Raw genomic sequence first — 57,671 nt, forward strand, 5'->3', positions numbered from 1 at the left:
CCCGCACGATGGGAGTGACATGGCACAGGCTCGTCCTGGCGACGCCCCGTTGATCCACGACCTCATTGGCATCGGCTTCGGGCCGTCCAACGTGGCCATGGCGATCGCGGTCAGCGAGCACAACGCGCACGTCGGCAGAGGAGAGGTGATGACCACTCACTTCTTCGAGCAGCAGCCGCGCTTCGGCTGGCACCGGGGCATGCTCATCGACGACGCGACCATGCAGGTGTCCTTCCTCAAGGACCTGGTGACGCTCCGGAACCCGGCCAGCGAGTTCAGCTTCCTGTGCTACCTGAAGAGCAAGGGGCGGCTGGTCGACTTCATCAACCACAAGAACCTCTTCCCGCTGCGGGTCGAGTTCCACGACTACTTCGAGTGGGCCGCGGACCAGGTCGACGACATGGTCTCCTACGGCCACGAGGTCGTAGGGGTCACGCCCGTGGTCCGCGACGGAGTCGTGGAGCACCTGGACGTGACGGTCAGGTCGGGGGAGGGGCTCGCGCTCCACCGGGCCCGCAACCTCGTCATCGGCACCGGACTGCGCCCGCTCATGCCGGACGGCGTGGAGCGCACCGACCGCGTCTGGCACAACTCCGACCTGCTGACGAAGGTCGACGCTTTGGAGGGTGCCGCCCCTTCCCGGTTCATCGTCGTGGGCGCCGGGCAGAGCGCCGCCGAGAACGTCGCCTATCTGCACCGCCGCTTCCCCGAGGCCGAAGTCTGCGCCGTCTTCTCGCGCTACGGCTACAGCCCCGCCGACGACAGCAGCTTCGCCAACCGGATCTTCGACCCGGAGGCGGTGGGCGACTTCTTCACCGCGCCCGAGAACGTCAAGCGCAGGCTGATGGACTACCACGGCAACACCAACTACTCCGTGGTGGACATCGACCTGATCGACGACCTGTACCGGCAGATGTACCAGGAGAAGGTCCTCGGCACCGAGCGCCTGCGCTTCCTCAACGTCTCCCGGCTGACCGATGTCAGGGAGACGCAGGCCCGGGTCCGCGCCACCGTCCGGTCCCTCGTCACCGGGGAGGAGACCCCGCTGGACGCGGACGTGGTGGTCTTCGCCACCGGCTACCGCCCCGCCGACCCGCTCGGCCTCCTCGGCGAGGTCGCCGACCGCTGCCTGCGCGACGACGAGGACCGCGTCCGCGTCGAGCGCGACTACCGCATCGTGACCGACCCCGAACTGCGCTGCGGCATCTACGTGCAGGGCGGCACGGAGCACACGCACGGCATCACGTCGTCCCTGCTGTCCAACACCGCCATCAGGGTGGGCGAGATCCTCGACTCGCTCCTCGACCGGGGCCTCAAGTCCGGTCCCGACGAGGTCCGTTCGGTCGCCGACGGGACGGGCAGCGCGGCCCGCTGACCGGCCCGACCACCCGTTCGGGCCTCACGCCGCCGCTCGGCGGCCGGTGCCACCGGCGATGTTTCGCCGGCGGAGCGAAGGGACAACGTACAGCGACATGGGCACGATTGCAGTCGAGCGCCCCGTGCCCAAAGGCACAACAGGGCTCCGTCGGCGACGAGTTGTTGGGTCGGCCGCGCTCGTGCTGACCCTCCTGACCGCAGCGGTGGTGTCGTTGGCCGTCGGTGCACGCGCACTGAGTCCCGCCGAGGTGTGGCACGGGTTGCTCGCCGCGCCGGACGCCGACCGGCGGCTCACCGAGATCAGGCTCATCGTGCAGACCGTACGGGTGCCCCGGACGGTGCTCGCGGTCGTGGCAGGCGTGGCCCTGGGGGTCGGCGGGGCGCTGATCCAGGGGTACACGCGCAATCCGATCGCCGATACGGGCCTGCTCGGGGTGAACTCCGGGGCCTCGTTCGCCGTCGTCACGGTGATCGCCCTGTTCGGGTTCGCCAACCCGTTCCAGTACGTCTGGTTCGCCTTCCTGGGCGCGGCGGTCGCCGGCGTCGTCGTGTTCGGGCTGGCGAGCATCGGCCGGGGGGCCGGCAATCCGCTGACGCTCGCGCTGGCCGGGCAGGGGGTCACGGTGTTCCTCGCGGCGATGACCACGGCGGTCGCGCTGTCGGACCAGGCGTCGCTGAACGCGCTGCGCTTCTGGAACGCGGGCTCCGTGGCCGGCGTCGGGTTCGAGGTCATCTGGCCCGTGACCGCGTTCATCGCCGTCGGGCTGGTCCTGGCGCTGACCACGCTGCCGGCCGTCAACCTGCTCAACCTGGGCGACGACGTGGCGCGGGGCCTGGGAGTGAACATCGCGCTGAGCCGGACCGTCGGCATCATCGCCATCACCCTGCTGGCGGGAGCGGCGACGGCGGCGTGCGGCCCCATCGCGTTCCTCGGCCTCATGGTGGCCCACGTGGCCCGCTACCTGACCGGGCCGGACTACCGCTGGCTGGTGCCGTACGCGGGTCTGCTCGGCGCCATCGTCCTCCTGGTCTGCGACATCGCGGGCCGCTTGCTGGTGCGGCCGGGAGAGCTGGACGCGGGTGTCGTCGTGGCGCTCCTCGGTGCGCCGTTCTTCGCGGTCCTGGTGTGGCGCGGAAAGTTCAAGGGCGCATGACCGGGACCGAGGTGAAGACGGCGGTGGTGGCTCCGGGCGTGCGGCTCGGCCGGGTGTCGTTCGTGTGGCGGCCATGGCTCGTGTGCGTCACCGCGCTGCTGGCGGCGGGGACCTTCCTCGTGTTCTGCCTGTCCATCGGCGTAGGGGACTTCCCCATCGGCCTGCCCCAGGTGGTCAACACGATCCTGGGCCGGGGCGAACAGGTGGACCAGTTCGTGATCATGGATTTGCGGATGCCGCGGGCCCTGGCCGGGTGTGTCGTGGGCGTCGCGCTGGGGGTGTCCGGGGCGATCACCCAGTCCGTTGCGCGCAATCCGCTGGCCAGTCCGGACATTCTGGGGATCACCGGGGGCGCCGGGGCGGTCGCGGTGTTCCTGGTGACGGTGTCGGGCGGGACGGCGACGGCGGTCGTCAACTCCGTGGGCCTGTCCGGGGCGGCGCTCGCGGGCGGCCTCGGCACGGGGCTCCTCGTGTACTTCCTGGCGTGGCGGCGCGGGATCGACGGTTTCCGGCTCATCCTCATCGGCATCTCGGTGAGCGCCGTGATGGAGGCCGTCACGACCTGGCTGCTGGTGCGGGCCGACATCAGGGACGTGGCCCGGGCCCAGGCCTGGCTGATCGGGTCGCTGGACAACAGGTCCTGGGACGAGGTCCGGGTGGCGCTCTGGTGCACGCTCGCCCTGATGGTCGTCGTGGCAGGTGCCGCGTTCCAGTTCAAGCCGCTGCACCTCGGCGACGAGGTGGCCGCGGGGCTGGGCGTCCGGTACTCGGCCGTTCGGGCGGTTCTGCTGCTGTGCGCGGTCCTGTTGGCCGGCGTGGCGGTGAGCGCGGCGGGCCCGGTCCCGTTCGTCGCGCTCGTGGCACCGCAGGTGGCGATGCGTCTGGCGAGGTGCCCGACACCGCCGATGGTGGCCTCCGGCATGGTGGGAGCCCTGCTGCTGATCGGCGCGGACCTGGTCGCGCGTACGGCACTGCCGATCACCCTCCCGGTCGGAGTGGTCACCGCCGCGATCGGCGGCCCCTTCCTCGTCCATCTCCTGGTGCGGGCGAACCTCCGCTGAGTGACTCATGTTCAGAAATGCCTACATCAGGGGGAGTTGTGGCCGCATCGAACATCGCCGGGACCGGGTCCGGGGGTGCCGGCTCCGCACGGCTGGCCGCCAGGGGCGTCACGGTCGGGTACGGCGGCCGGAGCGTCATCGAGGACCTCGACGTGGCGATCCCGCCGGGGGTGATCACCACGATCATCGGCTCCAACGGCTGCGGGAAGTCGACCCTGCTGCGGACCCTCTCGCGGCTGCTCAAGCCGACCAAGGGGGCGGTCGTACTGGACGGCGCGGACATCGCCACGCTCAGGACGAGGGACGTGGCGAAGAAGCTCGGGCTGCTCCCGCAGGCACCGGTCGCGCCGGACGGGCTCACGGTGGCCGACCTGGTCGCCAGGGGCCGCCATCCGCACCAGAGCTGGCTGCGGCAGTGGTCGTCGGACGACGCCGACGTCGTGGAGCGGGCGCTGGCCATGACCGGGGTGGCCGACCTGGCCGAACGTCCGGTCGACGCGCTCTCCGGCGGGCAGCGCCAGCGCGTCTGGATCTCGATGACGCTGGCCCAGGGCACCGACCTGCTGCTGCTGGACGAGCCGACCACCTACCTGGACCTGGCGCACGCGATCGACGTGCTCGACCTGGTGGACGACCTGCACGAGTCGGGATGCACCGTGGTCATGGTGCTGCACGACCTCAATCTGGCCACGCGCTACAGCGACAACCTCGTCGTGATGAGGGCGGGGTCGATCCTGGCGCAGGGGCACCCGCGTGACGTGATCACCGCCGAGTTGCTGCACGAGGCCTTCGGCCTGCGGGCCAAGGTGATCGAGGATCCGGTGGGGGACCGGCCGCTCATCGTGCCGATAGGCCGTACCCACGTCCAACTCGGCCGGCTCGGCTAGTTGGACAAAGATACGGTTCAAGTAAGGCTAGGCTAGCCTCACTTGGGCGCGGTAGGGTTTGCCTGCCCTCGGGCTGGGCTGCAATGGATGGCACGAAAGCAAGGGATTGCGGATGCTTCTCCATCGAACGACTCGTACGAATTCCCGGCGGCGGCGGCAGCGGCGGTCGGCGGCGGTACTGTCCGCCGCGGCCCTCGGGGTCGGCCTCCTCGCCGGATGCGGTTCCGGCTCGGAGGACCGGGCCGACAAGAAGAGCGACACCGACCCGGCAGCCGCGGCCGGCACCTTCCCGGTCACCGTGGAGCACGCGTTCGGATCCACGAAGATCACCAAGGCTCCCCGGCGGGTCGTCTCCGTCGGCTACACCGACGACCAGGCCATCCTGGCGCTCGGCATCAAGCCGGTCGGCATGGTCGACCAGTACCCGAACCCGCCGGGCACGAGCCCCGACATCAACACCCAGTGGCCCTGGGTCAAGGAGAAGTGGGGCGAGGCCCGCCCCGAGGTCGTCATGAACAACGGCGACTCCGGGCCGAACTACGAGAAGATCGCCGCCCTGCGACCGGACCTGATCATCGCGGTCTACTCCGAGATCGACCAGGCCGGCTACGAGAAGCTCTCCAAGATCGCCCCGACGGTGGGCCGCACCAAGGCCGAGAAGGAGCCGTTCAGCGCCCCGTGGCAGGACAACGCGGTCCACATCGCCAAGGCCCTGGGGCAGGAGGCCAAGGGTGCCGAGCTGGTCAAGGGCATCCAGGACAAGCTCGACACGGCCAAGAAGGCACACCCCGAGTTCGCGAACCAGACCGCCGTCGCACTGTCCTGGTACAAGGACTCGGTGGCGCCGTTCACCACCACCGACGTACGCGGACGGCTGGTGACGGGCATCGGTTTCAAGGGCCAGACCGAGATCGACAAGATCGCCGACGGGAAGTTCTACACCACGCTCTCCCCCGAACGCATGGACCTGGTCGACGTCGACCGCATCTTCGTCATCGCCGACAAGGCGGACCAGGAAGCGCTGAAGAAGTTCGAGCTGTTCACCAACCTGTCCGCAGTCAAGAACGGGAAGGTGTCGTACCTCCTGGACGGCGAAGGCCCGGCGGTCGGCGCCGCCATGTCCCAGGGCACCCTGCTCTCCCTGCCCTACGCGATCGACGAACTCGTCAAGTCGGCCGGCCAGGTGTGAGCACCACGCAGCCGCGCGTCGCCCCGTCGACCCTGCGCACGACGACCGGCCGCGAGGCCACCCGCTGGGTGGCGGCGCACTGCCGCGAAGTGCCGTGGCTGACCTCGGCCACCGTGCTCACGACGGTCGCCGGGGCGGCGCTGCAGGTACTCCCGCTGCTCCTGCTCGGCAGGGTCGTGGACGGGGTGGTCGCGGGCGCGTCGCGCTCCATCCTGGTCACGACGGGGGTGCTGATGGTGGCCGCCGCCCTGCTCGGCGCGGCGGCCACCGCCCTGTCGGCCTACCTGGTGGGGCGGCTGGGCGCGGACCTGCTCGCGCGGCTGCGGGAAGACGCGGTACGGGCGGTGCTGGCGATGCCCAGCGCACGGGTCGAGCAGGTCGGGCGGGGAGACGTGCTGTCCCGGGTCGGTGACGACGTCGCCGTGCTGTCCAGGGGAATCCGCACGGCCGTCCCCACCGTGTTCTCGGCGGGCGTGCTGGTCGTCATCGCCACGATCGGCATGTTCGGCCTGGACTGGCGGCTCGGGCTGGCGGGCGCCGGCGCGCTGCCCGCGTACGCGCTGGCCCTGCGCTGGTACCTCCCCCGGTCCGCCCCCCTCTACCGGCAGCAGCGGGCGGTCCAGGCCGACCGTGCGCAGGCGCTGATCAGCGGACTGAACGGGATCGACACGGTCCGGGCGTACCGCCTGGAAGGAGCCGTCCGCGAGAAGGTCACCGACGAGTCGTGGCGGGTGCGCAACCTCGGCATCGAGGTGTTCCGGCTCTTCGGCCGGTTCGTCGGCAGGGAGAACCGCGCCGAGTTCATCGGACTGGTGCTCATCATCGTGGTGGGGTACGCCCTGCTGGAGGCCGATGCCGCCAGCCTGGGCGAGGTCTCGGCGGCCCCGCTGCTCTTCCACCGGCTGTTCACCCCGCTGGGCTCCATCATGTTCACCTTCGACGAGGCGCAGAAGTCGGGCGCGAGCCTGACGCGGCTGGTCGGCGTGCTCGGGGAGGACGCGGAGGACCGGCTGGTGGGAACCCCGGGCGTCGCGCCGGCGCTCGACCTGCCGACGGTCGGCATCCCCTGCGCGGTGACGGTGAAGGGCCTGACGTTCAGCTATCCCGACACCGAGGACCCGGTCCTCCGGGACGTCGACCTGGCGATCCCGGCGGGCGGTTCGCTCGCACTGGTGGGGGCGACCGGCGCGGGCAAGTCGACGCTGGCCGCGCTGATCGCGGGCATCGGGAGCCCGCAGGCCGGGTCGGTGCGCATCGGAACGACCGATCTCGCCGGTCTGGACGAGGCCGGGGCGCGGGCCCTGGTGAGCATCCTGACGCAGGAGACGCACGTGTTCTCCGGTCCGCTCGCCGACGACCTGCGGCTGGCCGCGCCGGAGGCGACCGACGCCGAGCTGATGGACGCCCTGCGCACGGTCGGCGCCGACCGGTGGGTCGAGGCCCTGCCCGACGGGCTCGACACCCTGGTCGGGGAGGGCGGCGAGCGCCTGGACGTCACCAAGGTCGCCCAGATCGCCCTGGCCCGGCTGGTGCTGGGCCGGTCGCCGGTGGTGGTGCTCGACGAGTCGACGGCGGAGGCGGGCAGCGAGGGTGCGGCGGAGCTGGAGCGGGCCGTGCTCGCCGCGTGCGCGGGGCGGACCACGCTGTTCGTCGCGCACCGGCTGACGCAGGCGATGGCGGCGGACCGGATCGCCGTGCTGGACGCGGGACGCGTCGTGGAGCACGGCACGCACGAGGAGTTGGTGGCTCTGGGCGGCCGCTACGCACGACTGTGGCGGGCCTGGCGCGAGGGTAGCTAGCCCACCCCGATGCGGTGAGTCAACTTGCTGATCCAGAAGGGGCGTTGAGTCTTCGATGACGGAATCGACCGCTCGTCTCGTGCGGCTTTCCCGCACGCGCCTGGCCGGCGTGCGCCGGCGAACCGGCGACTACTCCGACAGGACCATCGCCGAAGCCTGCTCGATCGGACTGTCGTACTGGGCGACGGGCCGCGATCCCGACGGCATGGAGCTCACCTCCGGGACGTTGTTCGCCGATGTCCTCGGGTGGGTCGACAACGGCGGTGCGGGTGCGGCCGGTTGGGAGGTAGGCGCGGACGGCCGGAGCATCGCCGTCCCGGACGGCGTCTTACCGGCCGACGCGCAGCTCGCGCTGGACGACCTGGCCGACTTCCCGGACCGGCCCCTCGGCACCATCGGCCCGTCCAGCGTGGCGGCGAGGATCGAGACCCTGGCCGAGTGGAACGACACGCGGGCGGACCGGGTCCGCCCGACCCTCGTCGAGATGTTCCGCGAGCAGGCACGGACCAGGCCGGACGCCGTCGCCATCGTCGACGAGCACAGAGCACTGACGTACGGTCAGGCGGCCGAACTGTCGAGCCAGTTGGCGCACCACCTGATCGAACGCGGGATCACCGCCGAACAGGTCGTCGGCATTTCCCTGGGCCGCTCCGCCGACATGGTGATCGGACTGCTCGCCGTGCTCCAGGCGGGGGCCGCGTTCGTACCGCTCGACCCGCAGTGGCCGGCCGCGCGCCGAGCCGTCGTCATCGACGACGCGCGCGTCGTGCTCCAGCTGGGCGGCTCGGGCGAACACGCCCCGGGCGAACCGGAAGCCGTGGCCGTCGACCTGGGCGACTGGCGGTTCGGCTCCTACCCCGCCGAGGGGACCGGTATCACCGTCCCCGGCGGCGCCCTGGCCTACGTGATCTTCACGTCCGGCTCGACCGGCCGGCCCAAGGGCGCGATGATCCGCCACGAGGCGATCGCCGAACGCCTGCTCTGGCAGGCCGGCGAGATCCTGGGCTTCGGCCACGACGACGCCTCGGTGTTCAAGGCACCGCTGTCCTTCGACATCTCCATCAACGAGATCTTCCTGCCCCTGGTGTCCGGCGGCAGGCTGGTGGTCCTGCGGCCCGGCGGCGAACGCGACCCGCACCACCTGCTGAGCGTGATCGCCGAGCAGCGCGTCACCTTCACGTACCTGGTGTCGTCCATGCTGGACGTGCTCCTGGAGATCGCCGGCGACTCCGGGCGGCTGGACAGCCTGCGGCACGTGTGGTGCGGCGGCGAGGTGCTGACCCCGGAGCTGTACGAGCGGTTCCGCACCCGGCTCGGCATACCCATGTACCACGGCTACGGCCCGGCCGAGACGACGATCGGCGTCTCGCACGTCATCTACCGGGGCGCGGCGCAACGCCTGTCCACCTCGATCGGCAAGGCCAACCCCAACACCCAGCTGTACGTGCTGGACGACGAGTTGCGCCCCGTCCCGGTCGGCGTGGGCGGCGAGCTGTACGTGGGCGGCTTCCTCCTGGGGCGCGGATACGCGGGCGCGCCGGGCCTGACGGCCTCCCGGTTCGTCGCCAACCCCTTCGCAGGGGACGGGTCCCGGCTCTACCGGACCGGTGACCTCGCACGGTTCGCCCCTGACGGGTCACTGGACTTCCTGGGCCGGGCCGACAACCAGATCAAGATCCGCGGCATGCGGCTGGAGATCGAGGACGTCGAGGTGGGCCTCGCGGAGCATCCCGGGGTACGGCACACCTGCGTCGTCGCGCGGAAGAACACGGCGGGCGGCACCTACCTGGTGGGGTACGTGATCCCGGCCGCCGGGAGCGAGGACCTGCGGGCCGACGAGGTCAAGGCCTGGGCCGCCGGGCACATGGTGGAGTACATGGTGCCCGCCCACATCGTCGTGATGAAGGAGTTCCCGCTCACCGCGAACGGCAAGCTCGACCGCGGCGCGCTGCCCGAGCCCGAGCTCGGAACGGGCCCGCTCATCGCGCCCACCACCGAGAACGAGCGCCTGGTCGGCGCGGCGGTCGCGGCGCTGCTGCGGCTGGACGAGGTCGGTGTCGAGCAGGACTTCTTCCAGCTCGGCGGCGACAGCATCCTGGCCATCTCCCTGCTGAGCGCGTTGCGCGAGGCGGGTCTGCACGTCACGGCACGGCAGGTCTTCACCCACGGCACCGTCGGGGCACTGGCGGCGGTGGCGAGCCGGGAAGGCGCCGCCACCGTGGACCACGGCGATGTCGCCACCGGTTCCGTCGTGGGGTCGCCCATCGTGCAGTGGCTCGGCGAGACCACCGACGCCATCGACGGCTTCGTGCAGTCGGTGGTGCTCAACACCCCGGCGGACCTGACCGCCGACGCCCTCGACGAGATCCTCGCCGCCCTGGTCGGACGGCACGACATGCTCCGCGCCAGGCTGGTGCGCGGCGACCGCTGGAGCTTCGACATCCCGGAGGCAGGCCCGGCCGCCGCCGGATGGCAGGAGAGCGACCGGCCGCTCGACGAGGTGGTCGCGCTCGCCACCGCGGGGCTCGACCCGGACCACGGCGTCATGCTGCGGGCCGTGTGGCGCCGCGCGGCACGGCAGCTGGTCGTGGTCGTCCACCACGTGGTGGTCGACGGAGTGTCCTGGCGGATCCTGCGGGAGGACCTCGCCACGGCGTGGCGGCAGTTCTCCTCGGGCACGCCGATCGAGCTGCCCCCCGTAGGCACGTCGTTCCGGCGCTGGACGCAGCTGCTGGAGCGCGCGGAGTTCGACGCGGACCGCGCCTCCTTCCTGCGCCCCCTGCCCGGGCCGGACGTACCGGTGGGCAGGCGCGCGCTGTCCGAGGCCGACACCGTTGCGCGGGAGCGGACGACGACCGTCTCCGTCGGCCCCGAGGTCACGGCCGCGCTGCTGGGCGAGATCCCCGCCAAGTTCCACGCGGGCGTCAACGACGTGCTGCTGACCGCGCTCGCCGTCACGCTCGCCCGGTGGCGCCGCGACCTCGGGCAGGACCAGACCTTCGCGCACATCGAGCTGGAGGGCCACGGCCGCGAAGGACACCTCGTGGCGGGAGCAGCCGGCTTCGAGCCGGAGCTCTCGCGGACCGTGGGCTGGTTCACCACCCTCTTCCCGGTGACCGTGGACCCCGGCGCCGCCGCCGACTTCAGCGCGCCCGAGTACCTGGCCGGCGCCCTGAAGGCGGTCAAGGAGGACCTCGCCCGGGTGCCGGGCAACGGCCTGCCCTACGGCGCCCTGCGCTACCTCACCGGCACCGGGTTCGACCCGCCCGCACCCCAGGTGCTGTTCAACTACCTGGGCCGCTTCGATGCGGGGGCATCCGGCGACTGGGAACTCTCCGGCACCACAGGTCAGTTGGGGGAGAGGCGCGATCCGAGGATGCGGCTGCCGCGGGCCCTGGAGTTCAACGCCATCGCCGAACCCGCCCGGGCCGGCGCGTACGAGCTGGTCACCACCCTCTCCTGGCCCGACGGGATGTTCACCGACGAGGACATCGCGACCATCGGCGCGTACTTCCGGGAGGCCTTGGCCGGGCTGGCCGTACTGGACCGGGGCGGCCACTCTCCCAGTGACTTCGGTCTGGTGGCGCTCACCCAGGCCGATGTCGACGACCTTGACGGCCCGGCGCTGCGGGACGTCCTGCCGCTCACCCCGCTGCAGGAGGGCCTGTACTTCCACTCGGTCTTCGACGACGACTCCGCGGGCAGTTACGTCGAGCAGCAACTGCTGACGCTGGAAGGGGAGGTGGACGCCGACCGGCTCGCGGCGGCGGCCAGCCGGTTGCTCGCGCTGTTCCCCAACCTGGCCGCGCGGTTCACCGCCCTCGCCGATGGCCGTGTCGTCTGCGTACTGGACAAGGGTGTGCAGGCTCCGTTCACCACGCTGGACCGCCCCGGCATCACCGGCGAGGAGATCCGCGAGCACGCCGAGCGGGACCGTCGCACGGGGTTCGACCTGGCCTCCGGCCCGCTGATGCGCTTCACCCTCATCCGCGCGGGCTCCGGCCGCAGCGTCCTGGTGCAGACCGTGCACCACATCATCGCCGACGGCTGGTCGGTGCCGCCGATGCTCCGAGCGCTGCTGGCCGAGTACCACGCGCCGGGGACCGTGTACCCGCTCGGCGGTTTCACCGACTACGTGCGCTGGCTGGCCGAACGCGACGAGGACGAGAGCGACCGGGTGTGGCGCGAACAGCTCGCCGAGCTGCCCGGCCCTTCGCTGGTCGCCGAGGGGCACACGCCGTCCGACCGCTTCGCCGATACCGCCGTGGAGCCGGACGGGGACATCGACGAAGCCGCCCGGTCGGCCGGTGTGCCGCTGAGCGCCGCCGTGCACAGCGCCTGGGCGCTGACCCTCGGCGGGGTGCTGCACGGCAGGGACGTCGTGTTCGGCTCCACGGTGTCCGGGCGCGACGCGGACGTGCCCGGCATCGAGGACATGGTGGGCCTGTTCATCAACACGGTCCCCGTGCGCGCCCGGTGGACCCCGGCCACCACGGCGCGCGACCTGCTCGCCTCGGTACGGGAACACCAGAGCGCGGTACTGGCGCACCAGCACGTCTCGCTGGCGCGCATCAGCCGCCAGGCCGGCGCCGGCCCGCTGTTCGACACCCTGGTGGTCTTCGACGTCGCGACGGATGTGGCAGGCCTGCAGGGATCCGACGACACCCTGGTCATCACCGGCATCGTGAACGAGGGCGCCCCGCACTACCCGTTGACCCTCGTGGTGGAGCGGGCACCCGGCGGCCGTCCGCGCTTCAACCTGATCCACGACGGCGCGCTGCTGCGGGAGGCGGGCGCCCGGGCGATCCTGCACACCTTCACCCGCACCCTCACCGGCCTGCTCACCCAGCCGGAGGCCCTGGTCGACGACCTGGCGTCCGAGGGCCCCGGGCGTGCCGCGCCGATCGCCCCGACGACCTTGGGCGCACTGTTCGACGCCGCCGCGCACCGCGCCCCGGCCGCCACCGCCGTCACCCAGTGCGCGCTCGACGGCGGAACCCGGTCACTGACCTACGGCGAACTGGCGGACGCGAAGAACGAGTTGGCAGGAGCCCTGCGCGCGGCCGGCGTCGGGCCGGGGAAACGCGTCGCCGTCGCCGTTCCCCGTTCCGCCGAACAGGTCGTCGCCCTGGTCGCGATCGTCACAGCGGGCGGTGCGTACGTACCGCTGGACCTCGCCTACCCGGACGAGCGGCTGGAGTACATCCTCGCCGACGCCGCTCCGCAGGCCGTGCTCGTGGACCCTGAGCAACGGGACCGCTTCACACGGCTGCTGGCCCGGGCGGGGGTGCCGGCCCGCGTGCTCGTACAGGGGGACGAGCCGCCGCAGGACGCCCAGGACGACTCCGTGCCCGTGCCCGAGGCGAACTGGCACGATCCCGCATACGTCATCTACACCTCAGGATCGACCGGCAGCCCCAAGGGCGTCGTCGTCCCGCACTCCAGCGTGGTGACCCTGCTCGCGAACACCCGGCCCGCCATGGACTTCGGCCCGCACGACGTGTGGGTCCAGTTCCACTCGTACTCCTTCGACTTCGCGGTCTGGGAGCTGTGGGGCGCGCTGGCGCACGGCGGTGAACTGCTGGTGCCGGAGTACGGGCTGACCCGCTCCCCGGCCGACTTCCACCGGCTGGTGCGCGAGCGCGGAGTGACCGTGCTCAACCACACCCCCTCGGCGTTCCACCAGTTCATCGAAGCCGACCGGCAGGCCGGCGAGCCGCTCCCCGCACTGCGCCGGGTCGTCCTCGGCGGCGAGGCGCTGGACCTGGGGCGGCTGCGCGGCTGGGTCGAGCGGCACGGCGCCGCCTCGCCCGAGCTGGTCAACATGTACGGCATCACCGAGACCACCGTGCACGTCACCCACCGGGTCCTGACCGACGAGGACTTCGACCGCGGCGACGCCGTCAGCCCGATCGGCGGTCCCCTTCCCGGCCTGACGACCTATCTGCTCGACGACCGGCTGCGACCGGTGCCGCCGGGCCGGGTGGGTGCCATCTACGTCGCCGGCGACCAGGTGTCGCTCGGCTACCTCGGCCGGCCGGCGCTCACCGCGGGCCGTTTCGTGGCGGACCCGTTCGCGGGCGGCGGCTCCCGCATGTACCACACGGGCGACCTCGCCCGCCGTACGCTCGACGGCGGGCTGGAGTTCACCGGCCGCGCCGACGAGCAGGTGCAGCTCAAGGGATTCCGCATCGAGCCCGGCGAGGTCGAGTCCGCGATCAGGGAGCTCGACGGCGTGGTCGACGTGGCCGTCACCGTGGCGGACAGCGGCGACCACCTGATCGCGCACGTCGTGGGCCGGGTGCCCGGCGACCTCACGGACCTCACCGGTCCGCTGTCCGCCAAGCTGCCCGCGCACATGGTGCCCGGCCGGGTGCTGCCGGTCGATGCCCTGCCGCTGACGGTCAACGGCAAACTGGACCGCCAGGCCCTGACCGAGCGGGCCGCACGCCACGACACACCGGTGGCCGCGACGGGCTCCGCGCTCACCGCACTGGTCGACATCTTCACCCGGACGCTCCCCGGCACCGCCGTGGACGGCGACTGCGACTTCTTCCGGGCCGGCGGCGACAGCATCCTCGCCATCACCGTGGTCAACCGCGCCAGGGCGCTCGGCCTCGCGATCGCCCCGCGGGACGTGTTCCTGCACAGGACACCGCGCGCGCTCGCCGAGCACCTGGCGACGAGCACACCGCAGGCGCCCGCCCCCGCCCCCGCCGCCGCCCGCGAGGACGGCCCGCTCACGCCGACACCGATCATCCTGCGCCGGCGCGAACTGGGCGGATCCCTCGCCCGGTTCGCGCAGGCCAGGGCGCTGGTGGCGGCCGAGGGAACCGGCTTCGCCGACGTCGAGCGCGCCGCCGGCGCCGTCGTGGCCGCGCACCCGGCCCTCCGGCTGCGGCTGCGCGTCGAGCACGGGGTGTGGGCCCTGCGCACCGACCCCTCCCGCGAGGTCACCGTCGTACGGACCGACGCCGCCGACGCGACGACCGCGGCGAACGAAGCCGCCGGACGGCTCGACCCCGAGGCCGGACACGTCATCGCGTTCACCTGGCTGGAGGACCGCCGGACCCTGGTCGTCACCGTGCACCACCTCGCCGTCGACGCGGTGTCCTGGCTGATCCTGCTGGACGACCTGGCCGCCGCCCTGCGCGGCATCCCCCTGGCGCCGCCGACCACGTCCTACGCCGAGTACGCGCAAGCACTCGCCTACGGGTCCGGCCACCCGGCCGACGGCCTCGGGCACTGGATCTCCACCCTCCAGGCGCCCCCGCTGCTGCCCGCCGTCGAGGTGCTGCGCGAGACCACGGTGGTGCTCCCGCCCGACGTGAGCGACCTCGTGACGCGCACCGCGCCCGCCGCACTCGGTACCGGCCTCACCGAGCTGCTGTGCGGTGCGCTGCGCACCGCGCTGACGCGCATCCAGCCCGCGCCCACCGATCTGGCGTTCGACCTGGAGCGGCACGGCCGGGAGCCGGTGCTGCCGCACCACGACTACACCCGTACGGTCGGCTGGTTCACCTCCATCGCGCCCGTGCGGCTCACGGCGCACACCGACCCCGTCGCGGCGGCGCGCGAGGTCGCCGAACGCCGGCCGGACGAGCGCGCGCACCTCGCGTACGGCCGGCTCAGGTACCTCGACCCGCAGACCGCCCCGCTGCTGGACGACCGGCCGCAGGTGCTCTTCAACTACCTCGGCAGGGGCGACGAGTCACAGGCGCTGCACATCACCGGCGGCGAGGAGAGCGGCCCGTACGCCGTCGAGGTCAACGCCTGGACCGACGCGGCGACCGGCAGCCTGCACGCGGCCTTCACCCTCGCCGAGGGCATCCCCGACGAGATCACCGGGCACTGGCTCGGCGCGCTGGAACGCATCGCGGACGCCGCCGCGACGGCCGAGCGCACGGCGCCGGTCACCCCGCTCCAGCGGGGCCTGTTCTTTCAGGCCCAGCTGGCCGGCCCGGCCGGACACTACGTCGCACAGAGCTGGTTCACCTTCGACCGCCGCCTGGACACCGAGGCGCTGGCCGAGGCGATGGCCTGGGTGATCGCACGGCACCCGGTCGTGGGCGCCGGCTTCACCACCGACGACGACGGAAACGCGGTGCAGGTCCTGGCAGCCGGCGGGCGGGTCGGCGTCCGCACGCTCGCCCTCTCGACGGACGCGGAGGTCGACGCCCTGCTCGCCCGGGACCGCGACACGGGATTCGACCCGGGCGAGCCTCCGCTGATCCGGCTGACCGTGGTGCGCCGGCCCGACGGCCGCGACGGCCTGCTGCTGAGCTACCACCTCCTGCTGTGGGACGGCTGGTCCCGCGAAATCGTGCTGCGGGACCTCTTCGACGCCTACGAGGCCGCCGTCTCCGGCGAGTTGACGGCCGCGGCCCCGGCCACGCCGGGCTTCGAGGAGTACGCCCGGGAACTCGCCGCCAGGGATCAGGCCGGAGCGGAACGCTTCTGGTCCGAGTACCTGACCGGCCTCCCGGGCCCCACACTGCTCGCCGGACCGGCGCCGGCCCTCACCGACGACCTGCCGGGCACGCTCGTGCACACGCTCTCCGACCGACAGTCGGAACTGCTCAGGGAAGCGGCCAAGGAGCACGGCGTCACCCTGAACTCGGTGCTGACCGGCGCGTTCGGCCTCCTGCTGGGCGCGCGTACGGGCCGCGGCGACGCCGTGTTCGGCGTGACCGTCTCCGGCCGGGAGGGTGAGGGCCTGGCCGGCATCGTCGGCGTCCTGCTCAACACCGTGCCCATGTGGACCAGGGCCCGGCCCGGTGACACGGTCCGGGAGTACCTGTCGGCCGTACAGGCGGCGCGGGTCGCGGCGATGGAGCACGAGCACCTCGGGCTCGGCGAGATCCAGCGGGCCGGCGGCCACGACACCCTGTTCGACAACCTGTTCGTACTCCAGAACTTCCTGGACATGGACGCGTTCGCCGAGATGAACGCCCGGCACGGGATCACCGCGGTGCGCGCCGACGACTCCACGCACTACCCGTTCACCTGGGTCGTCACCCCCGGCGACCGGCTGACGGTCAAGCTGGAGTACCGCGATCACGACACGGCGGCCGCCCGGCGGCTCCTCGACGACTACCTGCGCGTACTCGAAGACCTGGCCCGGTCCACCGGCCCGGTGGGCGCGCTCCCCGGCCTGGCGCCGCATCCCGGGTCCGCCGACCGCACGGACATCGGCACGGACACGGTGGTGGACCGCTTCGACCGGGCGGCGGACCGGGACCCGCAGCGGGTCGCGCTCGTCGCCCACGGCCGGACCATGACCTTCGGCGGCCTCCGGGACCGCAGCCGCGCGCTGGCCGGCGTCCTCGCCCGGCGCGGGATCGGCCCCGAGAAGACCGTGGGCCTGGCGATCCCGCGCTCCCTCGACTCGATCGTGGCGCTGTTCGCCGTACTGCGCACGGGCGCCGCGTACGTTCCGCTGGAACTGGACCATCCGGACGAGCGGATCGCCGCGATCGTCGAGGACGCCCGCCCGGACGTGATCCTCACCGTGAGTGCCGTGTCGCCCCGCCTGACCGGCGACCTGATCGAGCTGGACCGGCCCCTCCCCGGGGCCGAGCCGTTCGTGACGTTCGCCCCGGACGACCCCGACCGCCTGCGGCACCCCGCGTACACGATCTACACTTCCGGCTCCACCGGGCGGCCGAAGGGCGTGGTGACCGAGTACGCCGGGCTCACCAACATGCTGATCAACCATCAGCGCCGGATCTTCGAGCCGGTGCTGGCCGACCACGGCCACCGGGTCTTCCGCATCGCGCACACCGTGTCGTTCGCCTTCGACATGTCGTGGGAGGAGCTGCTGTGGCTCGCCGACGGCCACGAGGTGCACATCTGCGACGAGGAACTGCGCCGCGACGCCCCCCGGCTCGTCGAGTACTGCCTGGAGCACGGGATCGACGTCATCAACGTGACGCCGACCTACGCGCAGCAGCTGGTGGCCGAGGGCCTGCTCGACGACCCGGCCCGCCGGCCGCCCCTGGTGATCCTGGGCGGGGAGGCCGTCACCCCGGCGCTGTGGCAGCGGCTCGCCGAGACCCGGGGGACGGCCGGCTACAACCTGTACGGGCCCACCGAATACACCATCAACACCCTCGGCGTCGGCACCTTCGAATGCGCGGACCCGGTGGTGGGCGTGGCCATCGACAACACCGACGTGTACGTACTGGACCCGTGGCTGCGCCCGCTGCCGGACGGGGTTCCGGGCGAGCTGTACGTGTCGGGCGTCGGCATCGCCCGCGGCTACCTCGGCCAGTCCGCCCAGACCGCGCACCGCTTCGTCGCGTGCCCGTTCGGCGCACCCGGCGAGCGGATGTACCGCACCGGGGACCTGGTGCTCCGACGGCCCGACGGGAACCTGATGTACCTGGGCCGCACCGACCAGCAGATCAAGATCCGGGGGCACCGCGTCGAACCGGGCGAGGTCGAGGCGGCGTTCGCCGCGCACCCGGCGGTGCGGTTCGTCGCCGCGGTCGCCCAGCCCGACCCTCAGGTCGACGGCGCGTACCGGCTGGCCGCCTACCTCGTACTGCACGGCGGTGAGTTGGCGGCGGTGGCCGCCGAAGTGGGCGCCGCGCTGCCGGACTTCCTGCGCCCGACGCACTACGCACAGGTCGACGCCATCCCGCTGACGGTGAACGGGAAGGCCGACACCAAGGCCTTGCCGGAGGCCAAGCCGCTCGGCGCGCTGACGACGGCGGGGGAGCGCGGCCCGGAGACCGATACCGAGACCGCGGTCTGCGCGTTCTTCGCCGAGGCACTGGACCTGGACGACGACGAGGTGAGCGCGGTGAGCGACTTCGTGTCCCTCGGAGGGCACTCCATGCTGGCGGTGCGGCTGATCGGGCTGCTCCGCCGGGAGTACGGTCCTGTGGTCACGATCCGTGATCTGTTCACCCTGCGAACCCCCGAAGCGATGGCCCGCCACCTCGATGACAACTCCTGACGCGCAGCGGCCCCGCGCGGGGTCCGACATCCTCCGTACCGCACTGCGCCGCAACGTCGGCGCCATGACCTGGGGCACCGTCCTCATGGGCCTCTACCAGGCCGGTGAGACGGCCTTCCCCATCGCGCTCGGCCTGATCGTCGAGCACACGATGCGGGGGGAGCGCAGCTTTGGCGCGCTCGCCGTGTCGATCGGCGCGCTCGCCGTGATCATCACGACCGTGTCGCTGTCGTGGCGGTTCGGCATGCGCATCCTGCAGAAGGCCAACACGACCGAGGCGCACCGATGGCGGGTGCGGGTCGCGGACTGCGGACTCCAGCCCGTGGCCAGGGACGTCGACCTCAAGTCCGGCGAGGTGCTGACCATCGCCACCGAGGACGCCGACCAGACGGCCGACATCATCGAGGTGGTGCCGCTGCTGATCAGTTCGCTGGTCGCGGTGCTGGTCGCGGCGGTCGCGCTCGGCCTCGCCGACGTCCGGCTCGGCCTGCTGGTGATCGCGGGAACCGTCGCGATCCTGTCGATCCTGAGCGTGATGTCCCGGCGGATCGGCTCCAGCACCCGCGAGCAGCAGGCGCGGGTGGCGCGGGCGGGTGCCAAGGTCGCCGACCTGATCACCGGCCTGCGCCCGCTGCACGGCTTCGGTGGCAACCACGCCGCCTTCGGGTCCTACCGGAGGGTCAGCACGGAGGCGAAGCACCAGGCGATCACCGTGGCCGTGGTGAACGGCGCGTACGCGGGCACCGCGTCGGCCCTCAACGCGGTCCTCGCCGTCGCCGTGACCCTGACGGCCGGCCGGCTGGCCTTCGACGGCCGGATCACCATCGGGGAACTCGTCATGGCCGTGGGACTGGCCCAGTTCATCATGGAACCCCTCAAGATGTTCTCGGACATGCCCAAGTACGTGATGATGGCGCGTGCGTCGGCCGAGCGGATGGCGCTGGTGCTCGTCGCGCCACCGGTCACGACCCCGGGGCCGCAGCGCCCGGCCGCCGGCGGGGACCTGGAGATCGACTGCGTCCGGTACGGGGCCCTGCGCGCGCTGAAGTTCCAGGTGCCCGCCGGTGAGTTCGTGGCGATCGCCGTGTACCAGCCGCGCGCGGCCGCCGACCTCGCCGCGCTCCTGGCCGTGAAGGTGCCGCCCGGCGCGTACGAGGGAGCGGTGCGGGTCAGCGGGCAGGAGATCGCCGACCTCTCGATCGAGGCGGTCCGCGAGCACATGCTGGTGAACCCGTACGAAGGGGAGATCTTCGCGGGCACCCTCCGCACCAACATCGACCCGTCGGGCACCAGCCGGACGGTCCCCGAGGCCGTGGAGGCCTCCATGCTGACCGACGTGGTCGCCCTCCACCGGGAAGGACTCGACCACGGGGTCCGCGACCGCGGTGCGAACCTCTCCGGCGGCCAGCGCCAACGGCTGTCGCTGGCCCGCGCCCTCGCCGCCGACAGCGAGATCCTCGTCCTGCACGACCCCACGACGGCCGTCGACGCGGTCACCGAACAGCTCATCGCGCGCAACATCGCGGAGCTGCGCCGGGGCCGCACCACCGTCGTGATCACCAGCAGCCCGGCCCTCCTGGACGCCGCCGACCGCGTCCTCGTCCTGGACGACGGGGTCATCACCGCGGAGGACACCCACCGCAACCTCCTCGCCACCGACGAGGGCTACTGTCTGGCGGTGGCCCGGTGATCCGCTAGCCGAGCGCCCAGGCGACGTCCCTGAGCAGGGCGTGCCGCCAGCCCGCCCGGTCGTGGCCGGACGCCGAGCGGGACACCCGTACGGTCGCGCCGGCGCGTTCCGCCAGGGCCTCGACCCGCTCGCAGTGGGGCAGCATCCGCGTTTCGTGCTCGCCCACGTCGAAGGCGACCCGCAGACCGGACAGGTCGGGGCGCTCCCGCAGGCGGGCGGCGACGGCGCCGCCGACCGGGCCGCCCAAGGGGTCCGCCGACTCCGTTGCGCCGGACGTCCACCAGAACGCCCCCGACTGGCAGGCGACTCGGGACACCAGGTCCGGGAACTCCAGGGCCGCGTACATCGCGCTGAGCCCGCCGAGGCTCTGCCCGGCGACCACCAGGCGGTCCCGGTCGGCGGGCAGGCCGGTTTGCGCCACCAGCGGCAGCAGTTCGTCCCGGACCGCCTCCCACAGCCCGGGCCGGCAGCCGAACTCGGCCTCCCGGTCCCGGGTCGGCAGGAAGACGAGGGTGACGGGAGGCATCTCGCCACGGGCGACGGCCGAGTCGAAGGCGGTCACGGCGGGGTGCAGGTACAGCCAGTCGTCCCCGTCCAGCAGCAGGACCACCGGTCCGCCGCCGCCCGCCGGGTGGACCCGTACGGTGCGCCGACCGCCGAGGCGTTCACTGGACCAGCGGACCCTGGTGCGGGGGAGGGGCAGGACGTCCCCGGCGCCGATGGCGGGCCAGTGCGGCTGGGCGGGGGCGTCCGGGGTCGCGGCGATGGAGCGGTCGCCGCCCGCACCGGCCGGGTTGAACGGGTCGGCGTACGCGGTGCCGTCGACGAGGAACCGGTAGGTCACCCGCAGCCGCGCCGGCATGCGGACCTCGGCGTACCAACAGTCCGTGTCGTCCCACCGGCGCAGGGGCACCGGCTCCGACCAGCTCTCGAAGCCGATGCTCGCCGGAGAGCCGCGCCACAGGAACAGCGTCACCCAACCGCCGCCGTTTTCAGCCTTGTTGGCAGGGACCGACACGGGCGTCCTGGCCGCCGCCCAGAACGCGTCGGTACCGGGTTCGCCGGGCAGTCCGTATGCGGCGAAGGCGTGCCCCGTACCGGCCGCGGGGCCGGAGAGGGGATCGGTCGGGCGCATGCGGGTCTCCTTGTGAGCGGCAAGGGGAGGGACTAAGCTCGTCGCAATTAGGCGAGCCTAACCTAATCTTTACGTTCCGGGGAGGCACCGACCGTGAGCACCAACCCGTTCGACGACGCCGAAGGCCGCTTCCTGGTCCTGGTGAACGAGGAGGGCCAGCACTCGCTCTGGCCGTCCTTCGCCGAGGTGCCCGGCGGCTGGACGGCCGTCTTCGACGAGAACACCCGAGAAGCGTGCCTGGACTTCGTCGAGGCCAACTGGACCGATCTGCGCCCCCGTTCGCTCGCGCGGTCGATGGACGCCTGACGATGCTCTGCACGAGGCTGACGAACGCCCGCTTCCTCACCATGGACCCGGACCATCCGGTCGCGCACGAGCTGGGCATCTGGCGGGGCCGGATCGTCGGCCTGGACGGTGCCGTGGCCTCCCTGCCCGCACGCGAGGTGATCGACCTTCAGGGTGCCACGGTGCTCCCCGGGTTCATCGACTCCCACGTGCACCTGCCCTGGACCGGCCTCAAGCAGAACACCCCCAGCATCGCGGGCCGCACCCGGATCGACGACGTGCTCGCGGCCGTGGCGGAGGCCGTCGCCCGGCAGGGCTCGCCCGGATCCTGGGTGAGCATCGCCGGGTACGACCAGCGGGCCCTGGGGCGCCATCTGACCGCCGCCGAACTGGACCGGGTCAGCCAGGGCCACAAGGTGTTCGTCCTCCACGACTCCGGGCACGGCTGCGTCGTCAACACCGCCGTCCTGGAGCTGCTCTCCGCCGATGTCCCGCACGAGAACGGTTTCCTCGCCGAGGGTGCGATGGGCGCCGCCCGCGCGCTGCGACTGCCGTACTCCCAGCAGGAATTGGCCGAGGCGATCGGGCGCGCCGCCCGGACCTGCCTGGCCGAGGGAGTCACCGCCTGCGCCGAGGCGGGCATCGGCGGCAGGCTCTTCGGCCACAGCCCGGTCGAGCTCGGTGCCTACCAACTCGCCCGGGAGAAGGGACTGCTGCCGCTACGGGTGCAGCTCATGGTCTCCACGGACCGGTTGAGTACGGTCGCCGCCCACGAGGCCGACGGCATCCCCAAGGCCCTCGACCTCGGCCTGCGCACCGGCTTCGGCGACGACTGGCTGTCCGTGGGCGCGCTGAAGATCTACACCGACGGCGGCATGATGGCCCGCACCGCGGCCCTCCGCGATCCGTACGAAGGGCTGGACCACGCCGGGCAGCTGCAGGACGATCCCGAAGCGCTCGCCCAGTCGATCGTGGACGGCCACCTCGCCGGCTGGCAGCTCGCCGTGCACGCCATCGGCGACCGCGCGGCCGACGTGGCGCTGGACGCCCTGGAGCGCGCCCAGCGCCTCCGGCCCCGCCCCGGCGCCCGGCACCGCATCGAGCACGCCGGCCTCATCCGCCCCGACCAGCTCCCGCGCCTCGCGCGGCTGGGCCTCAGCGCGGTCGTCCAGCCCAACTTCCTGCGCCACTTCGGCGACGACTACGCGGCGATCATGGGCGCGGAGCGGGCGCCGTGGCTCTACCGGGGCAGGGGATTCCTCGACCACGGCATCACCCTGGTCGGCAGTTCCGACCGGCCGGTGGCGGACGGCTCCCCACTGCGGGCCATCCAGTTCATGGCCGAGCGCGCCTCCGGATCCGGCCGGCCGATCGGCCCGGACGAGGCCGTCACCGTGGACGAGGCCCTGCACGCCTACACCGTCGCCGGCGCCTACGCCTGCCACTGGGAGGACAGCGCGGGCAGCCTCACCCCGGGCAAACGCGCAGACCTGGTCGTGCTCGGCGACGACCCGCGGCGCGTCGCGGTCTCGCGCATCGGCGACATCGAGGTGGTGGCGACGTACGTCGACGGCCGCGAGGCGGGCAAGCCGGCGTAGGCGGTGCGCACGCGGCGCTGGCGGTCCGGTTCCTCCGGAAACCGTGAGATGCGTCACGGCGCGCATGTCGGACCGGCACGCCTTACGGAGATCGTCTACCCATTGACATTTCGATATTTGTACCTATTTGGCGTTGACATGCCTCACTCCGCCGGAAACGGAATTGGTGAGTCCTGTTTAGCCTTCCCCAACGTGGCTGATGGGGGGTGGTCCTGGTGTCGCGTCAGGTGACCGCCGGGCCGGCCGCGGCGGGGACATGCACGATCTTCCGGCCGATTCAAGCCCGCCCCCGGATCTCCTATGCGGCTTAGTAGATGCCGCTTGCCAGGCCGCTGCCGGGCTTCTAAGAATGGCGATTCCTCCGGCGCCCTTGCGGTCCGGCGCCGGGAGCTTCGCGATCACCGAGTGAGGTCCCGCATGAAGAAGCACCGTAAGAAGACGCATTTCCGGAAAATAGCCGTCGCCGTCGGGGCGCTGGCCGTAGTGGGTGTGCCCACCGCCGCCATGGCGTGCCTGGACACGCAGGACACCGACCCCGCACGGGCGGCGGCGGCCCGGCAGGACGGCCGTTCCTGGCAGTGGCGGGGCGGCGCCCCCCTCGGCGGCCCCGGCTCCCAGCCGCCCGTGGAGGCCCCGGTCGAGACCGGCGCTCCCGCGGCCCCCGAAGCCACCCCGGCCGCACCCGCGGAACCCGCCGCACAGCCCGTCGTCGAGACCACGCCGCCTGCGCAGCCGAAGCCGCAGCAGCCGCAGCCGGCGAAGCCGCCGGTCAAGACGGCCGCGCCCGCCGCTCCGGAGGCCTCCCCGGCGCCCTCCGGCGCCCAGGCCGAGGTCCTCGCCCTCGTGAACCAGGAGCGCGCCGCCGTCGGCTGCCCGGCGCTCACCGTCAACGCGAAGCTCACGAAGGCCGCGCAGGACCACAGCGCGGACATGGCCGCCCACAGCAACATGTCCCACACCGGATCCGACGGCTCCGACCCGGGCCAGCGGATCACCCGCGCCGGGTACGAGTGGAGGACGTACGGCGAGAACGTCGCCTACGGCTACAGCACCGCCGCGAAGGTCATGGAGGGCTGGATGAACAGCCCTGGCCACAAGCGGAACATCCTCGACTGCTCCTACAAGGAGATCGGCATCGGCCTGGCGCAGCCGGGCCAGTACTGGACGCAGGACTTCGGCGCGGCGCGCTGAACCTGCGGCGCCGACAGGTGACGCACGACGTGGGGGGCGGCCGGATTCCGGCCGCCCCCCACGCGCGCCCACCGGCACCCTCATCCCGCGATGGCCACCGGCCCCCGCCCGCGTGGCGAACACCGACGGCGGCCGGGAGAATGAAATGGCCGGACCGGCAGCGCCCGGGAATTCCGCAGGTGGCAGTGGGAAACACAGGTGATCGCACATGTGTCGATGGCTCGCCTACTCGGGGACACCCATGTTGCTCGACACGATCCTGTACAAACCGGCCCACTCGCTGATCGACCAGAGCCTCCACTCCAAGCTGGGTGTCGAGACGACGAACGGCGACGGCTTCGGTATCGGCTGGTACACGCAGGACAACACCACCCCCGCGCTCCTCAGGGACGTCGGCCCGGCCTGGAACAACCGCAACCTGCGGGAGATGGCGGACCACGTCACCTCCCCGCTGTTCTTCGCCCACATCCGGGCGTCGACGGGGACCGCGGTGCAGCAGTCGAACTGCCATCCGTTCCGTCACGGCCGTTGGATGTTCATGCACAACGGCGCCATCGCCGGTTTCCACCTCATGCGCCGCGACCTCACCCTGCTCGTCGATCCCGCGCTGTACGCCGACATCGAAGGGACGACGGACTCCGAGGTGATGTTCTTCCTCGCCCTCACCTTCGGCCTGGAGGAGGACCCGCCGACCGCCGTGGCCCGGATGGCGGGAGCCGTGGAGCGCGCCGGCCGCGAACACGGAGTGGAGTTCCCGCTCCAGATGACGCTGGCCATCACCGACGGCGAACGCGTCTGGGCCTTCCGGTACTCCAGCCGCCACATGTCCCGGTCGCTGTTCTACAGCAGCCGGGTGGACGCACTGCGCAGGCTGCACCCCGATGTGGCGTTCCTCCAGGAAGTGTCCGACGAGACCCGCCTCATCGTGTCCGAGCCCCTCGGCGACCTGCCGGGTGCCTGGAACGAGGTACCGGAGAGCTGCTACGGCGTCGTACAGCCCGGGGCGGACGAGATGAGCACCTTCGTACCGCAACCGGCATGACCGACCGAAGGGAAGGGTGATGCGCCCTTACCCGCCGATCGCCGAGCACGGCCTGATCGGGGACCTGCAGACCTGCGCGCTCGTCTCGTCCGAAGGCGTTCTCAACTGGTTCTGCTCGCCGCGCTTCGACTCGCCCAGCGTGTTCGCGGGCCTCCTCGACCACGGCCGCGGCGGACACTTCGCCATCACCGCGGACGCGTCGCCCGGCGGCGGCGCCGACGCCGGGCCGGACGCCGGGTCCGAGGTCGTCACCCGCCAGCTGTACCTCGCCGACACCGCCGTACTCATCACGCGGTTCCTCACCGCCGAGGGCGTCGGCGAGGTCGTCGACTTCATGCCCGTCGACGAGACCCACACCGCCACCGACCGCCACCGGGTGGTGCGGGTCCTGCGGGTGGTGCGCGGGACCGTGCGCTTCACACTGGAGTGCCGTCCCCGCTTCGACTACGGCCGGGCGCCGCACGCGCTGGCTCTGGACGGCTCCACGGCGCGCTTCGAGGGACCGGGCGTCACCGCCTACCTGCAGGCCGTCGGCCCCGTAGCGCTGGAGGTCGACGGGAGGGACGGGAAGGGCGCGCAGGACGTGCGCGCCACCGTCACCCTGAGCGCCGGCGAGCGCGCGGCCGTCTGCCTGACGGTCTGCGACGCCCGGAGCGCGGCCCCGCCGCCCGTCGACGCGGCCGGGATCGCGGAAGAGTTCACCGCCGTACACCGCTTCTGGCACGCGTGGATCGGGCGCTGCACCTACCGCGGCCGCTGGCAGCAGACGGTCAACCGCTCCGCCATCACCCTCAAGCTCCTCACCTACGCCCCCACGGGCGCACCGGTGGCCGCCGCCACCATGGGCCTGCCCGAGCAGGAGGGCGGCGGACGCAACTGGGACTACCGCTACACCTGGGTCCGTGACGCCTCCCTCTCGGTCCGTGCCATGCGCGACCTCGGCTTCACCGACGAAGCCGATGCCTTCCGCAGGTGGCTCCAACAGAGGCTGCAGGGCGGAAACGCCCCCAACGGCGAACCCCTGCAGATCATGTACCGCGTCGACGGCGACCCGTACCTGATCGAGGAAGTCCTCGGCCACCTGGAAGGGTGGCGCGGCTCCGCCCCGGTGCGCGCGGGCAACGGCGCCGCGGATCAACTGCAGTTGGACATCTACGGCGAGGCGGTCTACGCCCTCGCCCAGGCCGGCCGGGTCAGCGCGGTCGTCGGCTACGACGGCTGGAAGCGCTCCGCCGGCGTGCTCGACTGGCTGTGCGACAACTGGGACCGCCCCGACGAGGGCATCTGGGAGACCCGCGGCGGCCGGCAGGACTTCACCTTCAGCCGCCTCATGTGCTGGGTCGCCTTCGACCGGGGCATCCGGCAGGCCGTGGCCAACGCCCGTCCGGCGGACCTGCCCCGCTGGACGGCGGTGCGCGACGCCATCATGGAGCAGATCATGACCCGCGGGTGGAGCCGGGAACGCCAGGCGTTCGTCCAGCACTACAGGACGACCGTCCTGGACGCCTCCCTGCTGCTGATGCCGCTCGTCGGTTTCATCGCCCCCAGGGACCCGCGATGGCTCTCCACCCTCGACGCCATGGACACCGAGCTCGTCTCCGACAGTCTCGTCCACCGCTACGACCCGGCGGCCTCCCCGGACGGCCTCGAAGGCACCGAAGGCACCTTCTCGCTGTGCAGCTTCCTCTACGTGTACGCGCTCGCGCGGGCGGGCCGACTCGAACAGGCCCGCTACGCCTTCGACAAGATGCTCACGTACGCCAACCACGTCGGGCTGTTCGCCGAAGAGATCGGCCCGACGGGCGAGCAGCTCGGCAACTTCCCCCAGGCCTTCACCCACCTCGCCCTCGTCACCGCCGCCCTGGCGCTCGACACCGAACTCGACCGGGCCGCACGGCGCGAGTGACGGCAAGGAGCGGGACATGACCAGTCCAGCTGAGCGGGCCCTGCGCGGCCGGGCCGCCCGCAAGCAGGTCGGCCGGGCCTCGCACGGGCGGTGGACCGCGGCGGCGGACCGGCCCGATCCCGTCGGCGTGCTGGAGCGGCAGGCCGCCGACCGGGTCGCCGAGCTGCTGCCGATCCGCTACGGGCGGATGGCGGCCTCCCCGTTCGCGTTCCTGCGCGGCGCGGCCGCCGTGATGGCCGCGGACCTCGCCGCCCGGCCGAACACCGGCCTGACCGTGCAACTGTGCGGCGACGCGCACCTGCTGAACTTCGGCCTCTTCGCCTCGCCCGAGCGGGCCCTGCTGTTCGACCTCAACGACTTCGACGAGACCCTGCCCGGGCCCTTCGAATGGGACGTCAAACGGCTCGCCGCCAGCACGGCGGTGGCCGCCCGCGAGAACGGGCACGGCGACGACCTCGCGTGGCGCGCCGCCCTCGCCGCCGCCCGGTCCTACCGGCTGTCCATCCGACACCTCGCCGAGCAGGGCGAACTCGCGGTCTGGTACGAGCGGGTCGACACCGCCGAGGTGCTCGCCCTGATCCGAGGCACCAAGCTGCGGGGCCGGGTCGCGGCAAGTCTGCAGCGGGCCCGTCGACGTACCAGCCTCCAGGCACTCGCCAAACTCACCGAGACCCGGGACGGCGGCCGGCACATCATCCACGACCCGCCACTGCTCGAACTCCTCGAAGAACCCGAGATGCAGACCGTCGGCAGGATCTTCGGCGAGTACCGCAGCACGCTCCACGAGGAGCGACGCCTGCTGCTGGACCGCTACCGGTTCGTCGAAGCGGCCCGGAAGGTCGTCGGCGTCGGGAGCGTCGGCACCCGCTGCTTCATCGTCCTGCTGACCGGCCGCGACGATCAGGACCCGCTCTTCCTCCAGATCAAGGAGGCCTGCCGCTCGGTGCTGGAAGACCATCTCCCCGCCGACACCCACGGCCACCACGGCCACCGGGTGGTCGCGGGACAGCGACTCCTGCAGGCCGCCTCGGACATCTTCCTCGGCTGGACGACGGGACCGGCCGGACGCACCTTCTACGGCCGGCAACTGCGCGACATGAAAGGGTCCGCCGTGGTGGAGACCATGACCCCGGACCTGCTCCGCCGGTACGCCGAGCTGTGCGGCACGGCCCTGGCCCGCGGCCACGCCCGCTCCGGCGACCGCATCGCCATCGCCGGCTACCTGGGCAACGCCGACACCTTCGACCGGGCCATCGCCGACTTCGCACTCCACTACGCCGACCGGACCGCCCGGGACCACGCGCTGCTCACCGCCGCCATCGCCGACGGCGCCGTCACCGCCACCCACGGCATCTGAGCGGGCGGACGGCCGCGCGTCCCCGCTCCCCGGCTCACACCCCGCTCGGCCTCCTGCGCCGCGCGGCGTCGCCCTGCGCCTCCCGACCGGCGAATCCCTCCATTTTTGACCCTCTGTCAATTCTCCTTGCGTGAGCGGCTGTCCGAAAGCCGCGCCGCGCAAGGAAGTGAGTCTGCTCGGACCCTTGCTGTGCCGCCCCGGTTCGCGAATGATGCTCCCGGCGTGTCGGCCGACGGTGGTCGCGATCCGCCCGCCACCCTCGCACCCGACCGGCCAGGAGGCCTGTTTTGCGGACGAACCGTCACATCCGTAGATCGTCGGTGGTCGTCGGCGCAGCCCTCGCGCTGGTCGTCGCCGTTCCCCAGGTGGCCTTCGCGGCACCACCCCCGGCCCTGCCCAGCCAGGCCGAAGCGATCGAGCGGACCTTCCAGCCGGCCTACGACTACGACACCGACGGCTGCTACCCGACACCCGCCATAGGCCCGAGCGGGGTCCTGAACAGCGGCCTCAAACCCACCGGCGCCCTCAACGGCAACTGCCGGGACGCCTCGGACCTCGACAACACCAACGGGTACTCCCGCTGGACCTGCAACAACGGATGGTGCGCCGTGATGTACGCGCTGTACTTCGAGAAGGACCAGGCCATCCCCGGCATCGAGCTCGGCGGCCACCGCCACGACTGGGAACACGTGGTGGTGTGGGTCCAGGGCAACGAGGCCAAGTACGTCGCGACCTCCGCCCACGGCGACTTCAACATCCACACGCGCGACCAGATCCGCTGGGACGGCACCCATCCCAAGATCGTCTACCACAAGGACGGTGCCGGGACCCACTGCTTCCGCGCGGCGAACACCAACGACGAACCGCCCGAGAACCACCGCCGCGCCTGGCAGTTCCCGGCGCTCGTCGGGTGGTCGGGCTACCCCGCGTCCCTGCGGGACAAGCTCAGCCAGGCCGATTTCGGCAGCGCGCACTTCGGCCTGAAGGACGGCGCCTTCGCCTCCCACCTGGCGGAGGCGAAGCCGGCGGGCATCCCCTTCGACCCGTACCTGTAGACGAGCGGCCGCCGGCCCGCGCTTCCGGCTCCCGGATCCGTGAACTCCCCTCAGCCCAGGGCCGCCAGGACGCGGTCCGGGGTGAGGGGGAGTTCGCGGATCCGGCGGCCGCTCGCGTGGTGGAAGGCGTTGCCGATGGCCGCCGCCGTACCGACGATGCCGATCTCGCCGATGCCCTTGCCGCCCATCGGGTTGAGGTGCTTGTCGTGCTCGTCCAGCCAGTGCGCCTCGATGTCCGGCACGTCGGCGTGGACGGGGACGTGGTAGGAGGCGAGGTCGTTCTCGGTGAAGTCCCCGAAGACGGGGTCCACGGTGCTGTGTTCGGTGAGGGCCATGCCCAGTCCCATGATCATGCCGCCGACGAACTGGGAGCGGGCGGTCAGCGGGTTGAGGATGCGGCCCGCGGCGAAGACGCCCAGGAGCCGCCGGACCCGGACCTCGCCGGTGACCGTATCGGCCTGCACCTCCGCGAAGTGGGCGCCGAACGCGTGCCTGGCGTAAGGGGACTTCTGCTTGGCGGAGGCCGTCGTATCGGCGGGGACGGACACTCCCGCCTCGGGGAGCGGGCCGGAGCGGCGGGCGAGGAGGGCGACGAGGCTCGTGCAGGCGTCGTGGACCGCCCAGCCCCAGGAGGCGGTGCCGGCGGAGCCGCCGGCCACCGAGCCGTGCGGCAGCGAGGAGTGCCCGATCTCCACCGTCACGCGGTCCATGGGGACCCGTAGCGCGTCGGCGGCGATCTGCGCGAGGACGGTACGGGCGCCGGTGCCGAGGTCGGTGGCGTTGGTGCGGACGAGGTAGGTGCCGTCGGGGAGGGCGTGGGCCCGTGCCGAGGAGGGGGCGACGTACACCGGGTAGGTGGCGGCGGCGACCCCGGTGCCGATCAGCAGCGGGCCCTCCCGGCGGGGCGTGCGGTGCGCGGCCCAGTCGAAGCGGGCGGCCCCCTCGCGCAGGCACTCCACCAGATGGCGGCTGCTGAACGGGTGCCCGCTGTCGGGTTCGGCATCGGGCTCGTTGCGGACGCGCAGCTCGACCGGGTCGATGCCGAGGGCCTCGGCCAGCTCGTCCATGGCCGATTCCAGGGCGTACATGCCGGGGCACTCGCCGGGCGCCCGCATCCAGGAGGGCGTGGGTACGTCGAGGGGGACGACGCGGTGGGTGGTGAGGAGGGCGGGCGCGGCGTACATGACGCGTGCGGGGACGGCGGCCTGTTCGACGAACTCGCGGACGCGGGAGGTGTGGGTGGTGACCTCGTGGGCGAGGGCGGTCAGCGTGCCGTCCGTACGGGCGCCCAGGCGCACGCGGTGCAGGGTGGGCGCGCGGTGGCCGACGACGGCCGCGAGGTGGCGCCGGGGCAGGGCCAGGGTGACGGGGCGGCCGGTGTGCCGTGCCGCCATGACGGCGAGGACGACGTGCGGGCGCGGGGTGCCCTTGCAGCCGAAGGCGCCGCCGACGTGCTCCGAGACCACCGTGACGCGGTCCTCGGGCAGCTCGAAGAGGGCGGCCAGCGTGGAGCGTACGAGCCCGGACCCCTGGCTGGAGTCGTACACGGTGAGGGTGTCGGGGTCGGTGCCCGTGCCGGTCTCCCAGTGGGCGGTGGCGGCGTGCGGCTCCATGGGGTGGTTGTGCAGCGGCGGCACGGCGTACGCGCAGTCCACCCGGACCGGCGCGGCGGCGAACGCGGCTGCCGCGTCGCCCTTCTCGCGGTGGGCGGGATAGCCGCCGTTGACCTGCTCCGGGGTGTAGGCGGCCGGATGGTCGGCGCGCAGGACGGCGTCGTGGGGGTCGGCCTCGTAGGTGACGCGGACCGCCGCGCCCGCGGCCCGGGCGGCCTCCGGGGTCTCGGCGACGGCCAGGGCCACGTACCAGCCGCGGTGGGGCACGTCGGGGTCCTGGAGCACGCGGAGGGTGGGGTCGTCGGCGGGGCCCAGCCGGGGCGCGTCGTAGGGGGTGAGGACGGCGAGGACGCCGGGCAGCGCGAGGGCGCCGGCGGTGTCGACGGCGGTGACGCGTCCGCGGGGCACGGTGGCGGGCACCGGCCAGGCGTACGCCCGGTCCGCAAGGGCGTACTCGGCCGCGTAGCGGGCCGTGCCGGTGACCTTCTCCCGGCCCTCGCGGCGGGTGGCGGGGCTGCCGAGGGCGGGCGCCTGGGCGGCGGGGCTGGAGTCCATGGCGGGTCCTCGCGATCCGGGGTGGGGTGAGGCGGAGGAGCGTTCAGGAGCGGGAGCGGGAGGGTGAGCTGCGGGCCAGGGCGTTCAGCACGTCGCAGGCGAGATTGCGGGCGAGGGGCACCTTGAAGGCGTTGTCGCGCAGCGGCTCCGCCCGTTCGAGCTCGGCCTCGACGGCCTCCCGTACGGCGCTCTCGGTGGGGGCGGAGCCCAGCAGCCGCTCCTCGGCGGTGGTGGCGCGCCAGGGCCGGTGGGCGAGCCCGCCGAAGGCGAGCGCGACATGGTGTACGCGGCCGTCGGCGATGTCGAGCACGGCGGCGACGGAGGCCAGCGCGAAGGCGTACGAGGCGCGGTCGCGGGCCTTGCGGTAGCGCGAGGGCAGCCCGGCGCGCTCCGGCGGGAGCGTGACCGCCGTGACGATCTCGCCGGGCTCCACGACGGTGTCCCGTTCGGGGTGCTCGCCCGGCAGCCGGTGGAACGCGGCCGCGGGGACGGTACGGGCGCCGTTCGGGCCCCGGAGCTCGACGGCCGCGTCGAGCGCGGCGAGTGCCACGGCCATGTCGGACGGGTGGGTGGCGATGCAGTGCGCGGAGTGGCCGAGGACGGCGTGGTCGCGGTGGAGTCCGTCGCGGGCGCCGCAGCCGGTGCCGGGCTCCCGCTTGTTGCAGGGCTTGGACACGTCCTGGAAGTAGGGGCAGCGGGTGCGCTGGAGCAGGTTGCCGCCGGTGGTGGCGACATTGCGCAGCTGGGCCGAGGCGCCGGCCAGGAGGGCCTGGGGCAGGGCGGGGTAGCGGGTGCGGACGAGGGGGTGGAGCGCGAGGTCGCTGCCCCGGACCCCGGAGGCGATGCGCAGGGCGCCGTCCGGGGTCTCCTCCACGGAGCCGAGCGGCAGCCCGGTGAGATCGACGACGGTGTCGGGGGCTTCGACCCCGAGCTTCATGAGGTCCACGAGGTTGGTGCCGCCGCCGAGGTAGCGGGAGCCGGCCTGCCCGCCGTGGGCGGCGATGGCCTCGGGGAGGCTGGTGGCCCGTACGTACGCGAACGGCTTCACGCGACACCCCGCCCGCCGCCGGAAGCCTTCGCCGGGGCGGCGCCCTCCGACGCCGCCACCACGTCCCGGACCGCGTCCACGATGCGGGGGTACGCGCCGCAGCGGCACAGGTTGCCGCTCATCGCCTCGGCGATCCCGGCGCGGCTGAGGTCCGCGGCCCCGGGGTCGGCGGCGGCCTCGGCGAGCAGGCCGACGGCGGAGCAGAGCTGGCCGGGCGTGCAGTAGCCGCACTGGAAGGCGTCCCGTTCCAGGAAGGCCTCCTGCAGGGGGTGCGGCCCGCGCGCGTCGTCGCCCAGTCCCTCCACGGTGGTGACCTCGGCGCCGTCGTGGGCGACGGCGAGCATCAGGCAGCTGTTGGCGCGCCGCCCGCCGACCAGGACGGTGCAGGCGCCGCACTGGCCGTGGTCACAGCCCTTCTTGGTCCCGGTCAGACCGAGGTGCTCGCGCAGCAGGTCCAGGAGCGTGACCCGGTGGTCCACGTCGAGCTCGTACCGCCGGCCGTTGACGTGCAGCCCGACGCGGGAGCGGGTCGCCTGGGTTGGATGCGCCACTGCTGCCCCTTTGTAGCGGAATATGGATGTACCTCCCCCTCGGATAACCGGTCGGAGCGCATCTCACACCTCGCGTGTGGGACAAGCGGGTACCCCGCTTAGTCCGCTTAGTCCGCCTGCAGCGGTGGCCGGATCAGGCGGCGGACGGATTCGACCACCGTCTCGCGGTGGCGGGCCAGCCGCGCCGGGGGCCAGGCGGCGCCCGGGCCGCCCTCCGCCGCGCCGCCCGCCGTGCCCGTCCACGCCTGCGCCAGGCCCATCACGAGCGCGAGCAGGTCCGCCGGATCGAGTCCGGGGTCGATCAGTCCCGCCCGCTGCGCCCGCTCCACCGCGGCGATCTTGCCCCGGTAGGACTCCGCCTCGGCGTCCGTGGTGCCCGGCCGCTCCAGCTGCTTCCACTGGACCAGCCGCATCAGGTCCGGTCGCGCCACGAGGTGGTCGAAGACCGCCCCCACGTACCCCGGCAGGTCCTCCGCGTCGAAGGGCACCGACTCCGAGCCCGTCTCCAGGGCGCGCTGGAGCACGGCGTCGAACAGCTGCTCCTTGTTCCCGTAGTAGACGTAGATGAGCCGCTTGTTCGCCTGGGCGGCCTCCGCGATGCGGTCGACCCGCGCCCCGGCGATGCCGTACGCGGCGAACTCGGAGAAGGCCGCGTCGAGCAGCCGTGCCTTCGTTGCGCTGGAATCCCGTGCCATGGCAGGCAGCCTAGCAAGTAACTATCTAGTTATTGACATCTGCCGCACCGTGGCGCAGACTCAAACTATCCAGTTAGTTACTTACTGATCCACCACCTCACGGAGGACACCATGGAGATCCGCGCACTGGGCGGCCAGGGCCTGAAGGTCGGCGCCGAGGGCCTCGGCCTCATGGGCATGAGCGCCCACTACGGAGCCACCGACGAGACCGAGTCCCTCGCCACCATCGACCGCGCCCTCGAACTGGGCGTGACCCTGCTCGACACCGCCGAGGGCTACGGCCCCTTCCGCAACGAGCAGCTCCTCGGCAAGGCCCTGACCGGCCGCCGCGACGCCGCCGTCGTCGCGACGAAGACCGGCGTGGAGTTCACCGACGAGGGGGCCTTCCTGGGCCACAACGGGAGCCCCGAGTACATCCGCCGCTCCGCCGATCGCTCGCTGCGCCACCTCGGCACCGACCGCATCGACCTGTACTACCTCCACCGCGTCGACCCGAACGTGCCGATCGAGGAGAGCATCGGCGCGATGGCCGAGCTGGTCGCCGCCGGCAAGGTCGGCCACATCGGGATCTGCGAGGCCGCCGCGACCACCATCGCCCGCGCCCACGCCGTCCACCCGCTGGCCGCCGTACAGACCGAGTACAGCCTCTTCGAGCGCGGGATCGAGCACGACGGCGTCCTGGACACCCTGCGCGAGCTGGGCATCGGGCTCGTCGCCTACTCCCCGCTCGGCCGCGGCTTCCTCTCCGGCGCCATCACCACCCCGGACGACTTCGCCGCCGACGACTTCCGCCGCACCGACCCCCGCTTCCAGGGCGAGAACTTCGACCGCAACCTGGCCGTCGTGGACCGGGTCCGCGCCCTCGCCTCCGACAAGGGGGTCACCCCCTCGCAGCTCGCGCTGGCCTGGACCCTGCGGATGGGCGCCGTGCCGATCCCCGGGACCAAGCGCCGCCGCTACCTGGAGGAGAACGTCGCCGCCGCCGCGGTCACCCTCACCGATGCCGACCTGGCCTCCATCGACGCCGTCGCGCCGCACGGCGTGGTCTCGGGGGACCGGTACGCGCCCGAGCTCATGACGTCACTGAACGGCTGAGCCCGGAGCCCCGCCGCGGATCTCCCACGGCGCCGACGCGCAGGTGGGCGCGGCGGCGAGCCGCGGTGGCCGCAGGCTCCGGCGTCAGCCCTCTGGCCGCTCCCGCCGCTCCCGCCGCTCTCGCCGCGCGACGAGGATCCGGGCCACGCCGTACCCGAGCAGCCAGGGCAGGACCGTCATCAGACCGAGCTCCACGGCGAGGAAGCCGATCACGTCCCCGCGCGTCGGCATGACGCCGTCCGGTTTGAACTTCGCGATCGTGGGCGCCGCCATGACCGCCACCGGGACCGCGAAGCTCGCGATCCGCGCCTTGACGCGCGACCGCCCGCGGGCCCGCCCGCACCACGCGCCCAGGCCCGCCATCACGAAGGGACCGCACAACCACCACAGCACGACCAGCAGGAACAACAACGCCGTCCAGTCGTCCGCGTATCCGTACATCATGAGCGCTTCACCCGCCCCAGCCCCCTGTCGCGCCCCGCGACCGAACTAGCCGCTCCGCGCTCCCCCTGACGCTCCCTCAGCCCATGGCCGATACCTGCGTCCCGTTTCCCACCCGGAGTATGCAGCAGGACCGGCCGACCGGCCGAGGCATTTCCGCGGCCGGGCCGCCACGGCAGGCGGGTGCCGACAGGAGCAAGGGTGCCAGTCCCCAAGGGGGTTGGGGCTGTGCGGCCGGATACCGCGCCCCGTCACAGGCCTTTACGTCACCGTCATGCGCCGGTAGCTTCCGCGATGCAAGAACTTGCAGGAAATTCCTGGTAGTTCTTGCGTTCGCGCTGTCACGTCCCCGCGTGGCGGCAGCCCCCACATGGAGCCGTGCATGAGACGTACATCCGCACGTACCCGGAGACCAGGCATCTGGAGGCCCCTCGCGGCGGCAGCCGTGCTGCTCGCCTTGATGGCGGCGGTGCCGAAGCCGGACGCCGGGCGCAGTGAGCCGGTCGTCGCCGCCTCGAACACCGCTACGGTCTTCTACTACACGAAGACCAAGGCCTGGGCGACGTACAACCTGCACTACGCCCCCGCCGGCGGTGCGTGGACCGCCGTGCCGGGTGTGGGCATGGAACCGGCCTGTACCGACTGGGTGAAGAGGACCGTCGACCTGGGCTCCGCCGCGGGGCTTCAGGCCACGTTCAACAACGGCACGGGCACCTGGGACAACAACGGCGGCGCCAACTACGCCCTGGGAACGGGAAACATCGCCGTCAAGGACGGTGTGGTCTCTCACAGCGACCCGTGCGCCGGTGCCGGAGGTGGCGCCGGTGGCGGCGGTGGCGGCAACTCCGCGACCGTGTACTACTACACCGGGACGCTGGGCTGGGCGACGCACAACCTGCACTACGCCCCCGCCGGCGGCGCGTGGACGGCCGTGCCGGGCGTAGGCATGGAACCGGCCTGCACGGACTGGGTGAAGAGGACCGTCGACCTGGGGACCGCCACCACCTGGCAGGCCACCTTCAACAACGGCAACGGCACCTGGGACAACAACAACGGCTCCAACTACCAGCTGAAGACCGGCCTTTCCACCGTCAGGAACAAGGCGGTCACCGCCTCCGCCGCCGACCCGTGCGCCGCCGCCGTCCCCGACACCGAGCCCCCGACCGCGCCGGCCGGGGTCGCCGCGAGCGTCACCGACACCTCCGTCGTACTGTCCTGGAACGCCGCCACCGACAACACGGCCGTCACCGGCTACCAGGTCACCCGCACCGGCGGAACCCAGGGCACCGTCGTCGCCGACACCGCGTCCACCGTCCGCACCGACACCGGCCTGGACGCCCGTACCGCCTACACCTACGTCGTCCGCGCCCGCGACGCCGCCGGCAACGTCTCGGCGCCCGCCACCGCCGTCACCCCCACCACCGGCGACCAGCCCGTCGGCCAGGCCGGCCGGCCGCTGGGCGGCGACCCGCGCAAGGACCCCATCTACTTCGTCCTCACCGCCCGCTTCTACGACGGCGACAGCGCCAACAACCGGGGCGGCAGCCAGCACGTGAAGTCCGGCAACGCCGCCACCGGCGACCCCATGTTCCGAGGCGACTTCAAGGGCCTCGTCGACAAACTCGACTACGTCAAGGGCCTCGGCTTCTCCGCGCTGTGGATCACCCCGGTGGTCCTGAACCGCTCCGACTACGACTACCACGGCTACCACGGCTACGACTTCTACAAGGTCGACCCCCGCCTGGAGTCCGCCGGCGCCTCCTACCAGGACCTGATCAACGCCGCCCACGCCAAGGGCATGAAGATCTACCAGGACGTCGTCTACAACCACAGCTCGCGCTGGGGCGCCAAGGGCCTGTTCACACCGACGGTCTACGGGGTCCGCGACTCCCAGTGGAGCTGGTACTACGACCAGAAGCAGGACGGCTTCGAGTACGACGGCCTGACCGTCGACCCGGTCTCCGGCAAGTCGTACTACAACGGCGACCTCTGGTCCACCACCGCCCCCAGCGGCAACACCTGCCTCAACTGGGGTGTACCGACCGGCGGGAAGAGCGCCGAGGGCTACACCGTCTACAACTGCCAGTGGCCCAGCCCCACCTCGGGCATGTTCCCCAAGGCGTACTACCACCAGTGCTGGATCGGGAACTGGGAGGGCGAGGACTCGCGCTCCTGCTGGCTGCACGAGGACCTGGCCGACTTCAACACCGAATCGGCGGTCGTGCAAAACCACCTCATCGGCGCCTACAACAAATACATCGACATGGGAGTCGACGGATTCCGCGTCGACACCGCCGTGCACATTCCACGCAGCACCTGGAACCGCCGCTTCCTTCCCGCCATCCGCCAAGAGGTGACGGCGAAGTTCGGCGCCGACAAGGCCGAGGACTTCTTCGTCTTCGGTGAGGTCGCGGCCTTCGTCAACGACAAGTGGAACCGCGGCTCGGTCAATCACTCCGCGCAGTTCTACACCTGGCAGGAGCGCAAGGAGTACAGCGCGGACGATGCCGCGGCCGCCATCGAGCAGTACGCGTACGAGGAGCAGCTCGGCACCGGCGGCCAGCCGACCTCCGACAACGCCTTCCTGCGCGGGAACGCGTACCACGCCCCGGACCACAGCCGGTTCTCGGGGATGAACATCATCGACATGCGCATGCACATGAACTTCGGTGATGCCTCCAACGCCTACAACAACGGCCGCGACTCCGACGACTCCACCAACGACGCGACGTACAACGTCGTCTACGTCGACAGCCACGACTACGGCCCGAACAAGTCGAGCACCCGCTACACGGGCGGCACCGACGCCTGGGCCGAGAACATGTCGCTGATGTGGACCTTCCGCGGGATCCCGACGCTGTACTACGGCTCGGAGACCGAGTTCCAGGCCGGGAAGCCGATCGACTGCGGGCCGAGCTGCCCGCTCGCGACCACCGGGCGCGCCTACTTCGGAGCCGGTCTCGAAGGCAGCGTCGTCGCCCCCGACTTCGGTACGGTCTCCAGCGCGTCCGGCGCGGTCGCCACCACCCTCGCCCAGCCCCTGGCCCGCCACGTGCAGCGGCTCAACCAGATCCGCCGCGCCGTCCACGCGCTCCAGACGGGCCAGTACTCCACCGAGGGCATCTCCGGCGACATGGCCTTCAAGCGCCGCTACACCGACTCCGCGAGCGGCGTCGACAGCTTCGCGCTCGTCGCCGTCACCAACGGGGCGACGTACACCGGCATTCCCAACGGCACCTACCGGGATGCCGTCACCGGTGACGTGAAGACCGTCGGCAACGGCACCCTGAGCGTCCCCGCCCCGGGCAAGGGCAACCTGCGCGTGTACGTCCTGAACGGGCCGGGGCAGATCGGGACCGCCGGACCCTACCTGAAGTAGTGGCTACCGGTCGCCGGAGACCGTGACCGCATGCAGTCGGGCGCGCAGGGCGGCCGACTGCATGCGCAGCCGCTGCAGCGGCGTGGGCGGCAGGCCGCGGGAGGTGCCGCGGGCGTAGTACCGCTCGACGTAGTACTGGCCCGCGCCCAGCACGGTGGTGACGGCGATGTACCAGAGGGTGGCGACCATCAGCAGCGGGATGACCTGGTAGTTCTGGTTGTAGACCAGCTGCACCGAGTAGAGGAGGTCGTGCACGGCCAGCACGCTGACGATGCTGGTGCCCTTGAGCGTCCCGATCAGCATGTTCCCGGCGGTCGGCACGATCGAGCGCATGGCCTGGGGAACGACGATCCGGCGCAGCGTGCGGCGCCGGCTCAGGCCGAGCGCCTGCGCCGCCTCGGTCTGGCCCGGGTCCACGGAGAGGATGCCGCCGCGCACCACCTCGGCGGCGTACGCGGTTTCGTGCAGCGTCAGGCCGATGACGGCGGTGAGGGTCGGGCCGAGCAGGTTCACCGTCTTGACGCTGAAGAGCTCGGGGCCGAACGGGATGCCGAGGCCGAGGGTGGGGTACAGGGCGCCGATGTTGAACCAGAACAGCAGCTGCACCAGCAGCGGGGTGGACCGGAAGATCCACACGTAGCCCCAACTCAACGTCCGCAGAACGGGGTTCGCGGAGAGTCGCATGACCGCCAGCACGGTGCCGAACAGGAAGCCGAGCACCATCACCGCGCCGGTCAGCCACAGTGTCAGCAGCAGTCCGTCGAGGACCGCGGTGGTGGTGAAATACCGGCCCACCACGTCCCATTGGAAGGCGTCGTTGCGGACGACGGAGCCGAGCACCATCGCGAAGACCAGCAGTGCGGCGGCGGCGGACAGCCGGCGGCCGATGCGCCGGCGCGGCACGATCCGCGGCGACTCGGAATCGGTATCGGAGTCGCCGGGCGGCGCGTCCGAGTGCTTCCCGACGGGGTCGGCCACCACGGTCGGAGTGGCAAGGGTGTCGGATACGCCGGAAGGGGTGGCCATGAGGAGGCTCTCCAAGGGAAGGGGTCGCGGGCGTGGATGACCGCCGGGCGGCACGGGCATCCGCACGGATGCGGCGCTGCCGTAACTCGGCGCCCGGTGCTCGGTACTCGTGTCGTCACGCTCGCCACGTCCCTCAACGCGGCAGGAAGGGCTCCCGCGCAGGGCGGAGCCGATCCACTCCCGATCGTATGCGCCCATGGCGCGGTCGTGTCAACCAGGCCCGGTCCGACCGGCCGACACCGTCCGCCATCCGGGCCGTTGCTTGACGAAGAGCAGCATGTACTGCTCAAGTAGGCGCATGAATGCCCAGCAGCGCTTGGTCTCGCGCGACTACATCGACTTCGGTCGGGTGTGGTCCGCGGCGTGTTGCGCCTGACTCGGCAGCGGGCTGTCTGACCGGCCCTCCCCTCCCTCGGTGACCCCGTTGCGGGCCGAGATCCCCCTTCGCACCACCATTCCTGAGCGCGGGCGCCGTCGACCCGCGTGAGGACACGGTGCCGCGAGCCCGGACGTGCGCTGCCGCCACCCCCGATTCTCCCGACGCCCCGCGTCGTCACGCCTGCTTCGCCCTGCCCTCGCCCCTGCGTCCGGACATCCGACGCTCCGTCACCTACCGCTGTACGGGCGGTTGTTCACCCCTGCCCGCACGCGATCCACCGCTTTCGCTCCCGCTCTCGAAAGGCCACCGCATGCCCGTGGAATTCCTCGGCATCGCCGCCACCAACGACGGCTCCGAAACCACCGCGCGCTCCGGCGCCGCCTTCGACAAGGAGTACACGCTCCGGCTCGCCCGGGCCCACGAGGACCACGGCTGGGACCGGGTGCTGTTCGCCTACGGCTCCGGATCGCCGGATCCCGCGCCGGCCGCCGCGTACATCGCGAGCCGGCTGGACCGCCTCCAGATCCTGCTCGCCCACCGGCCCAACGTCTCGTACCCCACCTACGCCGCCAAGACCTTCGCCACCCTCGACCAGATCAGCGGGGGCCGCCTGACCGTCCACTTCATCACCGGCGGCAACGACCACGAGCAGGGCCGCGAGGGCGACACCCTGACCAAGGACGAGCGCTACGCCCGCACCCGCGAGTACATCCGGATCGTCAAGAAGATCTGGACCACCCGCGAGCCCTTCGACCACGAGGGCGAGCACTATCGCTTCCACGACTTCGTCAGCGACGTCTTCCCCGTCCGGCAACCCCGCCCGGACGTCTCGTTCGGCGGCTCCTCACCCGCCGCCTACGCCGCCGGAGGCGCGGAGGCCGACATCTACTGCCTGTGGGGCGAGCCGCTCGCGAAGACCGCGGAGCAGATCGAGGCCGTGCACGCCGCCGCGCGGGCCGCGGGACGTACCGATGTGCCGCGCATCCAGGTCGCCTTCCGCCCGATCATCGCCCCGACCGAGGAACTGGCCTGGGAGAAGGCCCACCGCACGGTGGGCGCCATCAAGCAGCGGCGGCAGGCAGGCCTCCTACGACACCAGCGCAACGGCGTCCTGGAGGCCCCGGCACCCCAGAACACCGGATCACAGCGGCTGCTCGCCATCGCCGAGGCGGGGGAGCGCTACGACCGGGCGCTGTGGACCCCGACCGCCGCCGCCACCGGCGGCGCGGGCAACTCCAACGCCCTGGTCGGCACCCCCGAGACGGTCGCCCAGGCACTGCTGGACTACTACGACCTCGGGGTGGACATCCTCTCGGCCCGCGGCTACGACCTGCTGGACGATGCCGTCGACTTCGGCCGGTACGTGATCCCGCTCGTCCGCGAGGAGGTCGCGAAGCGCGACGCGGAGCGCGCGGCGCGCTCCCCCCGCGAAACCCTCACGGCGGTGCGCGCGTGACCTCGCCTCCGCACACGACCCACCACGCTCCGCCACGGAAAGGCCTCCCCGCTGTGAACCTCCCCGGGAACGGGATCCGCACCCGCCTGCGCACCGCCGCCGCCCTCGCCCTCCTGCCCCTCCTGGCGCTGACCGCCTGCGGCTCCGCCGGCGGCGCACCGGCCGTGGCCGGTGCCCAGGTGTCTCCCGCGCCGGCCGACGACCCGGTCGCCGGCGTACAGGCCGTGGAATCGATCGCCGCCCTGCTCCCCGCCGACGTCCGCAAGGCGGGCACCGTACGCGTCGGCAGCTCCGTCGGGTCCCCGCCCGGCGCGTACTACCCGAACGGGCAGGACAAGCCGCCCGCCGGCCAGGACATCGACATCGCCGACGCGGTGGCCAAGGTGCTCGGCGTGAAGCTGGAACGCCAGGACGCCTCCTTCGAGACGATCCTGCCCGCCCTCGGCAGCGGCAAGTATGACTTCGGCACCGGAAACTTCGGCGTCACCACCGAACGCCTGAAGACCATCGACTTCGTCACCTACATCAACGACGGCCAGGGCTTCGCCGTCAAGACGGGCAACACCACACTGACCTCACAGGTGTCCGACCTCACCCAGCTGTGCGGACTGACCATCGGCACCGGCGCGGGCACCACCTTCGAGAAGACCCTCACCGCGAAGAAGGACGTGTGCGCGGCCGCCGGCCGCAAGCCGTACGAGGTCAAGGTCTTCTCCGAGCCCGGGGCCGTCACCACCGCCCTCCAGCAGGGCCGGATCGACGTCGTCATGTCGACGATCAACGGCCTGCGCCACCAGGCCACCCAGCCCGCCGCGCACACCACCTTCCTCGGCGAGTACCACCGCCTGGACGTCGGCTTCGCCTTCAAGAAGGGCTCCCCGCTCACCCCCGCCTTCCAGGCCGCCGTCAACGAGCTGATCAAGAACGGCACTTACGCGCAGATCCTGAAGAAGTGGGGCACCACCGCCTCCGCGATCGACGCGTCGCAGATCAATCCGGCCGAGCACCTGTGAGAGGGGAAACCGTGAGCGACGTCATGGTGGACGTTCGAGGCGTCCACAAGAGTTTCGGGCCGCTGGAGGTGCTGCGCGGCGTCGACCTGAAGGTCCGCGCCGGCGAGGTCACCGTGATCCTCGGCCCCTCCGGTTCGGGGAAGTCCACGCTCCTGCGCACCATCAACCACCTGGAGAAGGTCAGCCGCGGCTGGGTGGCCATCGACGGCGAGATCATCGGCTATCGCCGCTCCCGCGGCAGACTGCACGAGCTGAAGGAGAAGGAGGTCCTCAGGCAGCGCACCCGCATCGGGTTCGTCTTCCAGAACTTCAACCTCTTCCCCCACCTCACCGTGCTCGACAACCTCGTCGAGGCCCCGGTGTCGGCGCTGCGGCGGCCGCGGGAGGAGGCGGAGGCGACGGCCCGCCGGCTGCTGGACCGCGTCGGTCTCTCCGACAAGGCCGACGCCTATCCGCGGCAGCTGTCCGGCGGACAGCAGCAGCGCGTGGCCATCGCCCGCGCGCTCGCCCTCGAACCCAAGGTGCTGCTCTTCGACGAGCCCACGTCGGCGCTCGACCCGGAACTGGTCGGCGAGGTCCTGGACGTCATCAAGGACCTGGCCCGCGCCGGAACCACCATGATCGTCGTGACGCACGAGGTCGGCTTCGCCCGCGAGGTCGCCGACACCGTCGTGTTCATGGACGGCGGAGTCGTCGTGGAACAGGGCCCGCCCGCGGCCGTCCTCGACGCCCCGCGACACGACCGCACCCGCGCCTTTCTCTCCAAAGTCCTGTGACGCGGGCCGAGGTGACGAGAGATCAGGGGGCGGAGCAGGGGGTCGAAGGGCCCTTCTGGCGGGTGAGGTTGTCATTGGACATCCAGCCGGTGGTGTTCGTGCCTTCCACGCGGACGTAAGTCCACTTGTTCCCATGGGCGTTGACGATGTAGCAGTGGTACCAGAGCTTCGTGCCGGTCTTGGCCAGGGCCACGGCCGGGCACGTCTGGTACGGCCCGGTCTCCAGGTGGTAGTCGCCGGACATGTAGCCGTAGCTGCCCGGGGCCGGGTCCCGGTGGTTCCAGCCGGTGCAACTCGTCGACACAGGGCTGGGATTGGCCGTCGTGGAGGCGGTCGGGGACGCCGACGCGCCCGGCTTCCGAGAGGGGGAGGCGGACGGTTTCCCCTGGGACGTCGCGGAGGGGGAGGGCTGCGGGGGACCGCTGGGCCGATCGCTCCCCGCCGTGGAGCCGCCCTGGGGAGCCGACGCCTGGGCCCGGCCGCCGCCGGCGCCGTGCTCACCGGTCAAGGCGTACGCGACGCCGCCCACGGCGAGGACGACGCCGGCGGCGGCCGCGGCGATGAGGGCACGGCTCCGGCGCCCCGCGGGTGACGCGCTGTGCTCCGTACGGGTGGGCGGCCGGCCGGGAGGCGCGTAACCGATGTGCGGTGGCTGAGGGGGCTGAGGGGAGGGCTGGTGATACAGCACGGCACCCGCGCCACCCGCAGGCGGCGGGCCGAAACCCGAGGCCGCCGGGGCCGGAGGGGTGAAGGACGGGGCAGGGGTGGCGGGGGCGGGCGGGGTGAAGGAGGGGGCTGTGGAGGCCGCCGGCGCGACGGCCGACGCGGTGGGCGTGGGCAGGACGGCTGCGGGCGCGGTGGCCGGGGGTGCGACGCCCGGGACCCCGCCCGCGGCCACCTGCTCCAGCATCGCCCGTGCCCGGTCGGCGGTGGGCCGGCGCTCCGGCTCCTTCGCCATCAGCGCCCGGAGCACCGGCGCGAGCGGTCCCGCCCGCTGCGGCTCGGGCAGCGGCTCGGTGACGATGGCGGAGAGCGTGGACCACACGGAGGTGCGGCGGAACGGCGAGGTCCCCTCCACCGCGGCGTACAGCGTCATGCCGAGCGACCAGATGTCGGACGCGGGGCCGGGCTCCTGCCCCTGGGCGCGCTCCGGCGGCAAATAGTCCATCGAGCCTATGATTTCGCCGCTGCGGGTCAGCTTGGCCATGGCTTCGTCGCCGGACGCGTCCATGGTGGCGATGCCGAAGTCGGTGAGTACCACCCGCCCGCCCCGCTCCAGCAGCACGTTCCCCGGCTTGACGTCCCGGTGCAGGACGCCTGCCCGGTGCGCGGCATCGAGGGCGTCCATCAGCTTGGCGCCGATCGCGGCGGCCTCGCGAGGCTCCAGCGGGCCGCGTTCCGCCAGTACGTCGTCGAGCGAGGGCCCGTCGACGAGTTCCATGACGATGACCGGCAGGCCCTCTTCCTCGGTCACGTCGTGCACGGTGACCACGCCGCCGTGCCGGATGCGGGCGGCGGCCTGCGCCTCGCGCTGCATCCGCGTTCGCAGGTCGGCCAGTTCGGGTGCGGAGGCGTCGGTGTAGGCGCGCAGGATCTTGACGGCGACCTCGCGGCCCAGGAGTTCGTCGACGGCACGCGCGACGACGCCCATGCCGCCGCGGCCCACCGTAGAGGTGACCCGGTAGCGCCCCCCGAGCGTCTTGCCGATCAGCTCGCCGTCGTTCGCTTCACCCGCTGGCACCGCACGCTCCGTTCCAGAACCACTCGTCTGCCGACCACTTGGAGGGCACAAGAGTAGACGCATGATCGCGGAGGAGTTGCGGAGCGGTCGCGGGGCCCGGATGCCCGGCCCCGCGTCCGGCGGAGGTGGGGCGTCCCTCGTGGGCGACCCACCTCCGCCGGGCCGGTTCAGCCGGTGAAGCCGGCCGTGATGGAGCTGAACTGCCAGTCGCTCTGGGCGATGCCGGAGCAGGATTCCTGCAGGCCGCCGCCCGGGCAGCCGCGGTCGCGGTTGACGGACCAGAAGGCGAGGCGGGCGATGTGGTGGGAGTTGGCCCAGTTGCGGATGTCGGTCCAGTTCTGGATGGTGGTGGTCTCCTGGGTGTCGCTGATGCCGTTCATTCCGGAGATGCCGATGTGGGCGTAGGCGGTGGCGTCGTCCCAGCCGAAGGTGGACTTGAGCTTGGTCTTGAGGCCCTCGGTGGCGCTGACGGTGCTGGCGTACATGTCGGTGGACGCGTTGCCGAAGTCGAACGGCATGATGGTGAAGACATCGATGTCGGCGTTCAGCGCCTTCGCCTGCTCGATCAGGCGGTTGCCCCACGAGGTCGGGCCCGTGGTGCTGGTGCCGAAGGTGAGGATGGTCCGCAGGCCGGGGTTGTTCTGCTTGACGATCTTGAGGGCGCCCAGGATCCGGTCCTGGACCACGGCGTTCTCGAACTCGTCCGTGTTCTCGATGTCGACGTCGATGGCCTTGAGCCCGTAGGCGTCGATGACCTTCTGGTAGGCGCCCGCCAGGGCCTCGGGGGTGGCGCAGTTCGGGCCGAGCTTGTTGCCCTGCCAGCCCCCGATGGACGGAACGATGTCGCCGCCCGCCGCCCGGATCGAGTTGATGGTGCTCTGGTCGATGCCGCCGGTGAGGGCGCGCTGGCCGTCCCAGGCCGGGTTGCAGCCGCCGGAGGAGAGGATGAACGCCATGGTGAACCACTTGGCGCCGGTCGCGTTCATCACCGTCGTCGCGCTCGGCGGGTTGCCCCAGCCGAGGTAGAGGTAGGGGGCCGCCTGCTTGAAGCCGGTCGGGGGAGCGGTCGTGGTGTCGGTGGTGACCGTGAGGGAGCCGGACGCGGCGGAGGTGTTGCCCGCCAGGTCACGGGCGCGGACGGTGAAGGCGTACGAGGTGTTGGCGGCGAGGCCGGTGACCGTTGCGCTCGTGGTGGTGGACGTGGCCACCTTGGTGCCGCCCTGGTAGACGTCGTAGCCGGTGACGCCGACGTTGTCGGTGGAGGCCGCCCAGGACAGGGAGACGGTGGAGGAGGTCTTGCCGGTGGAGGTGAGGCCGCCGGGCGTGGTCGGCGCGGTGGTGTCGGTGCCGCCGCCGGGGCCGTCCAGGCTGATGTCGTCGGCGTAGTAAGTGCCCTGCCCGTACCAGCCGTTGAGGTAGATCTCGGCGCTGGTCTGGGAGGCGCCGGTGGTGAAGGAGACGCTGAGCTTGGAGTAGCCGGCCGCGGCCGGGGTCCAGGTGGAGGCGCCGCCCGTGACGCCGAGGTACACGTAGTTGCCGCGGACCCAACTCGACAGCGTGTAGGTGGTGTTGGGCTGCACCGATACGGTCTGGGTGCACTTGGCGTTGTCGCTGGAACTGGCCGCGCCGGCCAGCGCCTTGCCGCCGCCGTGCACGGGCGAGCTCACCACCGAGCCGAGGCCTCCCGTACAGGACCAGCCGGACAGCGTGCCGGCCTCGAAGTCGCCGTTGGTGAGGAGGTTGGCGCCGAACGCCGCGCCGGGAGCGGTCAGCACGGCCGCCGCGCCGAGGACGGCGGCGCCGAGGCCGCAGGCCAGGCGGGTACGGGTGTGAGTGCGGCTGCGAGTACGGGTGTGGGTGCGGGTACGCAAGGAAGTGCCTCCGTGGGGGGAGAAGAGGGCAGCGCGGAACGCGGACTCGGTGACCTCGTGGTCAACGGGACGCGCCGGGGCGGGCGCGCGCGAACGAGGGCTCCGCCGCATCCCGAATGCCGTGGGGGTGAAGGGCAGTTGATGCCGTGACCACTCTTTGGCCGGGAACCTATTCCTCCGGATCACCCGACGTCAATAGGTCTGGACCAATTCTGTGGACGGTGGCGGAATTCCACCCGGTGATCCGCGGTTCGCACCCCCGACGGAGGGCGCCCGTGCTGCGCTGTGTCATCAGCCGGGCGCCCTCCGCGACCCCCCTCCGGAGCGGCCTACCTGGCCGGCCCCAGGTCCTCCGGCCAGCCGTAACCGGTGCGCGGCGGCTTCGGCACGGCGCCCACCGCGGCCAGGTCCCGGTCGGCGGCGCGCATCAGCTGGCCCGCCAGGTCCCGCATCGCCCGGCTCGCCGCCAGCTCGTCACCGATCGCGGGTATCTCCACGTCCTGGGGGTTGCAGCGCGCCCTGCCCCGGCCGACGATCGTCGTCTTTCCGGTGTCGAGCACCGCCCGGGCCTTGGTCGTGCCGTCCTCCTCGTTCAGGTAGACGCCCACTTTCCACTCCTCGGCGTGTGTCATCGCGCGCCTCCTCACACCCCGGTACCTCTGTTGCCGGCTGATTCCAGGATCCCTCCGTGCGCCCCGTCGCGCTGGTGCGGGACCGCTGAGGCGGCCGGCGGCTGGACCGAGACGGTCCGGGTGGGGGCCGGGATGGAGATGCCCTCGACGCGGTACCGCTGGTGCAGGCGCTTGATGAACTCGTGCTTGATCCGGTACTGGTCGCTGAACTCGCCCACGCCCAGGATCACGGTGAAGTTGATCCTGGAGTCCGCGAAGGTGTGGAAGCGGACGGCGGCCTCATGATCGGCGACCCCGCCCGTGACATCGGCCATCACGCTGTCCACGACGTCGAGGGTCACCCGCTCGACGTGCTCCAGGTCGCTCTCGTAGCCGACGCCCACCTGGACCAGGATCGACAGCTTCTGCTCCGGCTGGGTGAAGTTGGTCATGTTGGTCCGTGCGAGTCGACCGTTGGGGATGATCACCAGGTTGTTCGACAGGTTGCGCACGACGGTATTGCGCCAGTTGATGTCGACGACGTACCCCTCCTCGCCGCCGCTGAGCCGGATGTAGTCCCCGGGCTGCACCGTCTTCGAGGCGAGGATGTGCACCCCCGCGAAGAGGTTCGCGAGGGTGTCCTGCAGGGCCAGGGCGACCGCGAGGCCGCCCACCCCGAGGGCGGTCAGCAGCGGAGCGATGGATACGCCCATGGTCTCCAGCGCGACCAGCACGCCCATCGTGAGCACGACGATCCGCGTGATGTTGACGAAGATGGTGGCCGATCCGGCCACCCCCGTACGCGACTGCGCCAGGGACTGGACGAGCCCCGCGACGACCCGGGCCGCGGTGACCGTGGCGATGAGCACCAGCACGGCGGTCAGCGACTGGTTCACGACCTCCGTCACCCGCGTCGTGAGCGGCAGCGCCGAGGCCGCGACGGCGGCGCCCCCGAGGACGGCCCCCCACGGCACCACGGTGCGCAGCGCGTCGACGATGGCATCGTCCCCGGTCCACGCCGTCCGGCTCGCGTGCCGGCCCAGCCACCGCAGGACGGCGCGCAGCAGCAGTCCGGCCGCGAGACCCGCGGTGAGCGCGATGGCGGCCACCACCCAGTCGTGCAGGACGAGGTCCCGGATCAAAGGATCCCCTCCGGGCAGCGGAGGGCCGGGAATCCGGCGGGGGGCGTCGCGGGCCGCCGTATGTGCTGTGTCGTCACCTTGTCACCTGTCAGATCGTGCTGTGCGGAGCCCCGTTCGGGCGTGTGTACGTACGCGCGCGAATCGGGCTGCCATCCTGCCCCATGGACCGGGACGCGCCGCAGGTGGGCCGGTGTCACGGCGTCGTCCCCCGCCACTCGGCGCCGAAATCCTGCGCGTTCATGCGTGTACGGGTGCGGTTCCAAGCATCTATTGACATGGAGTCGGTGCTGCGCTGCACTGGTGCCCCCCACACGCTCCGCTCGGCCACACCCGGCTGGAGGCAGCCATGCGTCTGCTCAGACTGCTGATCGCCACCGCATGCGCGGTGTTCGCACTGGCCTTACCCGGCGTCACCGCCGGCCCCGCCCAGGCGGCCGCAGGGCCGCCGCAGACCGTCCCGGCGCTCCGCCAGTGGACGGCCGGCACCGGTACGTACACCTTCACCGCCGCCACCCGGATCGTCGTTGACCCCGCATACACCGCCCAACTGGCCGACGAGGCAGCCACGTTCGCCCAGGATCTGGGCGATCTGGCCGGGCGCGGCGTGGCCGTCGCCACCGGGACCCCCGCCGCCGGCGACATCGGCCTCACCCTCGGCGACTCCACCCTCCCCGCCGAGGGCTACCGGATGACCGTCTCCGGATCCCTCACCCTCCAGGCCGGGACCGACACCGGAGCCTTCTACGGCACCCGCACCGTCCTCCAGCTCCTGCACCAGTCGGCCTCGGTGCCGGCCGGCACGGCCGTGGACTGGCCCACCAAGGCCGAGCGCGGACTCATGGTCGACCAGGGGCGGAAGTTCTTCACCGTCGACTGGCTCAAGCAGCACATCAAGGAGCTGGCCTACCTCAAGCTCAACTACTTCCACTTCCACCTGTCGGACACCTACGGGTTCCGCCTGGAGAGCTCCACCCACCCCGAGATCGTCTCCGCCGACCACTATTCCAAGCAGGACATCGCCGACCTGGTCGAGCTCGGCCGCAAGTACCACGTCACCATCGTCCCGGAGATCGACACCCCCGGGCACATGAACGCGGTCCTGGCCGCCCACCCCGAACTCAAGCTCAAGAGCAGCTCGGGCGCGGTCAGCCCCGACTTCATCGACCTCTCGCTCCCCGCCTCGTACACCCTGATCAAGGACCTGATCAACGAGTACCTGCCGCTGTTCCCGGCCCCCTACTGGCACATCGGCGCCGACGAATACGTCACCGACTACGGCAAGTACCCGCAGCTGCTGAGCTACGCCCGCGCCCACTACGGCGCGAACGCCACCGCCAAGGACACCTACTACGGGTTCGTCAACTGGGCGGACGACCTCGTGCGAGCGGGCGGCAAGACCACCCGGATGTGGAACGACGGCATCAAGTCAGGCGACGGCACGCTCCGCCCCCACCCCGGCATCCTCGTCGAGTACTGGTACACCTACGGCCTCACGCCCCAGCAGCTCGCCGACGCCGGCCACATCGTCGCCAACGAGTCCTGGACCCCGACCTATTACGTGCTCGGCGGCGCGAAACCCGACACCAAGTGGATGTACGAGACCTGGACGCCGGACCGCTTCGAGGGCGGCAACACCCTGTCCGACCCCGCGAAGAACCCCGGCTCGGTGCTCCACGTCTGGTGCGACAACCCCACCGCCGAAACCGAGCAGCAGATCGCGGCCGGCATCATGTACCCGCTGCGCGCACTGGCCCAACAGACCTGGGGCTCGCCCAAGTTGACCCCGACCTACGCCGCCTTCACCCCGATCGCCGCGGCCGTCGGCCACAACCCCGCCTGGCCCGGCCTCGGCCGACCGGGCAACCTGGCCCAGGGCCGCCCGACCACCGCCTCCAGCACCGAGGCGGCGAACTTCCCGGCGGCCTCGGCCACCGACGGCGACCCCGCCACCCGCTGGTCCAGCGCGTACGGCGACCCGCAATGGCTCCAGGTCGACCTCGGGTCCACCCAGAGCATCAGCCGCGTGGTGCTGCGCTGGGAGGCGGCGTACGGGAAGTCCTTCCAGATCCAGCTCTCCGACGACGCCACCACCTGGCGCACCGTCTACTCCACCACCACGGGCACCGGCGGCGTCCAGGACCTCACCGGCCTCACCGGGTCGGGCCGCCACATCCGCGTCCACGGCACCCAGCGGGGCACCTCCTACGGATACTCGCTGTACGAATTCGAGGTGTACGGCGGCCAGTTGAGCGGCACCCGCACCCTGACCGCCGGCGGCAAGGCGCTCGACGACCCGGCGAGCTCCAGCACCTCCGGCACCCAGCTGATCACCTGGACGCCGCACGGCGGACCCAACCAGCAGTGGCAGCTGACCCTCAACGCAGACGGCACCTACACCCTGGTCAACGGCTCCTCCAAGCTGTGCGCGGACGTCGCCGGCGGTTCCACCGCCGCGGGCGCCGCCGTCGTCCAGGCGACGTGCACCGGCGGCGACAGCCAACGCTGGCGGACGACCGGAGCGGGCTCCGGAGGCCACTCGGTGGCCAACAAGAAGAGCGGCCTCCTCATGACCACCGCCTCCGGCACAGACGGAGCCCTGGTCACGCAGCAGCCGGCCAACGGCTCGGCGTACCAGCTGTGGCAGATCGCCTGAACCGGCCTGCCCGGCCCCGGCACGGGGCCGGCCGGCCTCGGGCATCCGCCCGAGGCCGGCCGCAGGGGGTCCTGGTCCCCGTCAGACCATAGTGATCTTCAGTGGGCGCCCCACCCACCGTCGAGGGGGATGGACGAGCCGGTGACGTAGCCGGTGTGCGGGCCGCAGAGCCACACCGCGACCGCCGCCACCTCCTCCGGCTCGATCAGCCGCTTGATCGCCGAGCGCTTGAGCAGGACGTCCGTCACGACGTCCTCGGGAGCGATGCCGTGGGCCTCGGCCTGCGCGCCGATCTGCCGCTCGACCAGCGGGGTACGGACGTAGCCCGGGTTGACGCAGTTGCTGGTCACCCCGTGCGGGGCGCCCTCGACGGCCGCGACCTTGCTCAGGCCCTCCAGCCCGTGCTTGGCGGCCACGTACGCCGACTTGAAGGCGCTGGCCCGCAGTCCGTGCACGCTGGAGATGTTCACCACCCGCCCCCAGCCACCCGCGTACATGTGCGGCAGGCACTGCCTCAGCAGCAGGAACGGCGCGGTGACCATCACCCGCTGGATCAGCTCGAACCGGTCCGGCGGGAAGTCCTCGATCGCCGCCACGTGCTGCAACCCGGCACTGTTGACCAGGATGTCCACCTCGGCGGGCAGCGCACGGACCGCCTCGGCATCGGCCAGGTCCACGACGTGCGCACGGCCACCGACGGCCTTCGCGACCTCCTCGGCCGCTCCCGCGTCGATGTCGGCCACGTGTACGAGTGCCCCGGCCCCGGCCAGCGCCCGCGCGCAGGCCCGCCCGATGCCGCTGCCGCCCCCGGTCACCAGGGCGGTGCGTCCGGAAAGGTCCACCGGCGCGGCGGGATCCACGTGAAGTTCGCTCGTCATGGCCCGGAACCTAAGAGACGCACGACCCGGCGGCCCACATGTGCGGACACCACAGTCCGGGGCCGTCCTATGGCAGGGGCCGCCATACGCGCAGCAGGTCCGGCGGCAGGTCCCCGTCGAGGGCGAGGCCCGCGTCCGCGAGCTCCTCGCCCAGCGCCTCCCTGGTCAGCGGCCAGAGCAGGAAGGACTCCTGTGCCCGGCGCAGCACCCGGCCCTGACGGCACACCAGGTAGGTGTAGTCGCAGCGGATCCGGCCGTCCTCGGCATACGCGATGACCTGTCCGCCGTACGTGTCCGTACCCAGCCGTACCTCGCCCAGCGAGCGCCGGGCGGGCCGCGCCGGGAGCCGGGCCGGCGGGCGGTCCAGGAAGAGCAGGCCGCCCGGTACCAGCAGATCGGCAAGCGTCCGCCACAGCGCGCGCCGCTCCTCGGGAGGCAGGCCAGCAGCCATCCGCAGGCACACCGCCAGGTCGGCCTGGCCGCTGAGGGACAGTTCGAGCGCGGAACAGGCGTGTACGGTCACCCGGTCCCCGGCGGAGCCCCCGGCGGGCGGGTGCAGCCGGGACAGCAGCACGGCCCGCATCGCCGCGGCCGGCTCGACGGCATGCACCGGCACGGAGGAGGCGCCGATCAGCACATCGGTGACCAGCCCGGTCCCGGCCCCCACTTCGACGATCCCGACCCGGGCCGCGCCCGCGGGCCCGGCCAGGGCCAGCGCGTGCCGGTGGTACGCCCGGGCGTGCAACACGTCGTAGAACTCGGCCGACACGGCGTACGCCTCACCCGGCACTCTGCCGTCCGGACGGGGTTCCGGTGGTGCCGCGTACGGTGCCGGTCGTGTGTCCACCCGTCGGTCCATCGAGCCATCATCGCCCGGCGCGGCCCGTCCCACGAGCCCTCGATTTCGGCCACCATCAGGCGGGTCCGCAGTCGGAAGATGCAGGAAGCGGGAGCCGCACTAAAATTTCATATAGCAGGGTTGTTGCGCGTCTGCACCCTGGGAGGACTCATGCTCTTCCGATCCAAGCGAGCTCCCGAGGAATCAACCGAGTACCTTTCGGTCGATCAGATTCTGGAGAGAGCCGTCGAGGCTGCGACCGCCAGCCCGGACCTGCTCGGAGAGCTGAACAAAGAATCGGAAGAAGAGTTGCGTCGGCTGCAGCCGCAATTGCTGGAAGGTGCACCGTCGGAGCACGCCGAGTGGCAGAACGCAAACCTGGACCTCATAAAGAGCAGTCGTCCCAACTTCTGGGTGCCGCTGGTGATCGCTACGGTTGTCGTCTCCGCCTTGGCGACCGTCATATACATGTCCTTCGTCAGTGACACCCGTGGGTGGGTCGGTGTTCTGGCTGTCGGAGTGACCCTCGGCTTGATTTCGTCCATCAGCTCGGCTGCCGTCACCTGGGTGCGCCGGCACGAGAACGCGCGACTGAGGCTGAAGGGAGCGGAGGCCCGGCTCTTGCAGAGCCTCGCGATCGACGCCAAGGGAACGCTCTCATCCATCATCAACGAGCAGCACGAACGAGATCAGCGGAGACTCCCCTTCCTTGACAGTTCCGATGCGCCACGTCTGGTGGAGTTGGAATCCACTGATACGGTCGAATCCGAATCAGTGAGCAGCGTGATCAGATTCATAAAAGATCACACGACCTCTGCGGTAGGGATCAGCGGTCCACGGGGAGTCGGCAAGACCACGGTCATGCGCCGAGTATGCAACGATGCCTCCCATGAGCGTCTGGGCGTGTATCTTCCCATTCCGGTGAAGTATTCGTCCCCGGAATTCATTCGTCTGATCCATGGTGAAGTGGCACGGGCGGTGCTCAAGGACTGCGGTGCGGATGTTTCGCCGAAGGGGGAAACCCAAAGGACTGCCTGGGTTCGAAGCATGGTGGGTCTCTTGGTCGCAGTATTCGGTGGTGGCGTCATCGTCCTCAATCACGTGTCGAGTTACGCGCGGTTGTCGGCGATCGATGTCTTCGGTCTGGTCCTCCTGGTCATCGGTCTGGGCATCTACTCACTAGGCCTCCTGGCGAGTGTCAGAGCAGGCTCCTCCGCCCACGAAGCTGCGGAAGTCCGGCTGGCTCGCAAGGTTCTCCAATCCCTGGATTTCACCTCGAAACATCAGCACACGTCGAAGAATGCCTTCGCGGTCAAATTTCTGACCATGGAAGATCAGGATCAGATGGAGCTGACCGAGAGGGAGCGGACTCACCCGGAACTGGTTTCGGACTTCAAGTCCTTTGCCGCTCGGTACCACGAGATCACCAAGAAGGACATGGTTCTCGCCTTGGATGAATTGGACAAGATGGAAAAACCGGGTGATGCGCTGGCCTTCGTCAACGGAATGAAGGACCTCCTTCATGTCGACCACGTTCACTTCGTCGTCTCGGTATCGGAGGACGCCCTGCACTCCTTCTCGCTCAGAGGGGTTCCGGTGAGGGACGCCTTCGATTCCTCCTTCGACACGGTGGTGCCGGTTCGGCGATTCAGTCTGGATGAATCCAGGGAACTTCTGAAGCGTCGGGTTCTGTATTTTCCTGACGAGCTGGCTCTCTACTGTCACGCACTGAGCGGTGGGCTCCCCAGAGATCTCATTCGGGCCGCTCGCCAGTGCGTCGATGTACGACGCGAAGAAGGGGTGGAAGTCTCAGTGCCCGAGGTGGTCTTCCGCGTCACCCGACGAATGGGCCTGTCTGTCGCGGAGGCCGCCATAGCCAAGGCGAGAGAAGAGGGTTCCAGCATGGTCGCGTCGACCTTGGGAATGCGATCCGGTGTCGACGCGGCCGGCGACGGGAACGGTTTGATCCTGGCACTGAACAGCGCAGCGCAGTCATTCAAGGCTGAGGGGGAGGGGACGTGCCTCGAGCGAAGCCTGGAGCAGTTCTGTTGCGCCTTGTCGGTTGTCGCTGCCTATTTCTCCCAGGAGCGGACCGTCGAGGAATGGCATCGGAGCGAAATCTCCCGGGAATCCGAACGTGTCGCGAGTCAAGTCTCCCGAGCCATGGCTGCACTCAGCGCAGATCCCAGCGAGGCGAAGAGCATTCTGTCTCAACCGCGTACTGATGCCGTGGTGATGGCGGCCGTCGACTTCCGTAGCTGTGGGCTGCGCTAGGGGGGCATCAGGCCTCTCCCAGTACGGCCCCGACCACCCGCAGGCTCACCCGAGCCGCTGCAGTGCCGTGAGGACCCGGGCGGCGCCGTCCTCCCGGGCGAGGTCGGCGGCGAGGGCGCGGGCGCGGGTGGTCAGGGCAGGGGTGCCGGTGGCCGTGGCGATCGCGGCGGCCAGGCGGGGCGCGGTCAGGCGCTGGTAGCGCAGCGGGGGACCGGCCACCCCCAGAGCGGTGAGGCGGGCGGCCCAGAAGTGCTGGTCCAGCTGGACCGGGACGGGGACGGCCGGGACCCCGGCGCGCAGGCCGGCCGCGGTGGTTCCGGCGCCCGCGTGGTGGACCACGGCGGCCGTGCGCGGGAACAGCCAGTCGTGGGGGACCTCCCGTACCGTCAGCAGGTCGTCGCCCTCGGCGTGCAGGCCGGACCAGCCCGACTGGACGACGCCGCGGACCCTGGCCCGACGCAGGGCCTCGGCGACCAGGGCGCTCAGCCGCTCCGCATCGGCGGCGACGAAGCTGCCGAAGCCGACGAACACCGGCGGCGGGCCCGCGTCGAGGAAGGCCGACAGCCGTGGATCGGGCCGCCAGCCGGGCGCGGCCGCGGGCCACCAGTACCCGCAGACCTCGTGGCCTTCGGGCCAGTCCGCAGGCCGCCGGACGACCCGCGGGCTGAACCCGTGCAGCACGACCCGCCCGCGCGGCAGTCCGAGCGGACCGCCGAACTTCCGGGGCGCCAGTCCCAGTTCGCTGCGCAGCGCGCTCACCGCGGGCGCGAAGATCCGGTCGGTGACGGTCCACAGGGCCTGCGCCGCCACCCGGTTCCCGTACGGCCCGAACGACCGGGCCCTGGTGACCAGCGGCGGAAAGGCCGCCGTCGGCTCGATCGGCTGGAGGTAGACGCCGAGGGCCGGCAGCGCCAGGGCCTCGCCGAGCGCCGAGCACATCGGGTCGGTGAGCGTGGAGCCCAGCAGCACGTCCGCGCCCTGCCCGACGGCGTCCACGACGCCCCGCGTGAGCCGGGGCATGAACTCCCGCGCCATGCGGATCACCCGGGCCATGGCCACCGGCGGGCTGACCGCCTTGGCCAGCCCCTGGCCGGCCGCGGAGGCCAGCTCCTCGCGCGGGTCGAGGGGCAGGCCGCGGAAACCCAGTCCGTGGGCGGTCACCGCCTCCTCGAAGCGGCTGTGCGTGGCGATGACCACCTCGTGGCCCGCCGACCGCAGCCGCAGCCCCAGCCCGGTGTACGGGGCGACGTCACCCCACGATCCCGCCGTCACGATCAGTACGCGCACGACGGCAGGATGTCACGCCGACGCTGCCCGGTGACCCGTCCCGGAGAGTCAGGACTGCGCGCTGCCCTCCCTCAGGACGTGCGCAGCCGCAGGTGCGTCGTGAGGTGGTGCTGCAGCGGCTGCCCGACCGCGGCCATGTCGTGCGTCACCGTCATCTCGCCGGTCCCCAGGGCGTAATGCCGCCGGGTGGCGGTGACCTCCTTGGCCAGGGGCGTCAGCGCCACGTCCTTGGTCTCGATCTCGATCTCCGTACCGGACACCCGTCCCACGTAGGTCTCGACGATGCCGGTGGGGTGCGCGAGCACCACCTCCAGGGACGCGTCGGGCGTCACCCGCCACCACCCGGCCTCCCGCCCCGCCGGCCGCACCGGCGCCCCGGACCCGTCGATCAGCCATGCGCGGGCCTCGTACCGCAGGAAGGGGCGGCCGTCGTGGCTGAAGGTGACCTCCTGCTCGTAGCGGAAGTCGTGTTCCAGGGTCGGATACTGTCCCTGCCCCCGGCCGTGCCAGCGCCCCAGCAGCGGCAGCACCGGCGTGAGCAGCGGATGCGGATCCGGCCCCTCGCCGAGGACGTGGCTGTCGGGGTACGGATTCTCCTGCACCGACTCAAACACTGTTCTCCCTGCCTGTTCGCATGTGCCGCGCGGCGCGAAGCTTAGC

Annotated in this window: 37 protein-coding genes; 22 read left to right on the forward strand and 15 right to left on the reverse strand. The window is 71.7% G+C overall.

The features are described 5' to 3' along the window. The first annotated feature begins 19 nt into the window (after window positions 1–19). The 8 genes from ACFWBN_RS05840 (at window position 20) to ACFWBN_RS05875 (ending at window position 20,120) form a co-directional block, all read left to right on the forward strand. A complete protein-coding gene (locus tag ACFWBN_RS05840) occupies window positions 20–1,375 on the forward strand; it encodes a lysine N(6)-hydroxylase/L-ornithine N(5)-oxygenase family protein (RefSeq protein ID WP_385171104.1) in 1,356 nt (451 codons plus the stop codon). A gap of 97 nt (window positions 1,376–1,472) precedes the next feature. Beyond that, entirely contained in the window at window positions 1,473–2,531 is a 1,059-nt protein-coding gene (locus ACFWBN_RS05845; RefSeq protein ID WP_385171107.1) for a FecCD family ABC transporter permease, read from the forward strand. After that, window positions 2,528–3,592, forward strand: a complete 1,065-nt coding sequence (locus ACFWBN_RS05850) for a FecCD family ABC transporter permease (RefSeq protein WP_385171110.1) — start codon at window positions 2,528–2,530, stop codon at window positions 3,590–3,592. The genes ACFWBN_RS05845 and ACFWBN_RS05850 overlap by 4 nt, the downstream gene beginning before the upstream one ends. A 17-nt stretch (window positions 3,593–3,609) precedes the next feature. After that, on the forward strand, window positions 3,610–4,479 hold the full coding sequence (locus ACFWBN_RS05855; RefSeq protein WP_385171112.1) for an ABC transporter ATP-binding protein: 870 nt from the start codon (window positions 3,610–3,612) through the stop codon (window positions 4,477–4,479). 112 nt (window positions 4,480–4,591) lie between these two features. Further along, a complete protein-coding gene (locus ACFWBN_RS05860) occupies window positions 4,592–5,668 on the forward strand; it encodes an iron-siderophore ABC transporter substrate-binding protein (protein WP_385171114.1) in 1,077 nt (358 codons plus the stop codon). Then, a complete protein-coding gene (locus tag ACFWBN_RS05865) occupies window positions 5,665–7,467 on the forward strand; it encodes an ABC transporter ATP-binding protein (RefSeq protein ID WP_385171117.1) in 1,803 nt (600 codons plus the stop codon). Before ACFWBN_RS05860 ends, ACFWBN_RS05865 begins: the two co-directional genes overlap by 4 nt. 55 nt (window positions 7,468–7,522) lie before the next feature. Then, window positions 7,523–18,430 carry an amino acid adenylation domain-containing protein gene (locus ACFWBN_RS05870; RefSeq protein WP_385171120.1) on the forward strand — a complete coding sequence of 3,636 codons (10,908 nt, stop codon included), beginning with the start codon at window positions 7,523–7,525 and terminating at the stop codon, window positions 18,428–18,430. Then, window positions 18,417–20,120 carry an ABC transporter ATP-binding protein gene (locus tag ACFWBN_RS05875; RefSeq protein ID WP_385171122.1) on the forward strand — a complete coding sequence of 568 codons (1,704 nt, stop codon included), beginning with the start codon at window positions 18,417–18,419 and terminating at the stop codon, window positions 20,118–20,120. The genes ACFWBN_RS05870 and ACFWBN_RS05875 overlap by 14 nt, the downstream gene beginning before the upstream one ends. Before the next feature lie 4 nt (window positions 20,121–20,124). Here the strand turns inward: ACFWBN_RS05875 and ACFWBN_RS05880 are convergent, their stop codons facing one another. After that, the gene (locus ACFWBN_RS05880; protein ID WP_385171124.1) at window positions 20,125–21,255 is read right to left on the reverse strand and encodes an alpha/beta hydrolase-fold protein; all 1,131 of its coding nucleotides are present in this window, start codon (window positions 21,253–21,255) and stop codon (window positions 20,125–20,127) included. A 93-nt stretch (window positions 21,256–21,348) separates the two neighbouring features. Here ACFWBN_RS05880 and ACFWBN_RS05885 point away from each other — a divergent pair, with 93 nt between their 5' ends. The 7 genes from ACFWBN_RS05885 (at window position 21,349) to ACFWBN_RS05915 (ending at window position 29,689) form a co-directional block, all read left to right on the forward strand. After that, window positions 21,349–21,561, forward strand: coding sequence for an MbtH family protein (locus ACFWBN_RS05885; RefSeq protein WP_385171127.1), 213 nt, complete (start codon window positions 21,349–21,351; stop codon window positions 21,559–21,561). Between the two features lie 2 nt (window positions 21,562–21,563). After that, window positions 21,564–23,138 (forward strand): amidohydrolase, encoded by a 1,575-nt coding sequence (locus ACFWBN_RS05890; RefSeq protein ID WP_385171130.1) that lies wholly within the window; start codon window positions 21,564–21,566, stop codon window positions 23,136–23,138. A 417-nt stretch (window positions 23,139–23,555) separates the two neighbouring features. Then, a complete protein-coding gene (locus ACFWBN_RS05895; protein ID WP_385171133.1) occupies window positions 23,556–24,329 on the forward strand; it encodes a CAP domain-containing protein in 774 nt (257 codons plus the stop codon). A gap of 208 nt (window positions 24,330–24,537) precedes the next feature. Beyond that, window positions 24,538–25,371, forward strand: a complete 834-nt coding sequence (locus ACFWBN_RS05900; protein WP_385171136.1) for a class II glutamine amidotransferase — start codon at window positions 24,538–24,540, stop codon at window positions 25,369–25,371. A gap of 19 nt (window positions 25,372–25,390) precedes the next feature. Further along, on the forward strand, window positions 25,391–27,277 hold the full coding sequence (locus ACFWBN_RS05905; protein WP_385171138.1) for a glycoside hydrolase family 15 protein: 1,887 nt from the start codon (window positions 25,391–25,393) through the stop codon (window positions 27,275–27,277). A 16-nt stretch (window positions 27,278–27,293) separates the two neighbouring features. Next, window positions 27,294–28,634, forward strand: coding sequence for a DUF2252 domain-containing protein (locus ACFWBN_RS05910; RefSeq protein ID WP_385171141.1), 1,341 nt, complete (start codon window positions 27,294–27,296; stop codon window positions 28,632–28,634). A 287-nt stretch (window positions 28,635–28,921) separates the two neighbouring features. Then, on the forward strand, window positions 28,922–29,689 hold the full coding sequence (locus ACFWBN_RS05915; RefSeq protein ID WP_385171144.1) for an NPP1 family protein: 768 nt from the start codon (window positions 28,922–28,924) through the stop codon (window positions 29,687–29,689). Between the two features lie 50 nt (window positions 29,690–29,739). On the opposite strand, the gene ACFWBN_RS05920 is transcribed toward ACFWBN_RS05915, so the two are convergent. The 4 genes from ACFWBN_RS05920 to ACFWBN_RS05935 all read right to left on the reverse strand — a co-directional run bounded on the left by ACFWBN_RS05920 (window position 29,740) and on the right by ACFWBN_RS05935 (window position 34,151). Then, complete coding sequence (locus ACFWBN_RS05920) at window positions 29,740–31,857, reverse strand: xanthine dehydrogenase family protein molybdopterin-binding subunit (protein WP_385171146.1); 2,118 nt, start codon at window positions 31,855–31,857, stop codon at window positions 29,740–29,742. Between the two features lie 43 nt (window positions 31,858–31,900). Beyond that, entirely contained in the window at window positions 31,901–32,905 is a 1,005-nt protein-coding gene (locus ACFWBN_RS05925) for an FAD binding domain-containing protein (RefSeq protein WP_385171149.1), read from the reverse strand. Beyond that, window positions 32,902–33,456 (reverse strand): (2Fe-2S)-binding protein, encoded by a 555-nt coding sequence (locus tag ACFWBN_RS05930; RefSeq protein ID WP_385171152.1) that lies wholly within the window; start codon window positions 33,454–33,456, stop codon window positions 32,902–32,904. Before ACFWBN_RS05930 ends, ACFWBN_RS05925 begins: the two co-directional genes overlap by 4 nt. A 107-nt stretch (window positions 33,457–33,563) precedes the next feature. After that, window positions 33,564–34,151, reverse strand: coding sequence for a TetR family transcriptional regulator (locus ACFWBN_RS05935; protein WP_385171155.1), 588 nt, complete (start codon window positions 34,149–34,151; stop codon window positions 33,564–33,566). A 111-nt stretch (window positions 34,152–34,262) separates the two neighbouring features. Here ACFWBN_RS05935 and ACFWBN_RS05940 point away from each other — a divergent pair, with 111 nt between their 5' ends. Continuing rightward, the gene (locus ACFWBN_RS05940) at window positions 34,263–35,246 is read left to right on the forward strand and encodes an aldo/keto reductase (RefSeq protein WP_385171158.1); all 984 of its coding nucleotides are present in this window, start codon (window positions 34,263–34,265) and stop codon (window positions 35,244–35,246) included. Between the two features lie 84 nt (window positions 35,247–35,330). Here ACFWBN_RS05940 and ACFWBN_RS05945 read toward each other — a convergent pair whose 3' ends face one another. After that, window positions 35,331–35,690 (reverse strand): hypothetical protein, encoded by a 360-nt coding sequence (locus tag ACFWBN_RS05945; protein ID WP_385171161.1) that lies wholly within the window; start codon window positions 35,688–35,690, stop codon window positions 35,331–35,333. A 379-nt stretch (window positions 35,691–36,069) separates the two neighbouring features. On the opposite strand from ACFWBN_RS05945, the gene ACFWBN_RS05950 reads away from it, so the two are divergent. Next, on the forward strand, window positions 36,070–39,066 hold the full coding sequence (locus ACFWBN_RS05950; RefSeq protein ID WP_385171164.1) for a carbohydrate binding domain-containing protein: 2,997 nt from the start codon (window positions 36,070–36,072) through the stop codon (window positions 39,064–39,066). A gap of 3 nt (window positions 39,067–39,069) precedes the next feature. Here the strand turns inward: ACFWBN_RS05950 and ACFWBN_RS05955 are convergent, their stop codons facing one another. Then, complete coding sequence (locus tag ACFWBN_RS05955) at window positions 39,070–40,092, reverse strand: amino acid ABC transporter permease (protein ID WP_385171166.1); 1,023 nt, start codon at window positions 40,090–40,092, stop codon at window positions 39,070–39,072. 689 nt (window positions 40,093–40,781) lie between these two features. On the opposite strand from ACFWBN_RS05955, the gene ACFWBN_RS05960 reads away from it, so the two are divergent. From ACFWBN_RS05960 to ACFWBN_RS05970, 3 genes are read left to right on the forward strand one after another with little or no spacing between them, the layout of a single operon-like run. After that, window positions 40,782–41,927 carry an LLM class flavin-dependent oxidoreductase gene (locus tag ACFWBN_RS05960; protein ID WP_385171169.1) on the forward strand — a complete coding sequence of 382 codons (1,146 nt, stop codon included), beginning with the start codon at window positions 40,782–40,784 and terminating at the stop codon, window positions 41,925–41,927. 53 nt (window positions 41,928–41,980) lie between these two features. Further along, window positions 41,981–42,940: an ABC transporter substrate-binding protein gene (locus tag ACFWBN_RS05965; RefSeq protein ID WP_385171171.1), complete on the forward strand. Its 960-nt coding sequence runs from the start codon at window positions 41,981–41,983 to the stop codon at window positions 42,938–42,940. 11 nt (window positions 42,941–42,951) lie between these two features. After that, complete coding sequence (locus ACFWBN_RS05970; protein ID WP_385171173.1) at window positions 42,952–43,716, forward strand: amino acid ABC transporter ATP-binding protein; 765 nt, start codon at window positions 42,952–42,954, stop codon at window positions 43,714–43,716. Between the two features lie 22 nt (window positions 43,717–43,738). Here the strand turns inward: ACFWBN_RS05970 and ACFWBN_RS05975 are convergent, their stop codons facing one another. From ACFWBN_RS05975 to ACFWBN_RS05990, 4 genes are all read right to left on the reverse strand, one after another. Further along, on the reverse strand, window positions 43,739–45,457 hold the full coding sequence (locus ACFWBN_RS05975) for a serine/threonine-protein kinase (protein ID WP_385171177.1): 1,719 nt from the start codon (window positions 45,455–45,457) through the stop codon (window positions 43,739–43,741). A 167-nt stretch (window positions 45,458–45,624) separates the two neighbouring features. Further along, complete coding sequence (locus ACFWBN_RS05980; protein WP_385171179.1) at window positions 45,625–47,328, reverse strand: carbohydrate binding domain-containing protein; 1,704 nt, start codon at window positions 47,326–47,328, stop codon at window positions 45,625–45,627. 329 nt (window positions 47,329–47,657) lie between these two features. Then, window positions 47,658–47,960, reverse strand: coding sequence for a DUF1876 domain-containing protein (locus tag ACFWBN_RS05985; RefSeq protein WP_385171183.1), 303 nt, complete (start codon window positions 47,958–47,960; stop codon window positions 47,658–47,660). Window positions 47,961–47,971: 11 nt separating this feature from the next. Then, window positions 47,972–49,081, reverse strand: a complete 1,110-nt coding sequence (locus ACFWBN_RS05990; protein ID WP_385171186.1) for a mechanosensitive ion channel family protein — start codon at window positions 49,079–49,081, stop codon at window positions 47,972–47,974. A 346-nt stretch (window positions 49,082–49,427) separates the two neighbouring features. Between ACFWBN_RS05990 and ACFWBN_RS05995 the strand changes: the two genes are divergently transcribed. Continuing rightward, on the forward strand, window positions 49,428–51,734 hold the full coding sequence (locus ACFWBN_RS05995; protein ID WP_385171189.1) for a family 20 glycosylhydrolase: 2,307 nt from the start codon (window positions 49,428–49,430) through the stop codon (window positions 51,732–51,734). Window positions 51,735–51,832: 98 nt separating this feature from the next. Here the strand turns inward: ACFWBN_RS05995 and ACFWBN_RS06000 are convergent, their stop codons facing one another. Next, window positions 51,833–52,612, reverse strand: coding sequence for a 3-hydroxybutyrate dehydrogenase (locus tag ACFWBN_RS06000; RefSeq protein WP_385171197.1), 780 nt, complete (start codon window positions 52,610–52,612; stop codon window positions 51,833–51,835). Between the two features lie 67 nt (window positions 52,613–52,679). Continuing rightward, window positions 52,680–53,381 carry a class I SAM-dependent methyltransferase gene (locus ACFWBN_RS06005; RefSeq protein WP_385171200.1) on the reverse strand — a complete coding sequence of 234 codons (702 nt, stop codon included), beginning with the start codon at window positions 53,379–53,381 and terminating at the stop codon, window positions 52,680–52,682. 240 nt (window positions 53,382–53,621) lie between these two features. Here ACFWBN_RS06005 and ACFWBN_RS06010 point away from each other — a divergent pair, with 240 nt between their 5' ends. Then, the gene (locus ACFWBN_RS06010; protein ID WP_385171203.1) at window positions 53,622–55,724 is read left to right on the forward strand and encodes a hypothetical protein; all 2,103 of its coding nucleotides are present in this window, start codon (window positions 53,622–53,624) and stop codon (window positions 55,722–55,724) included. Between the two features lie 45 nt (window positions 55,725–55,769). Here ACFWBN_RS06010 and ACFWBN_RS06015 read toward each other — a convergent pair whose 3' ends face one another. Next, window positions 55,770–57,011 (reverse strand): glycosyltransferase, encoded by a 1,242-nt coding sequence (locus ACFWBN_RS06015; RefSeq protein WP_385171205.1) that lies wholly within the window; start codon window positions 57,009–57,011, stop codon window positions 55,770–55,772. Window positions 57,012–57,082: 71 nt separating this feature from the next. Further along, complete coding sequence (locus ACFWBN_RS06020) at window positions 57,083–57,625, reverse strand: FABP family protein (protein WP_385171208.1); 543 nt, start codon at window positions 57,623–57,625, stop codon at window positions 57,083–57,085. Window positions 57,626–57,671: the final 46 nt, after the last annotated feature.

Source organism: Streptomyces sp. NPDC059989 (assembly GCF_042736975.1).
In the GTDB taxonomy this organism is placed as follows: Bacteria; Actinomycetota; Actinomycetes; order Streptomycetales; family Streptomycetaceae; genus Streptomyces.

Bases quoted from the DNA above. Each gene is read 5' to 3' on its own strand.
- ACFWBN_RS05995 (WP_385171189.1), top strand. From the start codon at position 49,428: ATGCGTCTGCTCAGACTGCTGATCGCCACCGCATGCGCGGTGTTCGCA.
- ACFWBN_RS05890 (WP_385171130.1), top strand. From the start codon at position 21,564: ATGCTCTGCACGAGGCTGACGAACGCCCGCTTCCTCACCATGGACCCG.
- ACFWBN_RS05950 (WP_385171164.1), top strand. From the start codon at position 36,070: ATGAGACGTACATCCGCACGTACCCGGAGACCAGGCATCTGGAGGCCC.
- ACFWBN_RS05900 (WP_385171136.1), top strand. From the start codon at position 24,538: ATGTGTCGATGGCTCGCCTACTCGGGGACACCCATGTTGCTCGACACG.
- ACFWBN_RS05860 (WP_385171114.1), top strand. From the start codon at position 4,592: ATGCTTCTCCATCGAACGACTCGTACGAATTCCCGGCGGCGGCGGCAG.
- ACFWBN_RS06010 (WP_385171203.1), top strand. From the start codon at position 53,622: ATGCTCTTCCGATCCAAGCGAGCTCCCGAGGAATCAACCGAGTACCTT.
- ACFWBN_RS05920 (WP_385171146.1), bottom strand. From the start codon at position 31,857: ATGGACTCCAGCCCCGCCGCCCAGGCGCCCGCCCTCGGCAGCCCCGCC.
- ACFWBN_RS05850 (WP_385171110.1), top strand. From the start codon at position 2,528: ATGACCGGGACCGAGGTGAAGACGGCGGTGGTGGCTCCGGGCGTGCGG.
- ACFWBN_RS05985 (WP_385171183.1), bottom strand. From the start codon at position 47,960: ATGACACACGCCGAGGAGTGGAAAGTGGGCGTCTACCTGAACGAGGAG.
- ACFWBN_RS05840 (WP_385171104.1), top strand. From the start codon at position 20: ATGGCACAGGCTCGTCCTGGCGACGCCCCGTTGATCCACGACCTCATT.
- ACFWBN_RS05870 (WP_385171120.1), top strand. From the start codon at position 7,523: ATGACGGAATCGACCGCTCGTCTCGTGCGGCTTTCCCGCACGCGCCTG.
- ACFWBN_RS05935 (WP_385171155.1), bottom strand. From the start codon at position 34,151: ATGGCACGGGATTCCAGCGCAACGAAGGCACGGCTGCTCGACGCGGCC.
- ACFWBN_RS05910 (WP_385171141.1), top strand. From the start codon at position 27,294: ATGACCAGTCCAGCTGAGCGGGCCCTGCGCGGCCGGGCCGCCCGCAAG.
- ACFWBN_RS05895 (WP_385171133.1), top strand. From the start codon at position 23,556: ATGAAGAAGCACCGTAAGAAGACGCATTTCCGGAAAATAGCCGTCGCC.
- ACFWBN_RS06000 (WP_385171197.1), bottom strand. From the start codon at position 52,612: ATGACGAGCGAACTTCACGTGGATCCCGCCGCGCCGGTGGACCTTTCC.
- ACFWBN_RS05955 (WP_385171166.1), bottom strand. From the start codon at position 40,092: ATGGCCACCCCTTCCGGCGTATCCGACACCCTTGCCACTCCGACCGTG.
- ACFWBN_RS05940 (WP_385171158.1), top strand. From the start codon at position 34,263: ATGGAGATCCGCGCACTGGGCGGCCAGGGCCTGAAGGTCGGCGCCGAG.
- ACFWBN_RS05880 (WP_385171124.1), bottom strand. From the start codon at position 21,255: ATGCGCCCGACCGATCCCCTCTCCGGCCCCGCGGCCGGTACGGGGCAC.
- ACFWBN_RS05905 (WP_385171138.1), top strand. From the start codon at position 25,391: ATGCGCCCTTACCCGCCGATCGCCGAGCACGGCCTGATCGGGGACCTG.
- ACFWBN_RS05875 (WP_385171122.1), top strand. From the start codon at position 18,417: ATGACAACTCCTGACGCGCAGCGGCCCCGCGCGGGGTCCGACATCCTC.
- ACFWBN_RS05855 (WP_385171112.1), top strand. From the start codon at position 3,610: ATGCCTACATCAGGGGGAGTTGTGGCCGCATCGAACATCGCCGGGACC.
- ACFWBN_RS05945 (WP_385171161.1), bottom strand. From the start codon at position 35,690: ATGATGTACGGATACGCGGACGACTGGACGGCGTTGTTGTTCCTGCTG.
- ACFWBN_RS05845 (WP_385171107.1), top strand. From the start codon at position 1,473: ATGGGCACGATTGCAGTCGAGCGCCCCGTGCCCAAAGGCACAACAGGG.
- ACFWBN_RS05960 (WP_385171169.1), top strand. From the start codon at position 40,782: ATGCCCGTGGAATTCCTCGGCATCGCCGCCACCAACGACGGCTCCGAA.